At 67.7% G+C, this 57,671-nt stretch carries 52 protein-coding genes and 2 pseudogenes (1 of these 54 running past the window's edge); 20 read left to right on the top strand and 34 right to left on the bottom strand.

The window, feature by feature from the left end:
- The 7 genes and pseudogenes from V6U86_RS14055 to V6U86_RS14025 all read left to right on the top strand — a co-directional run.
- Positions 1–36, top strand: partial view of a pentapeptide repeat-containing protein gene (locus V6U86_RS14055; protein WP_334503008.1) — the end only. Its footprint begins 1,206 nt before the window's first position; the window shows 36 of its 1,242 coding nt (coding positions 1,207–1,242); its start codon lies off the left edge, out of view; the stop codon is at positions 34–36.
- Positions 37–392: 356 nt separating this feature from the next.
- Positions 393–605, top strand: a pseudogene (locus V6U86_RS14050) (ATP-dependent DNA ligase); the annotation flags it as partial.
- A 128-nt stretch (positions 606–733) separates the two neighbouring features.
- On the top strand, positions 734–1,837 hold the full coding sequence (locus V6U86_RS14045; RefSeq protein WP_334503006.1) for a tyrosine-type recombinase/integrase: 1,104 nt from the start codon (positions 734–736) through the stop codon (positions 1,835–1,837).
- Entirely contained in the window at positions 1,834–4,119 is a 2,286-nt protein-coding gene (locus tag V6U86_RS14040) for a tyrosine-type recombinase/integrase (RefSeq protein ID WP_334503004.1), read from the top strand. The genes V6U86_RS14045 and V6U86_RS14040 overlap by 4 nt, the downstream gene beginning before the upstream one ends.
- Positions 4,109–4,573, top strand: coding sequence for a DUF6262 family protein (locus V6U86_RS14035; RefSeq protein ID WP_334503002.1), 465 nt, complete (start codon positions 4,109–4,111; stop codon positions 4,571–4,573). Before V6U86_RS14040 ends, V6U86_RS14035 begins: the two co-directional genes overlap by 11 nt.
- Positions 4,570–5,547 carry a phosphotransferase family protein gene (locus V6U86_RS14030; protein ID WP_334503000.1) on the top strand — a complete coding sequence of 326 codons (978 nt, stop codon included), beginning with the start codon at positions 4,570–4,572 and terminating at the stop codon, positions 5,545–5,547. Before V6U86_RS14035 ends, V6U86_RS14030 begins: the two co-directional genes overlap by 4 nt.
- A 140-nt stretch (positions 5,548–5,687) precedes the next feature.
- Complete coding sequence (locus tag V6U86_RS14025; RefSeq protein ID WP_334502997.1) at positions 5,688–6,509, top strand: ATP-dependent DNA ligase; 822 nt, start codon at positions 5,688–5,690, stop codon at positions 6,507–6,509.
- A gap of 374 nt (positions 6,510–6,883) precedes the next feature.
- Here the strand turns inward: V6U86_RS14025 and V6U86_RS14020 are convergent, their stop codons facing one another.
- From V6U86_RS14020 to V6U86_RS13990, 7 genes are all read right to left on the bottom strand, one after another.
- Positions 6,884–8,500, bottom strand: a complete 1,617-nt coding sequence (locus tag V6U86_RS14020) for an oxidoreductase (protein ID WP_334502994.1) — start codon at positions 8,498–8,500, stop codon at positions 6,884–6,886.
- Positions 8,497–8,988: a hypothetical protein gene (locus V6U86_RS14015; protein ID WP_334502992.1), complete on the bottom strand. Its 492-nt coding sequence runs from the start codon at positions 8,986–8,988 to the stop codon at positions 8,497–8,499. Before V6U86_RS14015 ends, V6U86_RS14020 begins: the two co-directional genes overlap by 4 nt.
- Positions 8,985–10,223 carry a nitric oxide synthase oxygenase gene (locus tag V6U86_RS14010; protein WP_334502990.1) on the bottom strand — a complete coding sequence of 413 codons (1,239 nt, stop codon included), beginning with the start codon at positions 10,221–10,223 and terminating at the stop codon, positions 8,985–8,987. Before V6U86_RS14010 ends, V6U86_RS14015 begins: the two co-directional genes overlap by 4 nt.
- A complete protein-coding gene (locus V6U86_RS14005; protein WP_334502987.1) occupies positions 10,220–11,473 on the bottom strand; it encodes a hypothetical protein in 1,254 nt (417 codons plus the stop codon). Before V6U86_RS14005 ends, V6U86_RS14010 begins: the two co-directional genes overlap by 4 nt.
- Positions 11,470–12,705: an aminotransferase class V-fold PLP-dependent enzyme gene (locus V6U86_RS14000; protein ID WP_334502985.1), complete on the bottom strand. Its 1,236-nt coding sequence runs from the start codon at positions 12,703–12,705 to the stop codon at positions 11,470–11,472. The genes V6U86_RS14005 and V6U86_RS14000 overlap by 4 nt, the downstream gene beginning before the upstream one ends.
- Complete coding sequence (locus tag V6U86_RS13995) at positions 12,636–13,358, bottom strand: tryptophan 2,3-dioxygenase family protein (RefSeq protein WP_334502983.1); 723 nt, start codon at positions 13,356–13,358, stop codon at positions 12,636–12,638. The genes V6U86_RS14000 and V6U86_RS13995 overlap by 70 nt, the downstream gene beginning before the upstream one ends.
- A gap of 81 nt (positions 13,359–13,439) precedes the next feature.
- Entirely contained in the window at positions 13,440–14,015 is a 576-nt protein-coding gene (locus V6U86_RS13990) for a hypothetical protein (RefSeq protein ID WP_334502980.1), read from the bottom strand.
- Positions 14,016–15,511: 1,496 nt separating this feature from the next.
- Between V6U86_RS13990 and V6U86_RS13985 the strand changes: the two genes are divergently transcribed.
- Positions 15,512–15,919, top strand: a complete 408-nt coding sequence (locus V6U86_RS13985) for a hypothetical protein (RefSeq protein WP_334502978.1) — start codon at positions 15,512–15,514, stop codon at positions 15,917–15,919.
- 142 nt (positions 15,920–16,061) lie between these two features.
- Here V6U86_RS13985 and V6U86_RS13980 read toward each other — a convergent pair whose 3' ends face one another.
- The 4 genes from V6U86_RS13980 to V6U86_RS13965 all read right to left on the bottom strand — a co-directional run bounded on the left by V6U86_RS13980 (position 16,062) and on the right by V6U86_RS13965 (position 23,918).
- On the bottom strand, positions 16,062–19,703 hold the full coding sequence (locus tag V6U86_RS13980) for an AAA family ATPase (RefSeq protein ID WP_334502976.1): 3,642 nt from the start codon (positions 19,701–19,703) through the stop codon (positions 16,062–16,064).
- Between the two features lie 1,654 nt (positions 19,704–21,357).
- A complete protein-coding gene (locus V6U86_RS13975) occupies positions 21,358–22,188 on the bottom strand; it encodes an SAM-dependent methyltransferase (RefSeq protein ID WP_334502974.1) in 831 nt (276 codons plus the stop codon).
- Between the two features lie 8 nt (positions 22,189–22,196).
- Positions 22,197–23,426: an MAB_1171c family putative transporter gene (locus tag V6U86_RS13970; RefSeq protein WP_334502972.1), complete on the bottom strand. Its 1,230-nt coding sequence runs from the start codon at positions 23,424–23,426 to the stop codon at positions 22,197–22,199.
- A gap of 12 nt (positions 23,427–23,438) precedes the next feature.
- Positions 23,439–23,918: a hypothetical protein gene (locus V6U86_RS13965; protein WP_203172919.1), complete on the bottom strand. Its 480-nt coding sequence runs from the start codon at positions 23,916–23,918 to the stop codon at positions 23,439–23,441.
- Between the two features lie 327 nt (positions 23,919–24,245).
- Here V6U86_RS13965 and V6U86_RS13960 point away from each other — a divergent pair, with 327 nt between their 5' ends.
- Complete coding sequence (locus tag V6U86_RS13960; protein ID WP_334502965.1) at positions 24,246–24,863, top strand: phosphoesterase PA-phosphatase; 618 nt, start codon at positions 24,246–24,248, stop codon at positions 24,861–24,863.
- 50 nt (positions 24,864–24,913) lie between these two features.
- Here V6U86_RS13960 and V6U86_RS13955 read toward each other — a convergent pair whose 3' ends face one another.
- Entirely contained in the window at positions 24,914–25,378 is a 465-nt protein-coding gene (locus V6U86_RS13955) for a helix-turn-helix domain-containing protein (RefSeq protein ID WP_334503384.1), read from the bottom strand.
- Between the two features lie 579 nt (positions 25,379–25,957).
- Between V6U86_RS13955 and V6U86_RS13950 the strand changes: the two are divergent.
- Positions 25,958–26,806 (top strand): annotated as a pseudogene (locus tag V6U86_RS13950) (DUF6545 domain-containing protein); the annotation flags it as partial.
- A 9-nt stretch (positions 26,807–26,815) separates the two neighbouring features.
- Here V6U86_RS13950 and V6U86_RS13945 read toward each other — a convergent pair.
- The 16 genes from V6U86_RS13945 to V6U86_RS13870 all read right to left on the bottom strand — a co-directional run bounded on the left by V6U86_RS13945 (position 26,816) and on the right by V6U86_RS13870 (position 44,110).
- On the bottom strand, positions 26,816–29,362 hold the full coding sequence (locus V6U86_RS13945; RefSeq protein WP_334502963.1) for an EAL domain-containing protein: 2,547 nt from the start codon (positions 29,360–29,362) through the stop codon (positions 26,816–26,818).
- Positions 29,363–30,017: 655 nt separating this feature from the next.
- Complete coding sequence (locus V6U86_RS13940; protein ID WP_334502962.1) at positions 30,018–30,710, bottom strand: hypothetical protein; 693 nt, start codon at positions 30,708–30,710, stop codon at positions 30,018–30,020.
- Between the two features lie 349 nt (positions 30,711–31,059).
- Positions 31,060–31,317, bottom strand: coding sequence for a hypothetical protein (locus tag V6U86_RS13935; protein WP_334502960.1), 258 nt, complete (start codon positions 31,315–31,317; stop codon positions 31,060–31,062).
- Between the two features lie 113 nt (positions 31,318–31,430).
- A complete protein-coding gene (locus V6U86_RS13930; protein WP_334502958.1) occupies positions 31,431–32,585 on the bottom strand; it encodes a tetratricopeptide repeat protein in 1,155 nt (384 codons plus the stop codon).
- Between the two features lie 47 nt (positions 32,586–32,632).
- A complete protein-coding gene (locus V6U86_RS13925) occupies positions 32,633–33,271 on the bottom strand; it encodes a hypothetical protein (protein WP_334502956.1) in 639 nt (212 codons plus the stop codon).
- A 132-nt stretch (positions 33,272–33,403) separates the two neighbouring features.
- Positions 33,404–34,195, bottom strand: a complete 792-nt coding sequence (locus V6U86_RS13920; protein ID WP_334502954.1) for a methyltransferase domain-containing protein — start codon at positions 34,193–34,195, stop codon at positions 33,404–33,406.
- A gap of 13 nt (positions 34,196–34,208) precedes the next feature.
- Complete coding sequence (locus V6U86_RS13915) at positions 34,209–34,646, bottom strand: hypothetical protein (protein ID WP_334502952.1); 438 nt, start codon at positions 34,644–34,646, stop codon at positions 34,209–34,211.
- Between the two features lie 127 nt (positions 34,647–34,773).
- Entirely contained in the window at positions 34,774–36,285 is a 1,512-nt protein-coding gene (locus tag V6U86_RS13910) for an ATP-binding cassette domain-containing protein (RefSeq protein WP_334502950.1), read from the bottom strand.
- On the bottom strand, positions 36,282–37,295 hold the full coding sequence (locus V6U86_RS13905) for a branched-chain amino acid ABC transporter permease (RefSeq protein WP_334502947.1): 1,014 nt from the start codon (positions 37,293–37,295) through the stop codon (positions 36,282–36,284). Before V6U86_RS13905 ends, V6U86_RS13910 begins: the two co-directional genes overlap by 4 nt.
- The gene (locus tag V6U86_RS13900) at positions 37,292–38,170 is read right to left on the bottom strand and encodes a branched-chain amino acid ABC transporter permease (protein WP_334502945.1); all 879 of its coding nucleotides are present in this window, start codon (positions 38,168–38,170) and stop codon (positions 37,292–37,294) included. Before V6U86_RS13900 ends, V6U86_RS13905 begins: the two co-directional genes overlap by 4 nt.
- A 24-nt stretch (positions 38,171–38,194) precedes the next feature.
- Positions 38,195–39,013, bottom strand: a complete 819-nt coding sequence (locus tag V6U86_RS13895) for a class I SAM-dependent methyltransferase (protein WP_334502943.1) — start codon at positions 39,011–39,013, stop codon at positions 38,195–38,197.
- Positions 39,014–39,031: 18 nt separating this feature from the next.
- A complete protein-coding gene (locus tag V6U86_RS13890) occupies positions 39,032–40,387 on the bottom strand; it encodes an ABC transporter substrate-binding protein (RefSeq protein WP_334502941.1) in 1,356 nt (451 codons plus the stop codon).
- Positions 40,384–40,944, bottom strand: a complete 561-nt coding sequence (locus V6U86_RS13885) for a hypothetical protein (RefSeq protein WP_334502939.1) — start codon at positions 40,942–40,944, stop codon at positions 40,384–40,386. The genes V6U86_RS13890 and V6U86_RS13885 overlap by 4 nt, the downstream gene beginning before the upstream one ends.
- A gap of 24 nt (positions 40,945–40,968) precedes the next feature.
- Complete coding sequence (locus V6U86_RS13880; protein ID WP_279516748.1) at positions 40,969–41,376, bottom strand: roadblock/LC7 domain-containing protein; 408 nt, start codon at positions 41,374–41,376, stop codon at positions 40,969–40,971.
- On the bottom strand, positions 41,373–43,874 hold the full coding sequence (locus tag V6U86_RS13875) for a sensor histidine kinase (RefSeq protein WP_334503382.1): 2,502 nt from the start codon (positions 43,872–43,874) through the stop codon (positions 41,373–41,375). Before V6U86_RS13875 ends, V6U86_RS13880 begins: the two co-directional genes overlap by 4 nt.
- 20 nt (positions 43,875–43,894) lie before the next feature.
- Positions 43,895–44,110, bottom strand: a complete 216-nt coding sequence (locus V6U86_RS13870) for a hypothetical protein (RefSeq protein WP_334502934.1) — start codon at positions 44,108–44,110, stop codon at positions 43,895–43,897.
- Positions 44,111–44,488: 378 nt separating this feature from the next.
- On the opposite strand from V6U86_RS13870, the gene V6U86_RS13865 reads away from it, so the two are divergent.
- Positions 44,489–45,079, top strand: coding sequence for a hypothetical protein (locus V6U86_RS13865; RefSeq protein ID WP_334502932.1), 591 nt, complete (start codon positions 44,489–44,491; stop codon positions 45,077–45,079).
- Here V6U86_RS13865 and V6U86_RS13860 read toward each other — a convergent pair.
- Positions 45,069–45,338, bottom strand: a complete 270-nt coding sequence (locus tag V6U86_RS13860) for a hypothetical protein (protein ID WP_334502930.1) — start codon at positions 45,336–45,338, stop codon at positions 45,069–45,071. The genes V6U86_RS13865 and V6U86_RS13860 overlap by 11 nt on opposite strands.
- A gap of 9 nt (positions 45,339–45,347) precedes the next feature.
- Between V6U86_RS13860 and V6U86_RS13855 the strand changes: the two genes are divergently transcribed.
- From V6U86_RS13855 to V6U86_RS13835, 5 genes are read left to right on the top strand one after another with little or no spacing between them, the layout of a single operon-like run.
- Positions 45,348–46,139: a metal-dependent phosphohydrolase gene (locus V6U86_RS13855; RefSeq protein WP_334502928.1), complete on the top strand. Its 792-nt coding sequence runs from the start codon at positions 45,348–45,350 to the stop codon at positions 46,137–46,139.
- 8 nt (positions 46,140–46,147) lie between these two features.
- Positions 46,148–47,116 (top strand): aminoglycoside phosphotransferase, encoded by a 969-nt coding sequence (locus V6U86_RS13850; protein ID WP_334502926.1) that lies wholly within the window; start codon positions 46,148–46,150, stop codon positions 47,114–47,116.
- Positions 47,113–48,216, top strand: coding sequence for a radical SAM protein (locus tag V6U86_RS13845; protein ID WP_334502924.1), 1,104 nt, complete (start codon positions 47,113–47,115; stop codon positions 48,214–48,216). Before V6U86_RS13850 ends, V6U86_RS13845 begins: the two co-directional genes overlap by 4 nt.
- Entirely contained in the window at positions 48,213–48,812 is a 600-nt protein-coding gene (tmk, locus tag V6U86_RS13840) for a dTMP kinase (protein ID WP_334502921.1), read from the top strand. Before V6U86_RS13845 ends, tmk begins: the two co-directional genes overlap by 4 nt.
- Before the next feature lie 39 nt (positions 48,813–48,851).
- A complete protein-coding gene (locus V6U86_RS13835; RefSeq protein WP_334502918.1) occupies positions 48,852–49,640 on the top strand; it encodes an endonuclease/exonuclease/phosphatase family protein in 789 nt (262 codons plus the stop codon).
- A 175-nt stretch (positions 49,641–49,815) separates the two neighbouring features.
- On the opposite strand, the gene V6U86_RS13830 is transcribed toward V6U86_RS13835, so the two are convergent.
- Positions 49,816–50,403, bottom strand: coding sequence for a class IV adenylate cyclase (locus tag V6U86_RS13830; RefSeq protein WP_334502916.1), 588 nt, complete (start codon positions 50,401–50,403; stop codon positions 49,816–49,818).
- Positions 50,404–50,590: 187 nt separating this feature from the next.
- On the opposite strand from V6U86_RS13830, the gene V6U86_RS13825 reads away from it, so the two are divergent.
- Positions 50,591–51,859, top strand: coding sequence for a helix-turn-helix domain-containing protein (locus V6U86_RS13825; protein WP_334502914.1), 1,269 nt, complete (start codon positions 50,591–50,593; stop codon positions 51,857–51,859).
- Here V6U86_RS13825 and V6U86_RS13820 read toward each other — a convergent pair.
- Both V6U86_RS13820 and V6U86_RS13815 read right to left on the bottom strand, forming a co-directional pair.
- Entirely contained in the window at positions 51,856–52,590 is a 735-nt protein-coding gene (locus V6U86_RS13820) for an HAD family hydrolase (protein ID WP_334502912.1), read from the bottom strand. The genes V6U86_RS13825 and V6U86_RS13820 overlap by 4 nt on opposite strands.
- Before the next feature lie 128 nt (positions 52,591–52,718).
- Complete coding sequence (locus tag V6U86_RS13815) at positions 52,719–52,952, bottom strand: hypothetical protein (RefSeq protein WP_334502909.1); 234 nt, start codon at positions 52,950–52,952, stop codon at positions 52,719–52,721.
- Here V6U86_RS13815 and ligA point away from each other — a divergent pair.
- The 3 genes from ligA to V6U86_RS13800 all read left to right on the top strand — a co-directional run bounded on the left by ligA (position 52,951) and on the right by V6U86_RS13800 (position 57,043).
- Positions 52,951–55,053 (top strand): NAD-dependent DNA ligase LigA, encoded by a 2,103-nt coding sequence (gene ligA / locus V6U86_RS13810; protein WP_334502907.1) that lies wholly within the window; start codon positions 52,951–52,953, stop codon positions 55,051–55,053. The two genes, V6U86_RS13815 and ligA, sit on opposite strands and share 2 nt — an antisense overlap.
- Positions 55,054–55,379: 326 nt before the next feature.
- The gene (locus V6U86_RS13805; protein WP_334502904.1) at positions 55,380–56,333 is read left to right on the top strand and encodes a DUF5954 family protein; all 954 of its coding nucleotides are present in this window, start codon (positions 55,380–55,382) and stop codon (positions 56,331–56,333) included.
- Positions 56,334–56,500: 167 nt separating this feature from the next.
- Entirely contained in the window at positions 56,501–57,043 is a 543-nt protein-coding gene (locus tag V6U86_RS13800; protein WP_334502902.1) for an AAA family ATPase, read from the top strand.
- On the opposite strand, the gene V6U86_RS13795 is transcribed toward V6U86_RS13800, so the two are convergent.
- Both V6U86_RS13795 and V6U86_RS13790 read right to left on the bottom strand, forming a co-directional pair.
- Positions 57,044–57,226 (bottom strand): hypothetical protein, encoded by a 183-nt coding sequence (locus V6U86_RS13795; RefSeq protein WP_334502900.1) that lies wholly within the window; start codon positions 57,224–57,226, stop codon positions 57,044–57,046.
- 47 nt (positions 57,227–57,273) lie between these two features.
- Positions 57,274–57,671 (bottom strand): 2'-5' RNA ligase family protein (locus V6U86_RS13790; RefSeq protein ID WP_334502898.1); only part of this gene is annotated, 398 nt, incomplete at its 5' end.

Below are 57,671 nucleotides of genomic sequence, written 5' to 3'. Positions count from 1 at the left end.
TTACCCAACGGGGTAGCCCGGCCGACACCGTGTTGAGGACATCAGGGCACCCTTCGCAGGTTTGCTCAGTGGCCAATTCCGAGGTTGGGGGGAGTTTGGACTGGCTTCCGAAGCCCACCAGCGTTGGTCCGGCCGCTTCCCGCCGACTCGCAGCCTGCGTCGGCGGAGGCTGCCTCGATGAACGCCGGGCAGCGGGGTAATCAGCACGCAGCAACCATTCCCGATGGCTAATCGGTTTTCAGGACACCGCCCTCATTCCTTGTTGTGGATCTTCCACCCGGCGGGCTGCCGACTCCCCCACGATTAAGTTGGGGGCAGAAAATGAAGCCGGTTCAGAGGCGACCCGGGCGGTGAGTCCGCCCCGGCACCGCGCCAGCGCGGCTTCGGACTCGATGCTGCGCCGGCCGGTCATGCCGATGCTCGCCGCCCCGGTAGACGCGGTGCCCGACGCTCCCGGCCTCATCCACGAACCGAAGTGGGACGGCTGGAGATGTATCGCGTTTCGGGAGTCGAACGGCGTGTACCTGCAGTCGCGGGCTGGCCGAAACCTCACCACCTACTTCCCGGACATCACCCGAGCCGTCCGCACGCTCCAGCCCGGGGTCGTGCTGGACGGTGTTATCTCCAGTCAGAGATCGTCGGACAGTTTGTCCGCGACGGGCCGTCTGAGCTGCTTCATCCTTTGTCGTGGACACCGCAGCCTCGCTGTGTCCACGACGGCAGGAGAAGCTGGGTGCGGGTTCAGCGAGTGGTGTCGCAAGCCGCTTCAGAGCTGTCCTGGACGTTGCTCGGCTCGGACCATCTGCCGGTCCCGCCGGTGGAGTCGTTCCTCTCTCATCTGGCTGACCAGCGCAGGTCACCGAACACGGTCCGCGCGTACGCGTTCGACCTGAAGGACTACTTCACCTACCTGACATCGCGTGGGCTGGACTGGGCCCAGCTGCGTTACGACGAACTGGCCGGGTTCAAGCCGTGGTTGAGATTGCCACCGGCGGCGCGTGCGGGCGAGATCGCCGTGCTGCCATCGGTGCAATCGGCGTGCACCGAGTCGACTATCAACCGCAAGCTGGCCGCGGTCACCAGCTTCTATGAGTTCCACGCCCGGCACGGCGTGACGATGGCCTCGGTCATCCGCGGCGCTGCCCGGCCGGTGGGCACGACTCGCAGTACCTTCCGGCCGTTTCTGACGCATGTGCGGCGGGCTCGGCCGATGCGCAGCGACCTGCGGCTGCGGGAGCCGATGCGAGTACCGCGCGCACTGACCGAGGCAGAGGTTGCATCCTTTATCGGCGGCTGCGCGCATCTGCGTGACCGGGTACTGGTCACGCTGCTGAATGAAGCTGGCTTGCGTATCGGGGAGGCGTTAGGGCTGCGGCATGAGGACATCCGTACTGCCGACGGCGTGGTGGACGTCCGTGCCCGCGACAACGCCAATGGCGCTCGCGCCAAGACTTGGGAGCGGCAGGTCCCGGTCGACTCGGGCTGGTTCCGGCTGCACGCCGAGTACCTGCATCGCGAGTACGGCGACCTGGACAGCGACTACGTCTTCGTCGGGCTGTGGTCGCGGCCGGTCGGCCGGCCGCTGACCTACGGCGCCGTCGCGGACCTGTTCACCCGCCTGTCGCGTGCGACCGGTGTCGTTGCGACTCCTCACACGTTCCGGCATACCTACGCCACTCGGCTGCTGCGCGCCGGCGTGAAGGCAGAGATCGTGCAGAAGCTGCTCGGGCACGCCTCGGTGTCCACCACCATCGACACCTACGCGCATCTGACGATCGAAGACGTGCGCCACGAGTTGCACCGCGCCGGCCTGCTGGGCGAGACGGAGACGCAGTGAACCGACACGATCTGGTCGGTGCGCCGACCGGCGAACCGCTGCCCGAGCGTGTGGCGCGAGCGCGAGTGCTGCTCGAGGAAGCCGTTCCCCCGCAATGGCGCCGGGAGCCGCTGATCTACGTCCGGCCGCAACACATGGAGGCAGTCTGCGCCGTGACCCGCTGCCGGCGGGAGGCCATCGACAACGGCATGTGCAACGGCCACGCCCTGCGCTGGCACAGACTCGGCCGCCCTCAGCTCGACGTCTTCGTCACAACGACCGAATCGGCGTTACGCGACCACCACATCCTTCCCAGCTGCCTCGTGCCAGCCTGCCGGCGCGGCCGCGCTCAGGACGACCTCTGCCCGGTGCACTCACGTCAGTGGAAGGCGGCGAAACGCCCGCCGATCGCCACCTGGGTTACCACCGTGGTCGTTACCGACGGCCCGCAGTCCACCTGCCGGCTGCCGAACTGTGAGCTGGCCGCGGAGGGCGGCTCGCTCTACTGCCGCGTGCATCACCGGCGGTGGCGCGCCCGCGGCGAGCCGACGCACGAGGAGTTCGAGGCAGAGGTGATGAACTACGGCGACCCCTGCTGGGACTTCCGTCGACTGCCCGGCCAGCTGAAACTTGAGCTGCAGTACGCGCTGAAACGCAACCACGAGCTCGGGTTCCCGCCCGGCTCCCACAGCTGCAGCCAGGCCGTGCGGATGCTTGTGCGGCGGGGCGCGACGACCCTGCTCGAACACGACCGCGCCTCCTGGACCGCCATCTTCCGGAGCTACTTGAACGACCCGAACCAGTTCAAGAACGCCGCCGCGTTTCTCAGCTTCGCCGTCGAGCAGCTCACCGACCTCATCGAAGGGTCGGGCTGGGAGCGGGAGTATCCCCGTGACGTCTGGCAGCTGCGCCGTCTCGGCTATATCCCCGCCGCCGCGTCACGGCAACTCAACTTCACCGACATCCAGCAGCGCTGGCTCGTCGACTGCGCGAAGCGGTGGCTGCACTGGCGGCTGACCGTCGAGGAGAAATCGATCAACACTGTGTCGGCCGATCTGCTGGCGCTGCGCCGACTCTCGGCCTTCCTGACCACGACCGGGCAAGCGCGCTACTCGATCCGCCAGCTCACCCGCCCAGCACTGGAGCAGCACATCGCCTGGCTACACCAGCAACCGCAGCTCGGCAGCAGCGCCACCATCCGCGACAGCATCAGCGCCCTGGCGGTCTTCCTCCGGGCGTTGCAGGACCACGAGGACTGGGCGCCCGACCTGCCCCGCAACGCCGTCATCTACGCCTCGGACTACCCGAGAACGATCCCGCTTCGCGCCCGCGGCCTGAACGCCCACATCATGACCCAGGTCCGCGCGCACCTGCCCCGCTGGCCCCAACCCGACGGCCGGTTCCTGACCGAGCTCATGCTGGCCACCGGGCTGCGCGTCGGTGACGCCTGCGCGCTCGGCTACGACCCGATCGTCCGCGACCGCGACGACAACCCCTACCTCCGGTACTGGAACCACAAGATGCGCCGCGAAGCCTACGTCCCCATCAGCGCGGCGACGCTCGACAAGATCCGTGAACAACAGACCAGGGTGCGCGAGCAGTACCCGGCGGAGACTGCGGCATACCTCAGCCAGCCGGCTCCCCGGACCCTGCCCGTTGACGCGTTGCGGCTGGTGCCCGCGAACAAGCTGAACCCCCACGGACTTCTCCCGTTCAAACGAAGCACCTACAACCTGCAGCTGCAGGCATGGGTCGCGAAGTGCGGGATCACCGACGAAGCCGGACGTCCCGCCCACATCACGGCGCACCAGTGGCGGCACACGTTCGCCACCACCCTGGTCAACCGCGGCGTCCGCCTCGAAGTCGTCAAACAACTGCTCGACCACGCCAGCCTCGAGATGGCGTCCCACTACGCCCGACTGCTGGACACCACCATCCGCGCCGAATGGGACGCCGCCCGCGACAACGACGACGACCTGCAGCACCTGCTACCGGCGGACATCGAGTGGGCGAACCGGTCGCGCACCGCACTACCGAACGGGCACTGCGGACTTCCACGTCAACAGACCTGCGACCACTCCAACAAGTGCCTGTCCTGCCCGGTGTTCATCACCACCAGCGAAGACCTGCCCGCGCACGAGGCGCACCGCCACCGCACGCTGACGCTCATCGCCCAACTCGAGGCCCGAGGGCAGACCAAGCTGGCCGATCAGAACCGGCTCGTACTCGAGCAGCTCGACGCGCGCATCGCGCAGATCAAGCAGGCAATCGCTACGGGCGGGGCGCATCGCGATGCCAGCTGAGGCATCAGATCGGCTCATCGTGGCGGCCAGTCGGCGACACGAGCAGACCCTCGCCCGGGCCCGAACGGCACTGCGCCAGTTTGAAGCCACCGGCGAACCCGTCACCTACGCCAAGGTCGCTGCGGCCGCGAAGGTCAGCCGGGCCTGGCTATACAGCCAGGCCGACGTCCGAGCAGCAGTGGAACGGCTACGCGATATCAACAACCGCTCCACTGGCGTCGCCGTCCCAGCACGCCAGCGCACCAGCGAGGCCAGCTTGGTACGACGTCTCGAGGCGGCGCACCGCCGCAACCAAGAACTCACCCGGCAGGTCGCCGAGCTGCGAGAGCAGCTTGCCGCTGTGCATGGCGCGCTGCGAGACACCTCCGGTCAGTCGTCCGCCGCGGTAACTCGATTGCGCGGCGCTGCTTCGCCAGGCAGCATGGCCGGTCGACCCGACGAGAGGCGACCATGACGCGGACGTTCCTGCAGTCGGATGAGTTACACGACTTGGTGGCGGAGCAGTTCGGCTCCAACAGCCGGCTTACTGGGCTGGACCGGCTGACCGGCGGCAGCAAAAAGGGCGTCTACAGGCTTGGCCTCGACGACCAGACAACCGTGATTCTGTATGTGTGGGCAGCGGGCGAGAACTACTGGCCACCGTCACCGACGGTCCCGGACGACCCGTTCACCGACGCGTCGGGCGCGGAACTGTTCGCCGCCAACCACGCGGCACTCGCCGCCGCCGGTGTGCGCATACCGCGTCTGATCATGCTCGACCGCGACGGCCGCTACCTCGACGCCGACATCGCGCTGCTTGAAGACGCCGGCACGCTACGGCTGGAGGCGCTAATGGAACGCGATCCCGCCGCCGCCACCGCGCCGCTATCTACGCTCGGCGACGCCTTGCGCCGCATGCACACCACCTTCAGCCCGCACTATGGCAAGCTCGCGGCCATCACCCGGGGAGAGGCCTCCCAGACTCGACGCACCGAGGACATCATCGCCGACCGGGCGCTCGGCCACCTTGACGTCTCAGCGGCCCGCGACCCCCGGCTGGCGGATGCACATCACCGGATCGCCGCCCATGTGCATCACCTCCACGGCAGGGTGGCGCCACGACAGGCATACGCACTGGTGCACGGTGAGCTCGGACCGGATCACGTACTCGTCACGCCGGCCGGCGAACCAGTCATGATCGACTACGAGGGTTTGGCCTACTTCGACGTCGAATGGGACCACGCCTGGCTGCAGATGCGCTTCGGCGAGGCGTATCCAGCGCTGCATCCGGTCGATCTCGACCCGGACAGGCTGGAGTTCTACCGGTACGCACAGGTGCTGTCGCTGATCGAGGGCCCGCTGCGCATCGCGGACACCGACTTCCCGGATCGACAATGGATGCTCGACCTGGCCGAGTGGAACATCACCAAGGCACTCGCCGCAATCTGATGCCTCCGCGACCTGGACGCAGAACCGGAGGCGGTGACCACGCTGTCCCAACGCGCGTCTGAGAGTCCTTCGCCCATTATGTTCGCCCGATTCTAGACATATCTACGACGCAGCGCCCCAGGTCACGGGCCTGCGGTCGGATGCAGCTGCAGATAAACGGTGAGCTGATCGTGTGGGAGCGCGGTCGGACGAACTTCGCGCTGCTGCAGCGGCGGGTCACCGCCGGCCGCGCACTGCTGCGCCTGGCCCACGACTACCCGGCCCACTACGTGCTGTTCGACCTGCTGGCCGACACCGGAGGCGAGGTGGTCCTGGGCCTGCCGCTGTCGGAACGCCGGGCCCGGTTGGAGCGATTGCTCGTCGACGCGCCAACGCAGCTCACTCTGACCCCGCAGACGACCGACATGCAGCAGGTCTCGGACTGGTTGGTGGACTGGACCGTCGCGGCCGGCATCGAGGGCGTGGTCACCAAGCGGCTGGACTCCAGGTATACGCCGGGCCGGCGCGGCTGGTGGAAGTTTCGAACCAGGCTCGTGACCGAGGCGATCGTCGGCGGGGTGACCGGCAGCATCCGCAACCCTCTCACCGTGCTGCTCGGGCGGTTCGATCGGAGGGGGCGGCTGCGGTACACCGGCCGTACCCACCCGCTGACCGACGCTCAGCAGGAGCAGCTCGGCGCGATGCTGTTTCCGCTGAACCCTCTGCAGCAGCGCACCGCCACCGTGGTGCACCCGTGGCCGGAGCCGCTACCGGCAGCCTGGTCGGGGCAGTTGGAGCGGTCAGAGCCACTGCGATACGTGCAGGTGGAGCCCCTGGTGGTGGCGGAGATCGATGCCGACGTCGCGTTCGAGCACGGGCGGTGGCGGCATCGAGTGCGATATGCGCGGGCCCGGCAGGACGTTTCGGTGTTCGACGTGCCGCTGCTGCTCGGCGAGGAGGGGAGCTACTTCGGGGAGCCGTAGGGGGCGTCAGCAGGGCTTGTCGTTCTCATATGCCCGGCAGCCCGAATAGCGGTGCTTTGGCGAAGGTGGCCGCCCGGAATCCGGCAAGTGAATCGAACAACGCTAGCCACACCGAAGAGGCTTTTCGTCACCCTCGTCACAGCATCTAAAACCGTCCTAGGACAGGAGAGATGGCGTTCAACCTTAATCTTAAGTTAGGCATGTATGCCCTTGACGCCGCAGTTGGTATCGAGCGTCAAGGCATTGCGATCTCGCCCGCTCAGACCAATTCTATGGCCGGAAGTCGATGTGATTGAGCCGCTGACACCACGGGCGGGTCCGCCCCCTCCATTGATCCGGGGAGTGAGCGGACCCAGTCGCGGCAGCCTCCGAAGCTAGCCGTCTAGCAAGAGGGTTGCCGTGATCAGCGACCCGTCTCGCTCAGCGGTTAAATTCATGCCGAGTTTGGCGATGATCTTTAGCATGGGAGTGTTCTCGGTATGAACGTGGAAAACCAGCGTTCTACACCCTACGCTGCGGGCATTTTGGATTAGGCGGCGCAGCAACTCCGCCCCGAGGCCACGTCGCTGCCAGTCGTCGCGGACGAGTAGGGCAACCTCAGCTTCGTCGCCTTCAGTGATCAGGTTCGCCATCGCTACTACTTGCTCTACACCGTTGACGGGCTTGGCCGTAGCTAGCAGGGTTAGCCCTTGGGTAGGTTCTAGCAGGTGGCGGAGCCTCCCGATGGATGGGGAAGCTCCACCTAGGTAGCGCCTCTGTCGGCTGCGGGCCGAACATGCCTGGTGCAGCTGCCCCACTGCGTCCAGGTCTGCTCCACTGGCCGGACGGATCGCGGATATGGTGCTTTCCGGCGATGCCGGGCACTCTTGGGCTGCAATGCGCTGACGGTCGGAGCCGCATGCCGGTGCCGATGTATCAGGCCCGACGACTTGGGCGGCCTGAACCACCGGCACCTCGTTGACGGCGAGGGCGCCGTAGTTGACGCCGGTCAGTTCCGTCGACAGGTCCCACAGCAGCTGCGCCGCCGTGACATCACGGGAGTCGTCGCTGGATCGGTCAAGGCCGGCTGGACCGCGTGTATGCCACATGCGAGTCGGGCCGACATAAGCACCGGAGTGCACGTCGCCGCTCGCGGCGTGCAGGGTTGGGCGTGCCCCGCCTTCCGGTGGCTGCGCCACGATTGCAGCGAGTAGTCGTAGCCACGCGGTCATACCGAGACGATGTCCCGAGAGCCTAGATGCTTTGCGAAGCATTTGTGTTTCCGACCAGCCGGGGTGGCAGGCGATGCTACGCGCAGCAGAACCAGCGTTTGCTAGACGTCGGTGGAGTTCGTACGCATAGATGAGGTTCGCGAGCTTGCTCGCGGCGTAGGCACGGTGCGGCTTGTATTTGGTTGGGTTCGGCCAATCTAGCGGGTCGAGTCGCGCCGCGTGGTGAGCGATGCTGCTGACGCTAACGATCCGCGCTGTTGGTGCGGCGAGTAGTTTGTCCAAGAGCAGTCCAGTGAAGGCGAAGTGGCCCAGGTGGTTGACGCCGAAGTGGGTTTCGAATCCATCCAGAGTTGTCCATTGGGGAACGCCCATCACTGCCGCGTTGTTGACGAGGATGTCTAGTCGTGGGTAGGTGTCGGCGATCTGTCGGGCGGCGCTTCTGACTGATCGTAGGCTTCCGAGGTCTAGTGTGACCTCGCCTATGACAGCTTCCGGTTGTTCGTTACGGATGGCATCTGCGGCGGTGCGCATGCGGCCTGGATGTCGGCAGGCCAGGACTACTGTCGCGCCCATCGCCGTTAGTTGGCGAGCGGTCTGATAGCCCAGTCCGGTGTTCGCCCCGGTCACGACGGCGAACTTTCCTCGAAGGTCTCCCGGTGTTCGTGTTGTCTCGCCGTCTGCCGGGTGGGCAGCCCCGGGCGATGGCCCCGGGACTGCCCGCTCGTCGCCGACCGTCTGGGCTCGTTGCTGCCCGTTCAAGACGGCAGTTCGGTCGATCACCAGTCACCGACCGCCTGTGCGCCGTAGTACGTGCCGAGGTTGACCGAGATCCAGATGTTGAAGCGGGTACCGTCCTTGACGTTGGTTGCCAAGTTCTTCCACTGTCCCGGGCCGACGTAGGTCCAGCCGTTCGCGCACGTTGCCCGGCCTGAGTAGACGACGCATGCGTGGAACGGAGCGCCGTCGGAGCTGCCGTTTCCAGTGTTCTTGACCTGGATGTCGCGGCACTGGGTGGTGGTGCGGTACGTGCCTCCGTACGGGGCCGATGCGACTTCGACGCCGTCGAACGCCATGAAGGGATCGGACAGGCCGAACCTGGCGCTGTACGGCGCGCTGCGGCATCCGCTTGCCGCTTGCGCGGGCGCCGCCGACACCGTGAGCGTGGCTGCCATGGCGATCAGGCCGACTGCTGCGGCAATGCCACGCCGGATCTTGTTGCGTGTGGGCCGGCGGTCGTTGTCGGACCTCGGCTGGATTACTGCTGTCATTGCTCCTCCTGGGCAGTAAGCGGATAGACGACAGCGGCCGTGGAGGGAGCGGCGCGCTGGTTGTCGGGTTCGGCGGCGGTCGCTGTCGAACCCGAGTGGGGGCATAGGGAGCCGGCCGCGGCAGGGAACGCGGATGCGGCGGGATCCGGATAGAGGGCTGGTCGGAGGGTCAAGCTGCTGTAGTAGCGCCCCCAGCTCGGATCCTGTGGGGTCATGGGGTAGCTGTTAAGCCAGGTCCAATCGCCGACGACGACGCGTCCGGCGGCCTCTTCGCGGCGCACGAACCGGGCGAAGTGCTCGCTCTCGCGGTGATGGTCGGTGATGGTGACGGCGGCGCGGTCATAGCTGTAGAGGACCGCTTCCTGGAGCACGAGCAGCGCTTTGTCTTGTCGTAGCCGGTCGTCGTCGGCGAGCTGCAGGCCGTTGACGACGGCGGGGAGCTGGTGGTACCGATCGGCGTCGGCGAGGTTGCGGGCTGCGATCTCCGAGGACATGAAGACGCCGGAGAACGGGGCGGGGTACTGCACGCCGCCGATGGAGAGCAGCATGTGGCTGATGACGGGCACTGCCGGCCATCTCAGCCCGAGTTCACCGATCCATCGGTGCTGCGGGTGGTGGATCGGAACCTCGCGGATCGCGGCCTGGTCGAAGGGCAGCGCGTGCAGCCGGCCGTCGTCGGTTGCGATGATCCAGGGCAGCATGTCGAACGGGCCGCGCTCGGGCGGACCGGCCCAGCCCAGGGTGGTCGCCAGTCGCGTGAGGTTGAGGTTCGCGCGGTCGCCGAGGACCGTTCCACTGTTAGGCCAAGCGGCGTACTGGACGAGCTGCGGGTTGATGATCCGGACCGGCGCGGGGCCTTCTTGCGGTACGGGCGGGAGGACGGTCATGACGGACCGGACACGTCCGCCATTGGTCGCTCGGTGTAAGTGGTTGGTCAACGCTTGACGCACGGCGTTGGCATCGCTGGCGTGGCGGCAGTCGTGAACTTGCAGGCTCTGCCAGCGCAGCCGGCCAATGCAGCGGGCGGAATTGCGCCATGCCACTCGGGCGCCGTAGGTCAGTTCGTCGGTGGTGTGTCGCCAGGTGCCGGTCGCGGTGATCTCGGCGCGGACGTCGCGCCACCGGCGGGTGAGTCCGGGCTGCCCGGTCTCGTGGTGCCGCAGGCGTAGGAATTCGTACGCCTCAGTGAGCACGGCACTCTGCGGTGATGCGACGGGGTTCGTCATGGTGTTCATGTGTCGGCTCCGGCGGAGGTGTCGCCGTCGCGCCGAGGGCAGTGCCTGAACACAGGTTCATGGCGGGTGCCAGCCAGGTAGGAGGTGCCCTGCGTGTAGCCGGTGCCGGCTTGGTCCGGGCCGAGCATCCGGACGGCGAGGCGGTAGTGCGTCTGGCGCCACTGTCGTAGGGCGGCGGCGAAGTTGCGCATGGCGGCAGCCATCACCGGTGACTCCGCCGCATACCCGCCGCTTCTTCTGAGGGCGTCGAGGGCGTCGTCGAGGCTCAGCTGGCCGCCGTCGATTTCGGATCGCACCTCGGGCACCGACAGGTAGGCGGGCGAGTTGAGACGCTCAGGATCGGGAAGGCGGCACAGAGACTCCAGCATCTTGTACGAGCGCGATTGGATGGCGCTCGCGCCTTCGGTGTAGCGCCGGAACCGGTGGAACGCCTCGGGTTGCAGGGTCGCCATCAGCGACCACAGTGGGGCGGTCTCCCGCAGCAGAGCCGCCGCAGCGGAGAGGCGGGGCGCGGCCAGTTGTATACGGCCGTCCTGAACGTTGGCGATGGCGGCCCGCAGGTCCGCCGCGAGGAGTGCGAAGGATGCCTCGAAGGCTTGCAGGACCCGGATGAACATCCACTCGTCATGGATGATCCAGACCGGCAGCATGCTGACTTGTATCGACCACCGTTCGTTGGTGCTGAGGTCCCGGTCGACGGCCACGATCATTTGCCGCGCGATGGTGGTGTGCTCGCCGCTGTCTACCGAGTCGGTCAGTCGCAGCCGCCGCAGGGCGGGCATCGCTGCGCGCAGTGCGTGGCGCAGGCGCTTGGCTACCAGCGGTGCTCCGGGGCGCAGTTGCGGCAGCGGCACCGGGGCGCCGCTGATGGCTTGGAGCTCGAAGGCCATCAGGTCGGTCAGGAGGTGGACGTGCAGCCGATCGCGGCGGGTCAGCAACCGCAGCTCGTCCGCCGGCGGTTCGTCGGCGTCGATGATCGGCAGCAGGTTCAGAGCCAGGTACGTGCGGTAGTCGTATCGGCGGTCGACCTTGTCGAGCGCGGTGTTCAGGAACGCGGATAGTTGCGGGCGGCGCGCGCCGCGGACCTCGGGGAGCCGCTCCCGGGCGGCAGTGAGCAGCCGAGTCCACTCTTCGGGCACGAAGGTTTTGCCGTGGTATTGGTAGGCATTGACCACGGTCGTGAAGGGGAAGCGGGCGGTGGTTGGGCGCCGTTGTTCTAGCCACAGGCGCAGCGGTTCAGGCCGGCTCATCGTGATGCTCCGGTCCGCTGCCGACTGCGGGACCTCGTTCGGTAGGACTCGATTGCGGCGCAGAGCGCATCGATGTCGTCGAGGGTGGTGTAGGCGTGCATAGCCAAGCGGACGACGCCAGCACGGGGTGCGACGGTGATGCCGCGGTGCGCCAACCACGCCGTCATCGCCTCGGCGTGCGGCTCCACGAGGGCCAAGTGAGCGCCCTGCTCATCCGCCGTGCTGGCTAGGCGAACCGTCTCTCCCTGCTCGGCCAGGCGGACAGCAGCAACGGCGATCAGACGTTGGGTGTGCTGGCGGACCGCGACGAGGTCGAGTCGGTTGATCATGCGGAGGCCAGCGACGGCGGCGTAGGTCGCGGCGGCCGAGGGTGTGCCCGTCTCGTAGCGGCGCGCGTGCGGCGGGAAGTCCAACGTCAGGGGATCGAACGCCGCCGGTGCGATTCGACCAAACCTGCCGGTCAATGTTGGCGCAGGTCCCGACGGGTCGCGAACGTACATGAGGGCTAAGCCGGGCAGGCCGAGCAAGTATTTGCCCGTGCCGGCAACGAGGTAGTCGCAGCCCATCTCGCTGACGTCTATCGGTGTGTTGCCGGCGGCCTGGTAGGCGTCGACGAACAGCGCGGCGCCGACGGCGTGCGCCGCCTCGGCGATGCGTTTCACGTCGAGGCGGGTCGCGTCGCGGTAGGTCACGGCGGGCACCGACACCAGCGCCGTTCGGGCCGCGATGGCCGCGAGGTAGTCGCTCGTGGCGGCTTGGCCGGTGGGGCTACCGCACCAGCGGACCTTCGCCCCGCGGGCCTGCTGGGCGAGCCACACGTGCGCGACGCCCGGGTACTCCGCGGTGGTGGTGACCAGTGCGCGGCGCCGGCGCCATCGCACTCCCGCGCTGGCTTGATACGCGGCGATGCTGGCGTTGGGTACGACCGCGACCTGATCGATGTCGGCGCCGATCAATTTGGCGAAGCCCCGCCGGGCCTGCCACAACTGCTCCTCGCATCTGGTCCAGAACCCGGGCCGGCCGAGGTCGTCGAGCATCTGGTGCAGGGATTGATCCATGGCGGTGCTGGGCGGTGCGACGCTGCATGTCGCCAGATGCACGCTGTGCGCTAACGTCGGGAAACGCTGCCGCAACTCGACGAGCGGGTTGGCAGGGAGGGCGATCATTGGCCCACCTGCCTGCTGGCGCGGCCCCGAGGGCTGGCCTCGGTCAAATCCGAACGCGCTTCCCACAACGTGGGGAACCGGCGGTGGGAGATCAGCCGCATCAGGCTGTCGACGGGCGTGTCTCGGGTACCGAGAACGCCGTGACCGATGATCCGCGTGGCGACGCTGTAGTGCTCGGTGCGCCACAGCGCAATCCGCTCGTCCAACTCCACCAGCGCTTCCGCCACCCGGTACAGCGGATCCGACGGCTGACCCTGATACAGGTCGAGCGGCGTGAGCCCCCGGGAGGACAGGACGCGACTAAAGGCGATGTCCAACTCCGTCGTCGCCGACCGGACCAGACGCCATCCGGGTGACTCGAACCCCGAACCAGTGCCCAGGGCGCTCCGGATCACCGCGAAGTGCGCGGGATGAAGGTGCCGCAGCATCTGCAGCTGCTCGGTGATCAGGTGCAAGCCGAGCGCAGCGCGGCGCAGCAGGAGTTCAGCCGCGCTGGGCTGATCCACCGCCAGGTGGTCTAGGGACCGGGCAAGCTGCGACTGCGTGAGCTTGAGCAGCAACTCGCTGCTCTGATGCACGACCTGAAACAGCAGCTCGTCGGGGTGCACCCACTCGCGAGGGCCGCGTTGCAGGGCGAGCAGGTCATCGGTGCGCATGTAGCGGGCGTAGTCGGTCGTCCCGGTACCGGGGAGCACGGCCGGCAAAGGTGTCGTGGCCACAGTCGGTCCTCCGAAACAGTGATCGGGTGAACGGCAACAGGTCGACGAGCAGCGCGCAGAGGCGCTTCGGGCGGCGGGAGCTCAGCCGTGTAGGCCGGACAGGGCGGCACTCGCGACCCGTGTCAGGCGATCCACCAGATCGCCTGGCGTGGCGGCGCCGGAACGCAGCGGGGCAGCGCCGAGGGTCAGGTACAGGTTGTTGTCGTAGACCACGACGTGTGTGCCGGTCAGCTCATCGGTGTAGCTGTAGGCGCCAGCGCCCAGACCAGCGACGTCGCTCATCGCACCGCTGTCCTGTTGGACGCCGCGCAGTCCCTCGTACATGATGTGGCCCGAGGCAGGGCCGCCGACCGTAGCCAGCAGCGTCACCACGGCCCCTCCGGGCGACTTTCCAAGGGCCATTGCGCACGTCATGTTGGCGGTAGTGCCAACCTGCCGTACCTCGTCCTGCTGGTAACCGGGCTCGCCGAAGACTTCCCGCAGCGGCGCAGGGTCCAGCACCTCACAGGCCTTATCGATTCGACGGTAGATCACCCCACCCGCCGCCGAAGAAGCCGACAAGCCAGCACCCGCGGTGGTGGACGGGCTGCCGGGGACGGAGGTCGTTGCCGGCGTCGGCTCGGATTGGGCGCAGGCACCAAGAGCGAGCATCGTCATCGTCGCCAGCCAGATTCCGGCAAGACGGCGGAGTTGGCGTCGTCGAGAGCGACGGCTCGTCGCTTGCGAGAGGGCTAAGTTCCAACGCAGATCCATAATCCAGGGCGCACCTATCCGGGGGGTGCAGGAATAGCCAGTTCGCACAGTTGCGCGAACGGTTGACGATGGCCCCTCCCCCCGTTTCGGGGACCATGCCAAGCACGCCAAATTCAGCACGCGATGGCGGACCGTGTCCACATATGCGGCCACACCTAGCCGATTCTCAACGCAGCCATCAGCTCCGACAACACCGCCTTGTGCAGCGGAAACGGGTCGCAAACGCGATCGGCTACATCAACAGGATCTAGTTCGATCCGCCTCGCTCCGCTAGCGTTCCGAATCGGCTAGAACACAGCCGAACAAACGCGCCCATCTTCCACACGGGCGCCATCAACGGGGGGAGCATTTTGTGAGACACCAACAGGTCCGCGACGTTCAACGCTTCGCTTTCGTCCTGGCCGGACTACTCGCCGGAGGCGTCGCACTGGCTGCGCCTGCCTCGGCGGAGCCCACCCCGGCCAGCACCACCTCCGCAGTGGCCCCAGCCAGGCCGAAGCCGGACCGGTCCAATGCCGATACCGAGCCGCCGGCACCTGACCCCACCGCGAGCCAGGAGCCCAGGCCGACCGAGCCACCGCCTGATCCAGAGCCAACCACTCCCCCGCCCGACCCTGAGCCCACCACACCACCCCCCGGGCCCGAGCCGAGCAAGCCCCCAACGAAGTCGCCGCCGGCACCAAAACCGACCCGTAGCTCTCCTGCGCCATCGACGGGCCCGACCGACGGCGAAGATTCGACGGCGCGGTATGACAAACCGGGGAGAGACACGAACTCCGCTGACGGGCCGTCTGGTCCGTCGCTGCCCGTTACGGGCTCGGCCGTTGCCCCGATCGTCGGAATCGGGGCAACGGCCCTGGTCGCCGGCATCGGTTTGGTCGCAGCCGGTCGTCGCCGACGAACCGACTGACCGCCGGGAACACCGAACTTCCGTATCCGAGCGTCCACGCGATTCAGGAGGGTAACCAGTGACAGAGCAGCGCCCGGACCAGGCGATCTGGCCGACAGCACAGGATGACGTGCCGGCTGACGCGCCTGGCCGGGCGCCAGCCCTGACACCGACATCTCCTCCACCAGGAGCCGATAGCATTGGTGGCGTCGGCGCAGCAAGCGCACGCTCGCACACGTCAGCAAACGCGACACTCGAGTCCGAAACCAGGCGAAGGTTGCGACGGCCGGTACTTGCTGTAGCCGCCGCCCTCGCGGTTCTCGTAGCTGTTTTCATCACTCTGGGTCGCGGGCTATGGACCGGTTCACCGCAGCCACAGACTCCAGCCACAGCTCATCCTGAGCATCCGACAACCCGTGGTGATCTCTTTACTCAGCGCCAAGCCGTCGTGAATAAGGGCCGGTTCCCGTCACCGGTGGTTGCGGAGTTCGCGGCCCCCTGGCTGGGCGACGTGAGCGATTGCATCGCCGACACCAGCACCGGCGGCCCTCAGACCGGCACCGGAGAGCAGAGCCGCACCCGTTGCGCTGCCGGCATCGTCACCACCTACTGGATCTCCTACCGCACGATCGGCGACCGAGACGCCGCGCAGGCGAGATACGCCGCCCAGGCCGCCAACGCCCCACAACTCACTCCCGGGGCCACCCCGCCCACCACACGCAACATCAGGTCGAACGACGCCTACTACATCGAGTACGCATACAAGGTCCCGTCCGGACCCCAGGCCGGACAGACCATCGCCGCAGTCTGGTGGAGCGAGCCCACCAAGCCAATCGCCGGAGTCTTCCTGGCCTACTGGACTAACGGCCTGGGTTCAACATGGGCACCATTGCGCAATCTCTGGAACCGGGCCGTCTGAGCGTCAGGACTGCGCCACGGCTCCGTGCGCAATCGGCTGCCGCCCCGCTGCGACCCGACTTTGGCTCATCTAGTGCGTGGCGCCCGACACACACCTCAAACATCCCACGTAACTTGGCTGCTCGGAGCAGACGTCTGGGAGGTCACTGGAGAAGCTGCTGCTGCCGCGGGGGTTTTTCAATATTCGTCATAAAGACGATCACAGAACGGTCGTCGCCGCCGGAGATGATGCGGTGCTGGCCGTCCGGGTCGGGTAGCACCGCCACTGCCCACACCCGGCGGGTGTGGCCGGTCAACTCAGCCACCTGCGCACCGGTCTCCGGGTCCCAGACCCGCATCGTCGCATCGTCGCCAGCGGAGACGATGCGGTGCCGACCGTCCGGACCTGGCAGCACCGCCGCCGCCCACACCGTGCCGGTGTGGCCGGCCAGCCCAGCCACCTGCGCACCACTCTCGGGGTCCCAGACCCGAACCGTCGCATCGAAGCCGGCGGAGATGATGCGGTGCCGACCGTCCGGGTCGGGTAGCACCGCCAACGCCCACACCTCGCCGGTGTGGCCGGTCAACCCAGCCACCTGCGCACCACTCTCGGGGTCCCAGACCCGAACCGTCGCATCGCCGCCAGCGGAGACGATGCGGTGCCGACCGTCCGGACCTGGCAGCACCGCCAACGCCAACACCCGGCGGGTGTGGCCGGCCAGCCCAGCCACCTGCGCACCACTCTCGGGGTCCCAGACCCGCACCGTTCCATCGTCGCCAGCGGAGACGATCCGGTGCCGACCGTCCGGACCTGGCAGCACCGTCAACGCCCACACCGTGCCGGTGTGGGCGGCCAGCCCAGCCACCTGCGCACTGGTCTCCAGGTCCCAGACCCGAACCGTCGCATCGCCGCCAGCGGAGACGATGCGGTGCCGACCGTCCCGACCCGGTAGCACCGCCACCGCCCACACCTCGCCGGTGTGGCCGGTCAACCCAGCCACCTGCACACCGGTCTCCAGGTCCCAGACCCGCACCGTCGCATCCTCGCCAGCGGAGACGATGCGGTGCCGACCGTCCCGACCCGGCGGCACCGCCACCGCCAACACCTCGCCGGTGTGGCCGGTCAACCCAGCCACCTGCACACCGGTTTCCGGGTCCCAGACCCGAACCGTCGCATCGCCGCCAGCGGAGACGATGCGGTGCCGACCGTCCGGACCTGGCAGCACCGCCAACGCCAACACCCGGCGGGTGTGGCCGGCCAGCTCAGCCACCTGCGCACCGGTCTCCGGGTCCCAGACCCGCACCGTTCCATCGTCGCCACCAGAGACGATGCGGTGCCGACCGTCCGGACCTGGCAGCACCGCCAACGCCCACACCGTGCCGGTGTGGCCGGTCAACTCAGCCACCTGCGCACCACTCTCGGGGTCCCAGACCCGCACCGTCGCATCGCCGCCAGCGGAAACGATCCGGTGCCGACCGTCCCGACCCGGCAGCACCACCACCGCCCACACCCGGCGGGTGTGGCCGGCCAACCCAGCCACCTGCACACCACTCTCCAGGTCCCAGAGCCGCACCGTTCCATCGCCGCCAGCGGAGACGATCCGGTGCCGACCGTCCGGACCCGGCAGCACCGCCAACACCCGGCGGGTGTGGCTGGCCAGCCCAGCCAACTGCTCACCACTCTCGGGGTCCCAGAGCCGAACCGTCGCATCGCCGCCAGCGGAAACGATTTGGTGCCGACCGTCCCGACCCGGTAGCACCGCCACCGCCAACACCTCGCCGGTGTGGCCGGTCAACCCAGCCACCTGCACACCGGTCTCCGGGTCCCAGACCCGCACCGTCGCATCGCCGCCAGCGGAAACGATCCGGTGCCGACCGTCCCGACCCGGCAGCACCGCCAACGCCCACACCCGGCGGGTGTGGCCGGCCAACTCAGCCACCTGCGCACCACTCTCCGGGTCCCAGACCCGCACCGTTCCATCGTCGCCAGCGGAAACGATCCGGTGCCGACCGTCCAGACCCGGCAGCACCATCACCGCCCGCACCCAATCGGTGTGGCCGGTCAGGGTGCGGTGGGTGATTCCCGACCAGATGGCCGTTTGCACGTGCCATGGCCATTCGGGGTGGTCGTCGGTGAGGGCGTCAGCCAGGCGGGTCGATCGGGTCTTACGGGCCCAGACGTGCAGCCACCAGGCCCGTTGCTGGTCAGACCAGCCGGTCCACTCGCTGGTGGCGGCGCTCTCCAGTGCTGCAGCCGCGTTGACGGCTTCTTGAGTGGTGAGGGTGTGCCGGTGGGCCAGAATCTGCCCGGGCGGGCAGGACAGCAGGAACCCCGGATCCGACATCAACTCATCGAGCATCCCGACGACGGCAGCGTGTGCGGGCAGCCGCAGTCGGGTGTAGCCGTCGATCCCGGACCAGGAGCGGCGGTCGGTGTCCGGGCTGATGGGCGGACTCAGCCAGGTCGTGATCGCCCGATGCGCGGCCCGCCAAACCGTATGCAGCTCGTCGGCCAACCCGGCGTCAACGGGTTCCTCACCGCCCCCGGGAGAGGCGGTGGTGAACAGGTCACGCAGGCTCTGATGGCGCACCTGATACTCGCGGTAGCGGCCCGGCCCGCTGGTCACGTCGAGGAACGCCCGAGCAGGCCCATCCAGCCACGCCACCAGGGCGCTGGCGGCGTCCGATCTTTTTACCACCGTAGCGAGGTCGGCGCTACCGACCGGGCGACCGAGAGCGGCGAGCACCGCCAGAGCGGGCAGATGCAGCCGCCGCCAATCGGGATGCGGAGCCCACCGGTGCTGGATCTGCAGCTCGTAGTAGCCGCGCAGCCCGTCCGGCAGACACGCCACATCATCGGGCGGACGCAGGCCAGCGCGGATCTCATCCAGCACGTATCGCAGGTAGATCCACACCCCGCGGCACCGATCCAGCAGCGTCGCGACGAACACCTCCGCGGCGACCCGGTGCTCGGCCAGCGCCCGGGTCAGCGCCCGATCCGGGGTGGGGCCGCTGGTCGCGGCGTGCAGGTAGGCGGCCATGTCGGCCAGGTTGTCCGCACCCTGCACCTCAATCTGCGACCAGCCGACCCGCACCGGATCCCGCAACGCGACCAGCGGCAGCCCGTACCGGCTGGTCGCCACGACGTACGCCCCTACCGGCAACGCGTCCGGAGCCGGCAGGCCAAGCGGGATCCCGGTCCCCATGCCCGGCGGATCCGGGTCGGCCTCATCCAACCCATCCACGACCAGTACCAGCGGCCGACGCTCGGCCGCAGGGAACCGCTCGTCGCGGGCCGCTACCGCCGCCCGGATGACCTTGGCCAGCCAGTCCGGGCGCTGCGCCGCCGCCGGAAACACATCCCCAGGCGTGAACCGCTCCGCCAGATCCCACGCACCGATCAACTGCGCGGCGAGACTCTTACGCGCCTCGACCGGGTTACGGGCCCCACCCTCCAACCGGGTGAAGTGATACGCACACGGACGCGTCCACACCAGATTCGCCGCCAGAGCGCTCTTGCCCACCCCGGCCTCGCCCCGCACCATCACGTACCCACGGCCAGTGGCCGCGATCCGCTCGTCGATCCGGGTAATCAGAGCCTCCCGGCCCTGAAACCGGGCCAGATCCAACTGCTCGTACAACGGCGCCGGATCGAAGATCGCGTCATGGAGCCGATCGAACTGCCCCACCGTGAACTGCACGTACATCGGACCGGCGTGCACCGTGCCGGTAATGTCCCGACCCGCGGCCACCGCGCCCGGAGCCAACTGCCACCTGGGACCGCCAGCTACCGACCCGATCCCCATCGCCAGCCCCTCGTGGTATCGACATCCGCCTTCTCGGTGATGTCCCTACCCGCCACCACCGCGCCCGGGCCGACCCCGCCCTCCGGCACCGACGAACCACCCACATCAGCCGCCGCCGACCCATCCGTGCGGACCCGGCCACCGATGTCCCTACCCGCCACCACCGCACCTCGACTGACCGACCCGTGCGTCCCCGACACGTTCCCCGTCAGCCAGCCCGCCACCAGCGCCCCCACCACCGTTAACACCCCCGCCGCGGCCCACCACTGCCAACCACCCTGCAACCTGTTGATCACCGCGCTATTGGCGGCAGCCACCACCACCCCGACACCTGCGGCCCACGCAACCCGCCGACCAGACACCCACACACCCACACACCCCTTGATCACCAAGAGCACCGGAGCGGAAACAGAGAGTCGAAGCGTAGTCGGTGCTGGCAACCGACACCGGCACACCCGCCCCGGCTCGACAGACAATTGCCGTCAAGCGCTGGGGACCTGCAACCCCCAGCGGGGGGTCCAGTGCGCATTACCCATGCCCCGGACGCCCACCTACAACCCGGGCGCCTACGCCACGACGGGGCGCGTACCCCACGACTGGGACCGTAGAAGCCGGCCGTTTAGTGTTGCGCCCGACGCAGCACCCCAGGTCACATCCCTACAGAGCTCCGGATCAGCGAACCGTGAGCCAAGTCGGTACTACATCGAGTACGCATACAAGGTCCCGTCCGGACCACAGGCCGGACAGACCATCGCCTCAGTCTTGTGGAGCGATGCCAACAAACCAATCGTCGGAGTCTTCCTGGCCTAGTGGACTTAGGGCCTAGGTTCAACATGGGCTCCGCAGCGCGACCTCTGGAGCCGGGCCATCTGAGTGTCAGGACGGTGCCGCGGTCCGATTCGCAAGCGGCCACCGCCCAGACGCGATCTCCGCCAGCGCTCGATGCAACCCACCGATCGGCACAACCGCCTCCGTTGCCGCACCCGGCACAGGCAGTAGCACCTGAAGGCAGCTTTGGCAGAGAGATCCTTCACCCCAGACCGCAGACACCCGGCGACTGTAAGGCCCCCGGGAACGCTCTAGCCGGCCCCGAACGACAGCAAGCACCGTCGCAGGTACCCCCACCATCGCAAGCAAGCTCATAACAAAGCCGGCTGCCGCCCTCTCGTCCGCAGAGCCCGCTGTGGCGCCGAAGGCGAGGAAGAACAGCAGGACCGCACACACCGCGGACACCGCCCACGGCAGCCGAGACGACCTCGGCTGCGCAGGCGGTCGAACCTGATGCGACAACGTGCTCGCCGACACCGTGACGCTGCGCCCAACCGCCACGAAGCCGCGGGCACCATACGTGGTGCGGGTCCGCGCCACTCGTATCCCAGCCGCATAGATGGCAGGTAACGGTCGCCGGCTGTTGAGCTGCCCGCAGTTGGGGCATCCCGAACCATGACTCATGAAGGCGATTATGACCGAAGCCACCGACACCTGGCCTAGCTCATTGCGTTGACGAGGGACGGGAGAGCGCCAGGCCTCAAATCCCCGCTGGTCGCGGCTCCCTCGTCACTACGTCATCGCCGGACGGCTTCGGTCCGACGGAGGCATCTCGACCAGTACCGGTACCTGGCTGGTCAGCGCCGGCGCTTCCGGCGGTCAGACGTCAGCGCGTAGCGACGGCTCCGTGCATCGGCGACCGAGTCGGTGCGGTGGCGTAGGGGTCAGGCCCACTCAACTCTGGACGCCAATCGCTGAGTGGCACCAGTCCGGGGGCCATGATGGTGAAGTCACCAAACAGAGCGCCGAGCTGCGCGTCCGTTCGGAGTGTAATTTCGGTGGCCGCCTGCGCTCTGAACACACTCTTTGCCGTGGAGACGGTTGTCTCGTCATAGGCGTCGGTTACGTCTGTGGCGCTCAGGTGCGAAATGACCATCGCGCTTCCGGGAGCAAGCCGGTCTCGGATGGGTGCGATAACGGCATCTATCCGATTGTCGGGCACTTGCTGGAGCACCGCGCAGTAGAGCACTGCGACTGGCCTGTTCAGGTCAATCACCGTTGCAAGGTCACTGTCGGTAATGGTGTCCAGTAGAGGCTCAGGCTGGGTGAAGTCGCCTTCCAGCGCACGGTGCGGGCCGCCCATCAGGATTTCGTTGGATGCGACGACCGCGACGGGGTCGATGTCGACGTAGAGCACCCGGCTGTCTGGAGCGATTGCTTGCGCGACCTCGTGAACGTTACCTTGAGTAGGAATGCCCGAGCCTAGGTCGAGGAATTGACGGATGCCGGTCTCGGCGAGCACATGGACGGCCCGGCGCAGGAACAGGCGATTCGACCAGGCAATATCCCGAGCCTCTGGGACGGCCTGCAGGAGCTGATGCGCGGCCGCCCGATCAGCGGGAAAGTTCCTCTCACCACCGAGAAGGTAGTCGTAGATACGGGCGACGGTGGCCCGACCGAAGTCGACGCTGCCGGCAGCTGTCCGCTGGTCAGTCAAGATTTCTCCTACTTTCGATTCGCGGGCACTGCCGCCGCGCTATTGGAATCCCTTGCCAGCAGCTCGTCGAGCGCGTCGGACACTAAGGCCAGCCGCTGCGCATCGGCCTCAACATCCGGATGTAAAACAAGCGATTCCTGCGGCTCCAGACCGGGCTCATCCTGCAGTTCCGGTCTGGCTTTTGCCGGTGAATTGAGCCTCCGCATGGCGGCTAGAATTGCCGCCGCCTCGCCAGCCGCAGCAGCCCGGTCGAAGCTGTAGCCGGCGCCTGCCGCACTTCGCTTCGCCTCAGCAATGACTCCCGCGTCCAGCGGGCCGAGCGCTTGTAGGCCGTCGGCAATCTCTACGCATCGCCGATATAAGTGCTGCCCGGCGCTCAGCAGCACACCTCTGGCCCGCTCGGGTCTACGAGGAGGGTCAAGCGCGATAGTAGGCGTTGCCTGGAAAAGGACGTACCACAGTGGATGTAGTCGCCGATACAGGCGACGTCGTCGGGGCAGCGCTCGCACCGCATCAGCGAATTTCCATGCGGATGAAAATACGAGACTGATGCACACTAGCGGCAACGCTAACGTGATTAGTGCCTGCGACACGATCGGTTCAGACCACGGGGGATCGATGCCTCGTAGCTTCAAGGCAATGAAGAGACCTTTGTGCACTACGTATCCGGCACCGAAAGTGGCGCCAATCGCGAGCAGCCTCATACTCACACGCAGCCGTCGCTCGGCGAACTTCGCGTAGCGGATCGACATTCGCAAGATGTCGCCAATTGCCACAGCTAGGCAAATCAGATAGCCCAGCATATAAACGCCGATTTCCGGCAGTTCCGCATACCTCTCCGCGAAATGCAGAGGTTCGGATACAGGGACGTCGGCCGCCGCAAACATGGCTACCATCAGACAAAGTACGGCGGTAAGCAGCACCAACCGAACCCGGAGCCGGCGCGGGGCCTTCTCCGGGTCACCGAGGTATAGAAACAAGATCTGCACCGCAGCAGCCACTACCAGAACGGAGCCGTTCTCCAGGATCTTCGTGACGTTCGGTATACCGGTGGCTTGATCGACTGCGGCATACACCGGCGCCCAGCCCACGATCACGGCCACTGCGCAGCCAAGGCAGATTGCCACGCTCGCCTGAATTTTGGGATCATCAGGGTCTCGCCTCAGCGCTCCGAGCTTGATCAGAAACGCCGCCATAGCGAGCACCGCTGTGACTATATGACCGATCGCCACCAGCATGTTGGGCCCCGTTTAGTCCGTCAATGCCGCAGCGATGCGGTACACCACTGCGGCGGCGTCTTCGTGAAGGCCAGCGACGTTGACAACATCCCCTAGGCCATCTAACCGAGCCCCGAGGTATGTCGCGACCACCTCAGCGTCTCGCTCCTGCTGCTGGTCATAGGTCCTTGGCGATCGAGCCATGACAGAGTCGACGCCCTCGACGCTGAACACTTCAGCCATGACCTCGCCGGCCCCGTCTATTACAGGACTGCCTATGTGATCCAGTGCCATATGCATGAGCTCGTGCAGGAGGGTCTGCACCTCCAAGACCATCGACGTCGCTCTGCTGTAGAGGACGTAGTCCGTTTCGGGCGTCGCCACCCACAGGCCGCACGGCAGGGTCGAGGTCTGAGATGTCATCGCGACCAGCTGGATCGGTCGGTCTCGTGCAGCCTCCAGTGCCGCGATCAAGGACTGGACCGTCAACGGCACGGGCAGCTCAACCGCCACCCGACGGAGCAACCACTCAGCCCGGCGCTCTTGCCGCCGCCACATACCTTCACCTCCTGAGGCGGGCGCGCCGAGGCACACCGCGCGCCGAGCAGCGCCCCGGACCCACTAAGTGGCCGCTCAGTGACTACGCTCAAGAGCCGACCACAATAGTGGCGAGACGCTAAGGGGGCAGCATAGCCACCAACACGCTCCGGAGGCACCCCCTCTACCGCTTGCAGCCATGGAACTTCCATAAACGAGTGTCCTGAAGCATCGCCAAACGGGGCGAATCGCAGCTCGCCCGCCCCGCTGAGATGAGGGCGCGTCCACGGAGAGGCCTACTCCTTGAACGTAACGATCGACCTGCCCCAGCGCCCCAACCTCACCGACAGAGTGGCGCGCGTAGCGACAGAGGTGTTCGCTCCGACCGTTCTCACGGGTGCTATGCCGATCGTCATCGGGATCCAAAGTGCAGGCACCGCTCGCCTCGGACTCGCCTGGGGCCTGATGGCTGCGCTGTTCTGCTCGGTTTTTCCGAGGGGCGTCGTCTGGCTCGGTGTCCGTCGGGGTCAGCTCACCGACCGGCACGTCGGGCTCAGAGAGCAGCGCCGAGCACCAATGGTGTGGGGTTTGTTGTCGGTCCTGGGCGGACTTGCGGTATTGATTGGCTTCGGCGCGCCCCGTCCGTTGACGGCCTTGGTCGTCGCGACGTTCGCCATCGGACTGACCTTGACCGCGGTCAACCTTGTCTGGAAGATCAGCGTGCACGCAGCAGTCGCCGCTGGTTCGGCCGCCGTGCTGGTAAGCGTGTTTGGTCCACCGCTGCTGCTTCTCGCTGTCCCGGTTGTTGCCCTTATCGGCTGGTCCCGCATCCGGCTGCGCGACCACACGCCTGCTCAGGTGTTGGCTGGCACCGGCGCGGGCCTGGTCATCTCGATGCCGATATTCCTTGTGCTGGCTTGACCGACGGCGTGTCCACGCCCACCAGGAGCTTTGCCGTTCGTTCAGGCGTGTCAGGCCGATCCGGGTCGACCGCCGCGACGCGGCGGGGGGTTCCGCCGTTGCTCCAAAGCGGCAACCTGCTCAACAATCGCCCGCAAGGTAGCCCTTGGCATGCCGGGGGGTAGGTTTCGCGCCAGGACTGTGATCTGAGCGAGGTCAGGGTCCGCCTCGGGAGCCGAAGCATGGTCCGCAGGCTCGGCCGAGTCGAAGAAGTAACTCGGACTAACACCCCAAAAGTCAGCCAGACGCTGGATGTTCTTCATGGTGGGGTTGTCCCGCTCGCCGCTCAAAAGATAGTTCAAATAGGACACCGACAGACCCGTGGCGGCGGAGACCTCCTCGGGCGTGAACTTCTTCTCCGTGTCCTTCTTCAGGCGTTCGTCGAACAGAGCTTGGAGTCGACCCGCGAACGTGGAGCCTCCAGAGCCTGGCCCAGCCGAAGGGTGCGACCCTGGCCCACCCCCAGCGTCCGTCATGGTCACTCCCCAACTCCTCGACGCGCCACTATCGTGGGCAAAGTGAATTTTCGACCACAACAGTTGCGGAGCCGTGCCGCCCGGTGCGAAGCTTGCTCGGGCACGGCCACTGCTGTGGCAGTGACACGGTATCGGACAACCATAGTGTTGCAACAGGTGTCCGTTGTTTCGACACCTGGCGGAACCGGCGATGCCGGATCGGAGACGGGCAGCGCATCTAGAAGCGGGATCGGGGGGATGCGCGATGCGCGCCGGAGAGCCTGCGCCAGGCAGAAATCCGCGGGGCACATGCCTCCGCGGGTGCCGTCACGCGGCACCCCTGCGTCGAAGCGAGCTGGCGTCAGTGGCCTCGGAGCAGCAGACTTCGGGGCCACTGCCGATCCTGGCCGGCACTCGTGGCAGCGACTTGCAACGGCACCGCACGTGGCACAGCGGGAGCGGCGCTCCTTCCCAGTACGTTGTCCCCGCAGACAGTCGCGCTCAGCGGCTTCATCTGAGCATTGGACGACCGTCTTCACATCGCCGGCGACCGTCGCTGGGGCTCTGGTCACATACTGACTGTAATGCCAGGAGGCCCACATGATTTGGGCACGCGGCCGCATCGCACGGCGCCTGCGGGATGCCGGGCTGCCGCCTCCGCCCGCTCCATACACCGTCGATGCCTGGTGCGAGGCTATCGCCCACGGCCGTGGCCGCCCGATCCACCTTCGCGGCGAACGCCTCGGTATGGACCTCCCCTCTGCGTTTCTCATCAAGCTCGAGCACGCAGACGTCATCATTGTTGACTCGGCCCTACCGATGCTGCCTCGGACGCAAGGCATCCTGCACGAGCTGGCTCACCTTGTCCTCAGCCACAGTGGCGACGCCCTGCATGCCGAGGTCGACGCAGCCGTTGAGGCTGAAGCGGAGCTGGCAGCGGACCTGCTCTTCCAGCGGCTGTCCACGGCTGCGACGGTCGCGAGCCGGGCAATGACCTCCGGCACCGCCAACTCGATCCGTAGCCAGCGGCTGTGGTGGCCTACGAGTTGGTGGACCGATCGTCGAACCGACTGGCAGGTCAACCAGCTGTGGATGACCCTACGAGCGGGCATGCCCGAGGCCGCGATCATCACCACCACTACTACTGAACAGGTCCCGGTAGAAATTGGCGGCAGCCGCCAGCGATACCGGCGGGTCGTTGAGGTGCACGAGGCATTGCGGTTGCTGCGTCCGTGGTACTCGCGGCAGGTACACGACAGCGCGAGCCAGCGTGCCCAGCGCTATCAATTAGATGCCACCAGTACGGCTGCGGTGGTTGAGGCGGCTCAGGTGGCGGTGGCGCTACGGCGCCATCAAACAGAGTCGCCCTCGGACGATGTTCCACCGTTACCTCAGCGACGGCTTGCCGCATACGACATTCGTGCGGAGGCCCGCCGCCTGGCGCTGGTGGGTCTTGCGCTACATGACTCCCCCCTCGTCGCTGCGGAACTCGCTCGCTGGAGCCCGGTGGCCTACGGCTCGCGGCCCGAGGAACCTGGGTCCACGGCCTTCGATAGTTTCCCGATCGCCCCGCTGAACAGGGCTGTGAATCGAAACGGCTGGGCCGGCGCGGCGTAGACGGAGCGGCAGGACCTGCGCTCCAGCGGCGTCCAAAGCTGACGGCTGCCAGCGTGTGGCGTGATCCCTGATCTGGGACGGGAACATTTCGCCGCCGAAATGCGGGCCGCTTCCGAGGGCGCAACCGAGAGCCGCTAGTTCGCGTCGCTCGTCGTCGCTGGCGATGCCTGGTGCGATGACTGCTAGGTCGAGATCGATCGCTAGGTCAACGGCCGCGCGGATTACCGACCGCGCGGGGCGCCAACCGGCGTCCAGCGCGTAGGCCGGGTGCACTCGCAGAAAGTGCCACGGTGCCGCGTTCAGCGACTCAATGCTCCGTGTGCTACTGCCGTAGTCCTCTAACAGCAGCCGGACACCCAAATGACGGAGTTGCTCCGAGGCGTCGCCGGGAGGTAGATCCGCTGGCTGGCCTAGTGCGAGCACGAGCGAGGAGCCTGCAAGGCTGCCTTGCAGCGCCTCTCGCAACCCATCGACGAACCGGGGTGTCACGGCGCGGGCGGGGATCGGCACGACCAGCGCAGCGTCCGGGAGGGCGTTCCGCCACGTCGCGGCGGCGGCTATCGATCGGGTCAGCACGGTTCTCGCGAGACCCTCCAACGCGTCTTGGTCGTTAAGGAGTTGGTACGCGTACCCGTCGGCGGCGAGCACGTCGTAGCGCGAGTACAGCCAACGGGGCACGGATTGAACCATCGTGATGCTGCCGCGGGCGAGATCAACGATAGGTTCGAAGGAGATCGACATGCGCGCGTCTTCGAGCTCTCGTCCGAGCGGAACGCTCTGAATCGGGCCAGCCTGATACGTGACCAAACGGTCTTGGCCTTGCCGGATGGCCCACCACATCACCCGCTCCGCCGAGTCGAGTAGAGCGGCGGCTTCGTCGGGGGCGCCTGAGGTCATGCCTGCGCTCACCCGGACCGTTAGCAGCGAGCCTTCGATGTGGATAGGTCGGCGCAGGGTTGCCACGGCGTAGCACGCCCGCTGGTAGGCGCTCATCTCTGTCGTAGCCCACATCACGAGTGCGAACTCCGCGTCGCCAACCCGGGCGACCTCCGCAGCGTCTCTCGATGTGCGACTAAGCCGTGTCGCCAGCTCGTTCAGCAGGACGAGAGCCTTATCGCGACCAACCGCGTCAGCCAGGAACTCGTAGTTCTCTAGCCGGATTGCAACCACGTGACAGGTGTCCGAAGACTTCTCAGCAACCCGGGTGAGCAGCGTCGCCCGGTTCGGCATGCCGGTGTCGCGGTCATGATGCGCCTCGTGCCTCATCAAGGCGTAGGCATGCGCGATGTCCAGGCTCGTCGACAGCGTCGCCGAAAACGCCCGCAGGGTCGAGCGCTCGCGAGCGGACAACCTGTCGCGAGGACCCCGAAGGTACAGTCTCAACGTGCCTTGCAGCCCAGTCGTCTTGGCACCAATCTCGTGCGCGATCGGCAGCGGCGCGCCAGCGGCGTACACAGGGACTTCTTCCGCCGGACCGTCGAACACCACCGCCGCGTCGCGATCGACACGCACCAACCGGCCGCCGCACGCAATCTCGATGTCCGCAGCCTGAGCACCGAAGAGCTTCACCGCTCCGGCAGCCGCGGTCCGGATCACGACATCGATGTCCCGGCTGGCCAAGGCATCGCTCAGCACAGCGAGGTGCTCCCACGCGCGCCGTTCCTCACGGATCCGAAGGCGATGTGTCAGCACCAAGTGCAGGACTAACATCGCGGCAGGCAGAGCTATCAATGCCCGCATATCAAGGCCGGCGAGAACCGAAACCAAGCCTGCCGTGCCGACTTCAGCCAAGCCCACGATCAGTCGTGTGCGCCACATGTAGCGCAGAACCGTCAGGACGGGACGTCCAGTAGCTAGCGTCGCTGCGGCCGTCGTGACTATTTCCTGAAGAGCTAGCACCGCGATCCCTGCGACAAGGAATCCGAGTACGTAGAGTTGCCACCGGGATGTTGCCAGCCCCGAGTCCTCAAATCCCGGACGTATACCGAAGGCGTGCATAGTTACGGCGGCCAGCGCGGCGGCCACGACATCCATGCTGACGTTGTGGATAGCCTTATGCACACCAGCGGAACGGGGGTATCGCGTGATGATTCGGGCCACGCTAACGCCGACAGCGGCGCAGATGATTACCCACGGCACAGGCAAGACTGATGCGCACAACAGCGTCGCCGTCGGCGTCAGCGTAATCCGAAAAGGTATACGGGGCGGCACAGGCGCCGACAAGATGGCACCGACCGCCATCACGGCCGTGCACATTATTGGGTACACCAAGTAATACGGTGCAGGTTGACGCAGGTTTACCGTCGCCCACAGAACGCTTGAGAGCGCCGCCGCAAAGACTGTGATCGTCAGCAGTACCAGCGCAGGCCCGCGTCGTCGGGATGACATCAATCATTCCCCCGTATTCGTCAACCCCAGCCCTCCCTGCAACAGATCGTCCACATTAACAGGTGATGCCAACCTTAGTCCCACTCAACGCCCTTGCGCATCACTGAACCCCCTCTCCCATCTCTCTGACGGTTGGAACATATGACCGCGTGTAGACCATTATCAACTGCAAAGAGTCGTTTTCGTCACTTACCGCGCACTGGGACGCACCGACGTAACGAAAAGGCAATCGCCTGCGCACTTGGGGCGACCATTGGTGGCTTAGTGTGACCTCGCAGCCACATGAGGTGCGCCATGGCTCTTGACGCCCACAGCCTGGTCACTCGACGCAACGGACAGATGACTATGGGCATGGGCGCGCGATCCACCAACTGACAACGCCCGCCCTGGCGGGGCAGCCGAGTTGGTCGTCATTCACGTGCTCGTCGACTCCCTGGCCCAGGAGTTAAGCCGCCGCCTCTCCGCGCCCGCACTGGTGGCGCTATCGTCCTGATATCGACTATTTAGGACGGCCCACAGTGCGGTAGTTGTGGACCGGCAGACCCGAGGAGCCGTTGTTGCGCGGCGGCTTGCAGGACGAGCGCGGGTGGGGGATCTGTCCCCGCCGGTCTTGCGTTGTCGATTCATGCCTGCCCGACCCGACGAACCGCTTAGGTCAGGGTCGTGAGGACGGTGTGCTCGTGTCGGTGGCGGCGCGGCCGCGATCGAGGATCAGCACAAGGGAGAAGAGGCCCGCCCGAGCGCCGGTCACCTGTTCGTGGGCAGAGAGGACCTCCCCGGTGCCAGGGTTGAGGATGAGCTGCGTTGTGGAGCCGTCGACAGTCACGCTGAAGCCAAGGCCGGCCCGTCCAGCCAGGTCTGTCTGCTCGCCGCCGAAGGAGATGTTCGGCACGCCGGCCAGGACGCGCAGCATCTCCGCGCGCTGCTCCTGACTGAGATATTGGCTAGTGGCAAGGCCGATGACGCCGTGGACGAGCATGCGGGGGTAGGCAGGCTCGTTAGCGAGCGCGCGTGGCGCTAGGGAGCCGGCGAGCGTGGCGGCATCGGCGGGCAGCGGTTCCGCCAGATACGGCTGCAGTTCGCCCGCCAGGTATCGCGTGGTCTTTTCTGAGGCTGGCGGGAAAGTGCTCCGCTCAGCCGGTGTCGGGCGGTGGGTGAGGCCAGGAACATCGGGAAGCCGGCGTGTCAACTCCCGGCCGGAGCTGTCGGAGTCGCGGCGCCAGCGACGCACATCAGAGCGTGTAATCACGTTGGTAGCGCGGGTCCACGACTGAGTGTGCAGGTAGGTGTACGGCAGGTTGGTGGAGGCATCGGCGGGGGTGCTGGCGACGCTCGCGGCGAGGGTCATCAGGCGTTGGTGCGGGGTGAGGCCGGGATCGGTGGCGGCCGTTGGAGGCATCGTGGTGCTCTGCTGCCGGGGTGATGCGGATGCAGGTTGCGAGCCGGTTTGGCCGGTGGGGGCGCTTGTTTGGCAGGCAGTGAGCAGGGCGCCGAGAGCGCTCGCAGTCACCAGGTGGGCGAGAGCAGTCCGTCGGGGCATGGGCATCGTGGTGATGATTCCTCGCTGGATAGGTAAGCGGTCAGATGGCTGCGCTGGCGCGCTTCGGCGTTGAGGCGGCCCAGCGTCGCTGTGGTCGGCTAGCAGCCGGGAGGCCTGGCACGGACGTCGATAGGTCTGCTTGGTTGGCTTGTCGGCGCTAATTGGCCCTGAGCAGGTTGGTCAGTGCCTGTCGGCCGCGGTCGGTGAGCATGGCCGTCAGGGATCGCCGGTGTGGCACCTGTCGCAGGTGTCCGTCGGCGAGCAGCACGTTGAAGGTGTCGCGGACGGTGCCCTCTGAGGGCCGGTTGGGGCCCTCAGCAGGGGTGTTGACCGTGGCGGCAAGCTCACGCACCGTCCATGTCCGGGTGGGATCCGCGAGCAGCGTCGTGTAGATGCGGCGCCGCTTGCCCGCCATCGACCCACCGTCCGAGCGCAAGTCCTCACCGCCGGGTCAGATCGGCCTGCCCCGCTGTGCGCAACTGCTGTCCGCCGGTCGGCCCGCCGGTGTTGTTGTTTCGGTCAGCATGGCTAGGGCTGTGAATCATGGCGTTGAGCTCCCATCGGTGATGCCGCTGCCAAGTCGTGTGGCGGGTCGTCGATTCCGGCCGGGTGGCCGTGGCGTTGGTCGGCGCAGGTGGTACGCATGCGGGTTAGTTCGTGGCGCAGGCGCGGGCCGTCGCGGTGACCTGGATGCGCGGCGCGGTGCTCGGCGGCGGCCCGGGCGAGGAGTTGACGCGCGGGTGCGCAGTGCCCGTCTTGATAGAGGACGAGGGCGAGGGTCGCTTGGGCGGCGAGGGTGGGCAGTGCCCGGGGGCCGTCGGCGGAGGTGTGGTGGCGGATGAGATCGCGGTAGCAGTCGGCCGCTTCGGGGAGTTTGCCGGTGCGGCGGTACGTGTTGGCCAGGATCTTGAGGGCGGCACGTGCCTCCGGTGATGTGGCGCCGCGCAGGCGGCGTAGGGAGCGGCACGCCCAGCGGGCCCAGGGCAGTGCGGCGCTGGGGTCGTCGTTCGTGAGGGTGAGTTCTGCGAGCAGGGCGGCGGCGTTTGCGGTGGCGACGTCCAGGGCGGGCAGGTCGTCGGTGGGATCGGTGTGCAGCAGGCCGGTCTGCAGAGCTTCGATCGCGCGTGCATGGTCGCCGTGATCGGCCCGGGCTCGGGCGTAGGTGAGGCGTTGTGCCATGGACATCCGAGGTCCGACGAGCTGTCGGGGCTCGGATCGCCATGTGAGGTGCAGGTCGCTGGGCCCGGCACCGACCGCGACGCGGTGGATGCCACCGGGGGCGTATGCGGCAGCGCAATGGATTTTGCCGGGAGGTACGAGGTGCGGGGCGCGGTGCAGCACGGCTTGGGCGACCGCGTCGCGCAGCGCTTGCGCTGGCACGGGTGCGCGCCCGCAGGCGGGCATGCACAGGTAGACCGGCGGGCACCCGGGAAGCTGCACCAGGATCATCGGGTGGCCGCAGTTGTGGCAGGTCACCAGTCCTGGCGGGACGGGGGCGGCTGGCACCGCGCGGGCTCGCGCTACCCATTCGTCGATCGTGGCCTGTGACAGGCCGCGCTCGCGGGCCACCGCGCTGATCGCCTGGTGTAGGTCGTGCTCGACCGCCCGCTTGAACGCCGCGGCGACCGCGTCAACAACGAACGCAGGCGTCCATGGGGTAACCGGCGTGCTCCGCGACGGCATAGCGTGTCCCTTTCCTGATCAGGTGGTTCTCGCGGTTGGCAAGCCAGTCAGTGCCATGAGGGGGCTGCCTGGGTGCAGACGGCGCGGTGGTTTTCACTGGCGGGCGTCGCAGCGATGTCCGTGATGCGGGCGCGATGTGGATCGCCTCGGGGCAGGTAGCGGGCGGCGATGGTCGTGGCGACGGTGAGGCAGCGATGGGCGACGTCGCGCAATCCGCAGTCGCGGTAGAGGCACGCGAGTTGTGTGAGCGTTTTTAGGCTGACCGGGGCTTCGGGTCCGCGCCGGTGGGTGGCAGTGGTGTAGACGTCTGCGAGGTCTCGGATTGCCTTCTCACAGCGGCCGACGCGGTGGTGTGCCTCGGCCATGCCGGCGCGGGCGTACAGGGTCCGCTCGTGGCTGTGGCCGAGTTCGGCGGTGGCGAGGTCGACCAGGTCGCGGTAGGTGGTGACGGCCTGGTCGGCGTGTCCGGTCAGCGCGGCCAGGGGTGCCAGCATCGCCGCCGCGTCGAGGCGCTCCGCGGAGTGATTAGTGCGGTGGGCGAGCGTGTGGGCGTAAACCGCCCACTGGTAGGCGTCATGGAGATCACCCAGGGTCCGCCGTGCGGCGGCGTGGTCGATTGCCCTCCGAGCGGGCATCTGGTGGAGCCCTCGCGCCGGTTGCGGTGCCCGGGGCATCGTGAGGTGCATGGTTGTTCCCTTGCGTTCGTCGGAGGGCTGGCGGGGACTGTGCGGCTAGGCGCGAGTCGCCGGTCAGGTGCTGCTCACGTCGGTGGGCGTAAAGTGGCAGCCAGCCGATGGGTTCCGTCCTGGCCCGGCGCGCTAGTGGGCGGGGCTTTGGGCAATGGTCGAGGTGAACTGATAGGAGCGCAGCACCACCATCGGATCGGCCATCAGCTCGGCGAAGCGGTCCAGGTCCTCTTCCGTCGCGCCGTCGACTAGCAGCTGGTCGGTCAGTTGGTGAACGTTGTCGGCGTAGAGCTGGCAGCCGGGGCCGCCGCCGGTCCAGGTACGGGCGGTGGTGCGGGCGTGCACGTGGTTCATCCCGGCGTGCAGCAGCAGAGAGGCTGCCCTGTCGCCCCAGTGCAGGTCGACGCCCTGGCTGGCGAGGACGTCGAGAACGCGGCGCACCACGTTGGCGAGTAGTTCCGCGTCTTCGGGCGAGGGAGCGCGGTGCACCCACATCTGGGCGTAAACGATGTCGCCGAGGACCAGCCATCCGCCCGGCTTCAGTAGGGAGATCATCTCGTCGAGTAAGTCGGTTCGGTTGGCAAGCGGCGCCAGCGCGCAGCGCGCATTGATCAGGTCGAACGGCGCGGCTTCGGCGGGTAGTTGCAACCCGTGGCGCAGGTCGCGTTCGTAGACGTGGACGATCGCGGTGGGGTCGAGCAGTTTCGCATCTTCGTCTAGGGCGACGACGCGACCCGACGATCCGACCAGGCCGGCGAGGTAACGCGTGAGCGAACCAGCTCCAGCGCCGACATCGAGAGCTCGCTGCCCGCTTCGGACTCCGATACGCGCGAATTCCCGTGTCGTGATCGGGTCGAACACCTTCGTGAGGTCTAGGGGCGGCATGCTGCTGCTTATCTGGTGGCGCTGGTGGGTGGACGTCATGGTTCCTCCTGGTTCAACCCTGGTTCGCGAGAACGCTGGTGCCGCTGTGGGCCCAGCGCAGCTCGACGGACTCGGGGCTATGGACGAGGGCCAGCTCGACAAGCCGGATCAGGTGTTGGCGTAGGTCGGCACGGGTGGACTCCTGCCATCGCTGGTAGGTAATGAGTGGCCGGGTGGCCGCGGTGCGTCGGTCGTAGGCGGCGGCGAAGCCGACAACGAGCGCTTCCAGGTGCGCCGCGTCGTACAGGACTGCGGGGCAGAAGCAGACATAGAACCTGCGACGCGGGGCAGCGGCGTAGGGCTGGAGGTACTGCTCGCAGGTGGTGCAGCGGGCCAGGTCGGTGAGCAGCCAGAGGCTGGTGTCGTCGTCATTCACGATGTCACCGCCCTTGCCTGCTTGAAGGTGGGTGGGGTGGTCGGCGGCGCCGTTCGGGTCGGCGACGCCAACCACCCATTGCCGCCCGCGATGGATGCTCGGAGGGCGGCCCCGCGCCTGGTGGGACCTGACCCGCCAGGTGCAGGGGTGCAAGCGAGGCGCGGAGGTCGCCTCGCTGGGCTGTGAAGGGAGATGCTGGTGGTCATCGTGGGGATCCCGTAGGTACGGCAAGCACGTCGTGCAGGCGGGCGGGATCGGCGCGCAGGTCTGCTGCGGGGGCGTTCAGGGCGATGGTGCCCCTGTCGAGGACGGCGACGTCGTGCGCGATGTCGAGGGCGAGGGCGAGGTTCTGCTCGGCGAGTAGGACAGCGCTGCCGGTCTCGGCAAGGCCGGTGATGATCGCGGCGAGCTGGCCGACGATGGCGGGGGCGAGTCCTTCGGAGGGTTCGTCGAGTAGCAGCACCTTCGGCGCGGCGAGCAGGGCGCGGGCCAGGGCGAGCATTTGCTGTTCGCCGCCGGAGAGTTGGTGGGGCCGGTGGTGACGGCGTTCGCCCAGCGCGGGGAACAGGTCGAGGATCTGCCGTGCGGTGATGGTGCGGGGGCGGCCGGGGTGCGGTCGGGGTAGCGCGAGGTGCTCGGCGACGGTGAGGCCGGCGAACAGGCGGCGTCCTTGCGGGACGAGGCCGATGCCGGCGCGGCAGCGGCGGCGGGCAGAAAGGCCTGTCACCAGTCGGTTGTTGAGGAGGATTTCAGTACCCGACAGCGCGGGGTGTAGGCCAGCGATGGTGTTGATCAGAGTGGTTTTGCCGGCCCCGTTGCGGCCGACCACGGCGCTCACCTTCCCGGCTCGCACATTGAGCGTGACGCCGGTGAGCAGAGGTGCGCCGTGGTGCCCGGCTCGCAGGTTGCGCACCCGCAGGATGGGCGGCGCAGCTGCGGGCGGGTCGGTGGTGGCCTTCGGCGCTGTGGGCACGTGGTTGGTGGGGTCCGTCTCGGCGAGGTACACGCGGCGCACGTCCGGGTGGGTGCGCACGTCGCTGGGGGTGCCGGTGGTGAGGTGTTGGCCGTGGTGCAGGACGGTGACGGTGTCGGCGACCGCGGTGACGAAGTCGAGGTTGTGGTCGACCAGCAGCACGGCGATGTCGGTGGGCAGTGCGCGGATCAGCTCGGCGAGGCGGGTGACCTCGGTGGTGGCGAGGCCGGCGGAGGGTTCGTCGAGCAGGAGCAGTCGGGGTTGGGCGGCGAGGGCGACGGCGACTTCGAGGCGGCGTTGGTCGCCGTAGGAGAGTTGGCTGGTGGGCCACTGGGCGTGCTCGGCCAGGCCGACCCGGGCCAGGGCGTGCAGGGCCGCCGCTGACGTGCGAGGCCGCAGGCGCAGCGCGGCCAGGTGCTGCCCGGGCACGGCGAGTAGCACGTTCTGGACGACCGTCAGCGGGCGGGCGAGAGCGGGATGCTGCCAGGTGCGGGCGATTCCGGCGCGGGCGCGGCGGTGCGCCGGCCAGCGGTGGATGTCGTGTCCGGCGTAGTGGATGCGCCCCGACGTCGGGCGCAGGGTGCCGGCGATCAGGTGTAGCAGGGTGCTCTTGCCGGCGCCGTTGGGTCCGATGAGCGCGTGCCGTGCCCCCGGGTGCAGGTCGAGACTGACCTCGTCGACGGCTCGGCGGGCGCCGTAGGCGCGGCTGACGGTGTCCAGTCGCAGCAGCGGTGCGCTCATGTCCGCTCCCGATCGCGTCGGCTGACGAGCCCGGCCAGCCGGTGCCGGGGTAGGTAGGCCAGGGCGAGGAAACTCAGGCCGAGCAGGGTGCTGCCGTGGCCGCTGAGCAGACCGCCGGCCCAGTCCCGGGCGGCCACGAGGAGGATCGCGGAGGCGCAGGCGCCGATCATGCTGCCGGACCCGATCAGCGCGGCGGCGAGGGCGAGGGCGGAGATGCCCATGGCGGCGTCGGCGGGCGAGACGTAGCGGGTCACCGCGACGAGCAGCGCCCCGGCCGCGCCAGCGATGGCACCGGCGAGGGTATAGGCGGCGAGAAGGAGCCGGCTGGTGTGGTGGCCGGTGGCTTGTACACGGGGCTCGTGGGCGGCGATGCCGCGCAGGAGCAGGGCGAAGCGCGTGCGGGTGAGGACGATGACCGCGGCGCCGATGATCAGGGTGCACGCGAGGACGTACAGGTACACCCAGCCCGGCCGGACCATCGGGGGCAGGCCGGGTAGCGCGACCACCGGCGCGGTGTGGGTGCCTTCGCTGCCGCCCGGCGCCCACTGCCCGGCGGCGGCGTGCACGAGTTCACCGATACCGAACGTGACCATCAGGAAGGTGGTGGCCCGGACCCGTACCGCGAGCAGGCCGGTCACGGCCGCGACGACAGCCCCGGCGGCGGTCGCCGCCAGCAACTGGACCGGGCCGAGGTTGGTCAGCGTAGCGAGGGTGGCGGCGGTGTACGCGCCGACGAGCAGGTACGCGGCCTGCCCCAGCGGTGGTTGCCCGGCCAGCCCGACCAGCAGCTGCGCGCTCATCGCGAGCACGGCCATGACCAGAGCGGTGGCGGCGAGCGAGACGACGTACGCGTTGACCATCCACGGCAGCGCCACTGCCGCCACGACGACGATGCCCGAGGCGACGGGTACGAGGCGGGCCACCCGGCTGACAGATCGGTGTTGGGTCGTGGCGGTGTCGGGTGCGGGTGCGGGTGCGGGTGCGGGTGCGGGTGTGAGGATGGTGGTCACGCGGGCCGTCCCGCAAGCGCAGGGCGGTGCCGAACGGAAAGCGCGACCAGCATCGCCGCGGCAAGGACAAACGCGGCAGCGCCGGGAACGAGAGCGACACCGAGCGTGAGAACTTGGCCGACGCCGAGGGCGGCGAGCAGAGCGCCGCGGATGCTGCCGAGGCCGCCGACGACGCAGACGATCAGCGAGTAGACCAGGATCGTGGTGTCCACGCCGGGGGCCGGGCCGATGACCGGGGCGCCGAGCACGCCGGCGGTGACCGCGAGGACTCCCCCACCGACCAGCACGGCGGCCCGGGTCCTGCGGGTGCATAGCCCGGTGGCGGCGGCCATGCCGGGGTCGGCGACCACGGCCCGCACCATCGCTCCGGTGCGGGAGCGCTCGACCAGCCAGATCAGCAGCACGATGATCAGGGCGGCGACCGCGATGAACCCCAGTCGGTAGACCGGGTACTGGTAGCCGCCGAGGCTGACCGACCCGGCGAGCGCGCGGGGTGGGTCGACTGAGCGCGGTTCGGCGCCGAACACGGTGCTGAACCCGTCGGCGGCGATGTACGCCAGCCCGAGGGTGGCAAGCACCTGGTCCAGCGGCCGATCCGTGAGGGGTCGCACAGCGGCGGCGAGGCCCGCTCCCCCGAGCGCGCCGATCAGGACCGCCGCGGCGAGGGCCAGGCCGAGTCCGGCCCAGCCGCCGTCGGCGAGGTGCCAGGCGATGTAGGCGCCAGCGAGGTAGAGGGTGCCGTGGGCCATGCTGAACACCCCGGCGACGCCGAAGATCAGCGTGAGTCCGGCGGCGATGACGAACAGCAGCAGTCCGTACGCGACCCCGTCCAGCGCGGTGATCGTGTAGGGGTTGACGAGCCCGCTCAGGCCCACGGCACTCCTCCTTCCGAACTCAGGTCAGGCGGACGCGAGGCGCCGGCCGATGGTGGTGTGCATCAGGTAGCCCGACAGCATCAGCTGCGGGTCCATCAACACCTGCCGCAGCTCGGCCAGGTCGTCGCGACTCATGCCGCCGGCGACCAGCTCGGCCTCGCGCTGGATCGAGTTGGAGTGGTGCAGCTGGCAGATGCCGGTGCCGCCGCGCCACGAGCGGGACTCGATGCGGCTGTCGACGTCGACCAGGCCGAGGCGCAGCATCACCTCGGGTGCCCGCTGCGCCCAGCCCATGTCCGCCCCGCGAGACTCGCCGTAGGCGAGCAACAGGTCTTGGAACCGCTCGATCAGCTCGGTGGCCCGTGGGCTGGGGCTGCGGCGGATCATGTCGCGCCAGGTGCAGTCCCAGTCCGCCACCACCATCGCCCCGCCCGGGGCGAGAGCGCGTATCAGGTCGGCGAGGACCTGCTCCCGCTCGGGCAGGTGCATCAGCACCAGGCGGGCGACGATGGCCTGCTGCGACCCCGCGGGCAGTTCCATCTCGCGGATGTCGCCGGCCCGGACGGTGACATTGGGCCCCTCGGGGATGTAGCGGGGGTCGAGGTCCACGGCGGTGACGTGCCCATCGGGGGCGACCTGGTCGGCCAGCCAGGTAGTCAGCGTGCCCGCGCCGGCGCCGATGTCCGTGACGTTCCAGCCCGGTCCGACCCCCAGCTCGAACAGGGTCCGGCGGGTGCCGGGGTCGAGGATCTCAGCGAGGTGACGCAGCTGGTTGGCGGCCTCGTTGGTGGCGTTGTCGAACATGTACCCGGCCTGCTGCTCGCCGGTCGCGGTCGTGGTCATGGGTTTGTCCCTTCCGATTCAGGAGCCGAGGGTGGTGAGCGTCTGCACGGTGCGGTTGACCCACACCTGTCCGTCCTGGGCTACCTCCCGCAGGTAGTACGCCTGCACCGGGGTGTGGTTGATCGGCCCGAACTGCCAGGCGCCCCGAGGTGAATCGATCGAGCCCACCCGGGGCAGCGCGGCGGTGAGCGTTTGCGAGGTCAGCCCGGTTGCCGGCACACTTGCGGCGGCCGGCGACGCGGCCGGGCTGCTGACCGCTGGGCTGCTACTCGGCGCAGGGCTGCCGGAGGCCTGTGCAGTGCCGGTGGCGGTGGGTGTAGTCGCGGTGGCATCGGGCTGGGCCAGCGCTTCCGAGATGGCCCTGTCCAGCACGAGCGCCGCGTCCCACGCGCAGACGTGGTAGACGTTCGGCAGCTTCCCGTCGTTACCTGCGGTGAACCGGCTTACGAAGTCTCTGTTGGCCGCGTTGTCCAGCGTCGGCGAGTAGTTAAGCGTGGTGTAGATGCCTTTGGCCTGCTCCTTCAACGCGGCCAGTGGCGCGCCTTCGGTCAGGAAGCCTGAGGCGTACAGCGGCGTGGTGATGCCGTACTGGCGGTACTGCTTGACGAACTCGATCGCGGACGCGCCGGCGTAGAAGGTGTAGACGGCCGCCGGCTTGGCCTCTTTGATCTTCGTCAGGTACGGGGAGAACTCGGTCGTCGGCGCCGGTACCCACGGCGTCCACGTCGGCTCCCCGCCCGGGTTCGCCAGTTGCCCGCCAGCCTTGCGGAAGGCGGTGACGAAACCACCGATCTGATCACGGCCGCCGATGTAGTCCGGGCCGATCACCCAGACCCGGCCATTGCCGACGGTCGTGCGCAGGTAGCCGGCGATCGACGCGCCGGTCTCCTGACTCAGCCACGACGTCGACCACAGGTAGGTGGGATTGTCGACCGTTGAGGGCCGCCCACCCATACCGATCAGCGGCACCTTGGACTCGATCAGCAGCGGGTACAAGGTCTGCACCGTGTCGGCGGTACCCCCGCCAACGAGAGCGAGGACCTTGTCCTGCTCGATGAGCTTGCGCGCCGACGCGAGGGCGGTGGCCTTGCCGTCGCCCTCGTCGGCCTCAATCACCTTCACGGGTCGACCGCCGAGCTTGCCGCCCAGCTTGTCCAAGGCCAGCCGCCACCCCGCGGCCTGGTCATCACCGATCGACTTGTAGTTGCCGGTTTTTGGCACGATCAAGCCGATGCGGATCTCGTTGGCGGTGGTATCCGAGTCGCTGAGGCTCGACCCGGCGCAGCCGGCGACAGCGACCAGGGCGGTGGCAGCGATGGAGGCGATCGCCGTTCGCCAGCGATGGTGCCGGCGGCCGGTTGGTTGATGAGTCACGAGAGTCGACGTCCTTCCGTTCTGAGGGGATGGTGCGAGGGCCGTACGTGGTGCTGGGGTGGTACGACGGGGCTGGCCAGGCGGTGCAGGATGGCCAGGACGGAGGCGGGTTCCGTGGCGTCGCAGGTCAGGACCGGCACCTGCGCGCTCACCCGTAAGGCATCGCGAATCTCGTGGCGGTTGCGGGGACCGCCGAGCGCCCGGTTGATCGCGACCAGGTACGGCATGTCACGGGCGTCGAGGTAGTCCATCGCCGGATACGACACCGGCAGTCGGGTGGTGTCGACCAGCACGACTGCGCTGGTGGCGCCGAGAGCGACGTGGTCCCACATCCACCACCAGCGCCGCAGCTCCGGCGTCACGTGCAGGACGACGGTGACGCCGGTGGACAGGGTTGCGTAACCGACCTCTCCGACCACGCCCGACTGGCCGGGCAGCGTCGCGCCCCCACGCTGAGCGGCCCGCAGGAAGCAGGACTTCCCCACACCCGCGCCGCCGGTCACCAGCACCTTGACCGTCGAGGCCGCACGCCCCATCACGCCCGAGTTCGCGCTCATGCTCATCGCCGCCCACACGCCGGCTCAGCCGGCCGTTCGCGGCCCTGGCCTGACCGCGTCGCCGATGCGCGCCGCCATGGTCGCCAGCTCGTAGGCGACCTGCGACGGGTCGCAGTCGTTGCGGGCCAACGCCGCTAAAGACGACCCGTCGGGCACCTGCTGCACGACGAGGATCCCGTCGCGCATCATCAGCATCTGGAAGTGCACACCGCCGGTCTGCAGCAGGTCGGTGGCTCCGCGCGCCAGACTGACCAGCCCGGACACGATCGCCGCGAGCTGATCGCCGCGGTCGGTGTCCAGACCGTCGGTGCTGGCCAGCAGCAGACCGTCGCCGGAAACCGCAACGACGTGCGCCACTGCGGGGATCTGGCTGGCCAGGTTGTTCAGAACAGTCGCCAGCTGCGAATTGCGGGCGGTAGTGGCGAGGCTCATCTGCGTTCTCCTGTCGGGAGGGGAGGGGTGGACGGCACGGCTCGCAGGCCGCGCATCGTGCCGGCGACCTGCGCCCGAATCGCCGCCGGGTCGATTTGTACGTAGGGCTCCGATGGGGTCCGCTGTGCCGGCAGGCCACCTGGGACGACGTGTGCCTGGGGGCGACGTCGAGGCAGACCGGAGGTGGTGCGTCCATCGGTTGCTGGTTCGGCGGCGGACGCCGCCGCCTGCCAGCCCGCGTCGGCGTCGGTGCTGAAACCACGCTCGTCGCTGCGAGACGGCCACAACCACGGCGATTGAGCCGCCATCGCCTGAAACATCGGCGGATCCGGCGGTAGCGGCGCGCCCACCGGCAACGACACCGGGCCCCGCTGGCGAGGCACAGGCGGCAATTCCATCGTCATGTCCGCGCTCGGTGGTGCCGTTGGCGCCGGCACTACCGGGATCTGTTGGGTCTGACCAGTCCACCCAGTCCCCGCCCACGGAGTCGCCCCGGCCGGATGAGGTGCAGGCTCGGGAGCCGGCCGCGTGGGGCGTTGGATCTGGCTCGGCACGACGATCTCCCGCACGTGCACCCGCGTGACGTACTCAGCTGGCACTAGGACCTCGGCGGTCACGCCGGTCGGCTGGCTAGCGCCCAGCCGTACTCGCACCCCGAATTCCGCCGCTAGGCGGGATGTCACGACCAGTCCCATTTGGTCGGTGACCGCAACCTCGATCTCCGGGCTCGCCAGCAGAGCGTTAGCGCGGTCGAACTGCTCCGGGATCATCCCGAGGCCGGAATCGACGACAAGGATCTGCACGTCATGCCCGGACCACCCCGCCACCACGCGCACCTGGTCTGCGGAGAACCGGGTGGCGTTGTCCAGCAGCTCCGCGAGGATCGACTTGACCGCGTAGACGGCGCGGGCGTCGATCTCGACCTCGACCAACTGCCCCGTGGTGATTCGGGCGAATCCTTCGATCTCGGACAAGGCCGCGTTGACCAGGTCGGCAAGCACCACCGGACTTGGCTGTGATTGGGCCGGGCCGCCCCCGGCGACGATCAAGAGATTCGACCCGTAGCGGCGCAGCTGGGTGGCCTGCTGGTCCGCCGCGAACACCATCTCCAGCCGGTCGGGGTTCGCCTCGTCGCGCTCAAGACGATCAATGCTGGCCAGTAGTTGGTCAGTCAGGGTCTGCACGCGTCGACCAACCGAAGTGATCATGGCGCTGACCAGGGCGCGTCCCCGTGCCTGCCCCACCGCCGCGTCCACCGCCGCGACCAGCACCAGGTTGAACGCGCCCGCGAGCTGGCCGACCTCGTCGCGGCCAACTACCGGCACCGCCACGCCTCCGGCGCCCTCGGCCAGCCGTGCCGCCGCCGCCGGATCCGATGTCGCCCGCAGCCGCGCTACCAAGGCAGGCAGTTCCACGTCCGCGACCCGGCGTGCACCCTGCTCCAGGGACGACAGCTGCGCGACCAGCGACCGGGCCACACGCACCGCCGTCACCGCGGCGACCAGCAGCATCAGCAACAAGATCGCGGCTTGCACCGCCGCCGCGCGGACCTGGGCCAACCACAGTTCATCAGCAGCAGCCGCGATGTCAGCGTTGACCGTTGCCTGCACCTGGGCCAACAGGTCTGCTCGACTGGTCATCACCCGACTCCATTGCTCGGCGCCGCCCGGCAGCCGCACCGGCTCGTACACGCCGGTGCCAGAGACCAGGCCGTCGAGGCGCACCGCGGCGAGGACGTCCCTGCCGGTCAACGTCCGCCCTAACCGCGCCCTCCACGACGGGCGCGCCAAGGCGTCAAACTCGCGCAGCGCCTCATCCTGGCCGGACCGGGCGGCCACAATCTCCGCGTGCAGCGCCGGGGTCAACCGGCGCGCCGCCACCGCCTGCAACACCGCCACCTGTTGCTGACCCACCGCCTCGCGGGCCCGCGACACCGTCGCCGACGCCCGCATCTCATCCGCCAACTCCGGTTCCACACCGCTCTGCGCCACCGTCAACAGCAGATCCCCGAGATCGGCGATGACGATCCGATAGCCGAACGCCACGGCGGACAGCGCCACCGGGCCATCCCCGCGCACCCGCTGCCGCTGCGCCTGCACATCCGCCAACCCCGCATCAGCACGGGCCAGGACAGCGCGCACACCCCCGGGCGGGTCTTCGAGGTCTCCACGCAGCACCCGGAACCCGGAGATCGCCTCGTCGGCGCGCTGCACGGCCCGCTCGAAATCCGCAGGCTTCACCTTCGACCCTGGTAGCAGCAGACCCACGGCGGCAATCCGCTCCGCCTGCAGGCGCTGCGTCACCTCGGTCGCCGACGCACCCACAGCGAACAAATCCCCGGCACCCTTGGCGGCCCTGGCCTCCCCCACGGAGGACCACAATCCGAAACCCGCCGACACCATCGCGACCAGCACCGTCGGCAGCACGATCAGCGCGGCCTTCCACCGCACCGATATATCCGCCAACCGGCGGCCCACTCTTATCCGCGAGACCCGCATCGCACCGCCACTGGCCGTGCTCACACCGCCGCCCAGTTGTCCGTAGATGCGGTACCGCTGCCACGCCCGCTCCACGCCGCGTCACGCGGCCAGCGCCGGCCGGTCGCCGACAGAGTCGCCGTAGCAAGCGCCTGCTCGTTGACGGGCCTGCCGGCGGAGAGTTGCCGGCCGGTCGATACCAGTAGCTGCGGCGCGATGGCCAGATGCGCCACCAGCGGCGTGATCAGCAGAGGCATGAACCTCCTGGCAACAGGCACGGCGAACCTTCCCTCGGTGAGTTGGCATCGCTGGCTGGTGACTACAGCGCAGCAGCGGCGTTGACGCCGACATAGAGCGACCTAAGACGAGATCGATCAATGTCGGCCAGCCCTGCCAAGCGGTTTTGACAATCCGCCGACATTCCCGGCATCAGCAACATCCGTTGAAGATGAATGTCAGTGGATTGTCGGAATTGGACGACATCCCTTATCGACACCACCGATGACGCCTTTTGATGTTTGGGTCACCGCCCGCGTCGACGTCGCTGGCGATGAGGGGCCGCAGCCGCGATGCGGCGTGACGGTCTGCCGTGTCCACGACCCCTTGGGAGGGCATGCACCATGACCATTTCATCCATGCCAGAGGTCGGAGAGGTTGGCCGTCGGGCCGCCGAGATCCTCGACAAGATGCAGGCGCACCCGGCCTACGGCCGTCTGCAGAGCTCGTCGATGAAGTACTCCACCTGCTGGGCCACATTCACCGGCTACCCGGCAATCAGCCGATGGTCGCTGCAGCGCGATGCCGCTCCGTTGCTGGACGAAGCGCTGCGCGTGCTGGCGCTCAAAGCTGCCGTGTTCGATCTTTCCGGCGGCGACGAGCGCGCCGCTGAACTGCTGGTGCCGGCGCCGGTGGACGAGATGATCCACGCCGTGCTGGCCCAGTTCACGCTGATGACGCGCCTGCAGCGGGACTTGGGCGTCACCTTCCCCCTTGCCACCGAGTTGGAGGAGTTCACCTACGCCCGCGGCGGCATCACGGACGCCTACTACGCCGCCGCCGGGTGGGGAGAGCAGCCACTGCGGTACTGGCTGGACTCGGCCGAGGTGAATCGGCGTCTCGGCCTGCTCAACGAGCGCTACCAGGCCGCTGGTCTCGGCCGGGATGGACGCAGCCACGACTTCGACTTCGAACGGAACGAGCCGCTCGCCGCCGGGGTCAGCGGTTAGCCAGCTCCACCGACAGCACCCGCCGCAGGGCCGCAACCGTCTTCTTCGCTCCGAACTGTTCGGCGGCGATCCGCTCGGCGCGGGCAACAGCGGCGAAGATCCCGTCGGCGGGTGCCTGCCGCAAGACGGCTACGAGCCAACCTTCCAGATCGACCAGGTCGGCGGGCAACTCCAGCGCCGCCGCCGTCGGCGCCGGTCGGGGCGCCTGATCGGGGACCAGCTCCCCCTGCGCGGCGTACCGGCCGGCGGGAAGGCCCACCCGGAACGGATGAACGCAAACGGCGACACCGTCCGCGGTTGCCCGCCATCCCAGGTCAGGTCGGTACGCGAATTCGGGTCCTGGCCGGTCGATCACATCGAACTGGCCCGGCCCGAGCTGCTGAGCCGGACACACCACGCAGGTCTGTTCACACCACTGCGGAAAGGGCCCCGACATGCCGCCGATCGTACGGCAATCAGGAGGTACCAGGGTATGACGGTCTTATCGCCTCCCCGCCCCGCCGACATCGAGCGCGCCCTGCGCGACGCTCGGACCTGGTGCGCGGGGCACACCATCGACAACCGGCCAGCCCTGGTCCACGCGCTGCGCGTCGCAGTGACCATCGGGCAACACGTCCCCGCCCCAGCACAGGACGTCATCATCGCCGCGCTCCTGCACGACGCACCGGACCTCGCCCCGGCAGAGCCGGACATCTACCAGACCCTCACCGCCAACTACGGAACCGAGGTTGCCCGGATCATCGCCGCGCTTCAGGCCGAGCACCACGCCCTTGATGAACCTGACCCGCCCATCCGCGTAGATGACCAACCGGTACTAGTTGCCTCGACCGCCGACAAGATCGTCGCGCTGACTTCGCTGCTGCGCCGGGCCCACAGCACGGGCAACGCACAGGACTTTTTTGACCGACGCCCGGTGCTGTGCGGGCTACTGCCGCATTTTCGGGCGTTCCAACGCGCCGCACATCCTCGGCTGCCCGCCAGCATGTCGGCGCATCTCGACGCCGCCCTCACGCCGCTCGAGCCGGCCACCGCTCGTGCGCAGGGTGCGGGTGCACGGTGAACCGCGCCATGCTCGACGAGCAGGTCGGCACGCGACTACGAGGCGACCTGCTTGCCGCATCACGACGGGTACCGACGCGGCGACACATCATCCAGACATGGGAGCTGTCCTCCGTCGAGCGCTGGTTCTACCCCGACGGCAGCAGCCTGATCTGCAAGATCGCCACCGCACCGTTCACCGGCGAGGCGACCGTCCTTCGCGCGCTCAACAACCAGCAAGCCCCAGTCCCGCTGCTGAACGGCTACACGATGCGCCCCGACGGGGTGGGCATGCTGATGGAGGACCTGGGCGAGGCAAGTCGGACCGCGACGCTCGCCGAGGCTGCCGCAACGGCCCGATGGGTTCACGCCACTGCGGGCATTCCCAACCTCCCGACCTTCGACGAAGCGGGCCTGGCGCGGCTACCAGAGCAAGGACTCGACGCGTTGGACGAGCTGCGTCGGCAAGGGCGCTTCACCCGCGACGCGGAAGGGATCGAAGCGGTGCTGCAGCGAGTCGCTGCCACCGCACGACGCAGAGCCGACGGTGCCGAGCGACCACCGTTCGGGTTGTGCCACGGCGAATTCCACCGCACGTCACTGCACGTCAGCCGCGTCGGCTGCCGGGTCGTCGACTGGGCCAAGGCATTCACCGGACCTGGCCTGTTCGACCTGGCCACTTGGTTCGGCACCCGCACATCCACCGAACCCCGACTCCTCACCAAGCTCATCCACGCCTACGTCGCCGCAGGTGGCCACCCCGACGCCGAAGCCGACCGGGGCGGGCTTCCGGCTGCCCGATGGGCGCTGGGCTGGCACCGGGTGTGGGCGGCCTGGTGGCTGCTCACGACCGCCGCCGCTGGCCACCACCCAGCTTCCGCCGATCGGCGCCATATCGAAATCGTCCTCCGGCAACTCCAGGGCGCAGTGGACCTGCTTGGAGCACCGCTGCCCACTAGCGCCGGCCGACCATCACTTACTACAGGAAGATCCTCGTGAAGCGCCTCGTCGTCGACACCCACGCCTCGTCCTGCTACTTCCGCACCTCCGTCGGAGGCCACGGGCGCAAGGCCCTGGTGCAGATCACCGAACGGTGCAACCTGCACTGCGCCCACTGCTTCGTCTCGTCGACCGCCGCCGGGTCGGACCTGTCCCGACTCGATTTCATTACCCGGGTGCTGCCGCGGCTGCTCGACGCCCGGGTCGAACGCCTCACGCTCACCGGGGGCGAGCCCTTCGTGCATCCCGACCTGATCGCCATGTGCCAGGCCGTCGCCGACCGAGACTTACCGCTGGGAATCTGCACCAACGCGACGCGGACCCGCGACGCTGACATCGACGCCCTGGCCGCCCTCGGCAACGTCCACATCAACGTGTCCTTCGACGGATTCCGTCCCGACAGCCACGGCAAGTTCCGCGGTGACCGGTCGTCGTTTGACACCACCGTCGCGACCACCCGCAAGTTCGCCGACGCCGGGTTACTCAAGGGCCTTCTGTCCACACCCAACGCGCTGACCACCCCGCAGGAGTTCGCCGACCTGTGCGCGTTCGCCGTCGACGTCGGCGCCGAATACGTGCTGATGAACCCGCTATCGTCCTTCGGCCGAGGAGTGAAGAGCCGCAGCAAGCTCGCCGCGACCACGACTGCCATGGACGCGATCCGGGCGGTGACCGACCGTTTCGCTGACCAGCTCGATCTCGTCCGCATCCGCTTCCCCAACGACAACCTGCCGCTGGGTGGCTGCGACGCCGGCAAGCTGATCTACGTCTTCGTCGACGGCCAGGTCGCCGTCTGCCCTTACCTGGTCTTCGCCGCCCGCACGCCCGCCTCAGCGCACCGCGACACCGAGTTCCTGACGGGCAACATCCTCGACGCAGAGGCCGCCCCCAGCCTCGACGCCTACGACTTCCACACCCGCTACCAGCTCGGCGCCAACCCGACCTGCGGCTCCTGCCATGTCGCCGGGCAGTGCGGCAAGGGCTGCCCGGCTGCGGTCGTCGCCGCAGGTGGCCGCATCGGCGACGTCGACAGCGACCAGTGCCCCATCACCACACCCAACGGCCGTCGCTTGCTGCCGCTGTCCCCGTCGAAGGGGTGAGCACTCTGTTCATCGCCGTCGAAGGGCCGAACGGAGTCGGCAAAACCACGATCGCCCGCCTTCTAGCCGACCGTCTCGCCGAACTCGGATCGGCCGGGGTCCACCTGACCGGCGAGCCCACCCGCACACCCTTGGGCCAACTCCTGCGCCGGCAGGAATCCTTCCTACACGGCAAGGCCCTGGCCCTCGCCCTGGCCGCCGACCGGGCCGCGCACATCGAAACGGAGATCATCCCCCGGCTCGACGACGGACTCCACGTCGTGACCGACCGGTACGTCGCCTCCTCGCTGGTGCTGCAACGCATCGACGGCCTCGACCTCGGTGAAATCTGGTCCTACAACCGCTATGTCCTGCCCGCTACCGTCATCTACCTCGAAGACCACCCAGAGGTCATCCGCACCCGACTGGCAGCCCGACCGCAGCTGACCAGGCTGGAGCTGGCCGGCTCACCCGAGAAGGAACTCATCCTCTACCGCGACGCCGCGGCTCACCTGCGCCGGCAGCAGTGGCGTCAACACGTCGTGGTCTGTCACGGCCTCACCCCCGAGCAGGTGGTGGACACTATCCTCGGCCTGCTACCCGCCGACGGCCCCTGACCAGCGAGGCTCACCGTGCTGTCCATCCTGACGATCAACGTGCAGGCCGCCGCGCTCGCCCGGGCGCAGAACCTTCTGACCTGGCTACTGCAGCGCGACGACCACGTGATCATCCTGACCGAAACCAGCAACGGACCCGGCACCCGTCACCTGCTCAGCGGCCTGCGCGCAGCCGGATTGTTCATCACTCACCAGCCCTCAGCGGACGGAGACCGCGGCTGTGCCATCGCCAGCCGTATCCCCACCCGCCCAGCCCCACACCTCACTGCGGGTATCAGCCTGCCTGGCCGGGCCCCCGCCCTCACCCTCGACACCGACCCTGCCGTGACGATCCTCGGCCTTTACGTCCCCTCCAGCGACCGGGCGCCGGCGAAGCTCGCCAAGAAGCGGACCTTCCTCACCACCGTCACCGTCACCCTGGGCCGACTACCCACCACCGACCGCGCACACCTGGTGGTCGGCGGGGACTACAACGTCATCAGCCGCGACCACCAGCCCCGCTATCCCGCCTTCCGACCCTTCGAGTACGACTTTCTCGACGCCCTCACCGCACTCGGGCTCACCGACGTCCACCGGACTCTGTACCCCGAGGTGCAGGCACACAGCTGGATCGGCCGAGCCGGCAAGGGTTACCGCTTCGACTATCTCCACGCCGGCGCTGGTTTATTGCCCCATCTGGCAACCGCCGCCTACCTGAACCAACCTCGCCTTGATGGCCTCACCGACCACTGGGCGCATAGCGCCGGCATCGACATACGGCGTACCGGCGGGCGCGGCGCCGGTACTGCCAACACCGAAGCTTCCTTAACGTCCCGTACGCCTTCCTGAACGAGCGGCAGAATAGGCGCGTGATCCTCTGAACGATCGCCACGGCGGCCGGGCGTCCGTCAAACCGACCGCTACGACGTGCCACTCCTGCAGTTCAGTTGAAGACAGCTGAGCACGGCGGCCGAGGTTCACAGTCTGGACAGCCGGGGCGCCAACACCCGCGGACCCGACCACCTCAGATCGGTGCCGACGTCCTAACAGCCACGCTCGTCAAATTCCAGATCAATGTGTCGTAGGTGTCCACGACCCGCAGCATCGGCACACCGAGCGAGCGAATCATCGCGTCGAGTCCGTGCTGCACCTGTTCACCCGAGTGTTGGGAGCTGACCACCCGCTCCACCTCGACGAACGCGCCGAGCCCGTCGACGACGTCCACGCAGACTGTCGCGCCGTCCCAATCGCCAGTCCGGCGCTGCTTGACGATCCGCACTGTTGGCACCCAACCCATCGTGACGAGAGCAGCGTGCATCGCGTCGCGGTCGAAAATCACGCACTCGTGCTCTAGACACGCCATCTCGTTGTCGATCGGCTTCTTCACGGTGAACAGATGGCGACCCTCCTGGGTGCGCAGACGCGCGAACGGCACACCGACCTTCGACATTCCGTACGACCAGCCGGCTGGTGCGTACGCCTGGTCATCCTGCACCGACGGCTCCGTCAACACCACCTGCCGCCGGGCGAGCGCCGCCATCAACTCTCTCGGGTCGTCAACGCGGTACTTGGCTTCAACCTCATGATCATTGTTGGCTGATTCGTGGGTCACGAGCAGGAAGCCTACGAAAGTCGCAGATCACGCGACCTCAGAGGACCGCGAGGGCGATGTCGGAACTTTGTTGGAAGAATGTTGGAGAAGCCGCTGAGTAGCCGACACGTCACCGACCTGGACTACAGTGCCCCCACGCCACCGTGTCTCGCCTCGCGCGAGCGTCCGTACTCATCGGGAGCTGCTGATGTCGAGCGTGCCGCCACAAGACGTGGCCAAAGCATGGGTCGCCCTTGGTCAGATGCTGGCCCGCAGCCGTAAAGCCGTTGGTTACACACAAGAAACGTATGCGGCTCGGGTGAGCTATGGGCGGAGCACGATCGCGAACGTGGAGACCGGCCGGCAGCGCGTGGGGCGCGACTTCTGGACCCGAAGCGACGAACTGTTGGGGACCGGCGGAAGACTGTCCCAGGAATACGATCGCATCCGGCTCGCCAGCACCCGGTACATGCCCAGCGGCATGGCTGCCAATCAGGCATCTCAGGTCGCTGCCGAGCCGTCGTCCTTCACCGCTGGGGAGACGCTTGCTCGCCCGTCCGGAACCGACTACCTGATGGGCGAGTGGAACAGCTTTTCCACGCTCACCAGCATGCTGGCCCAGCAGCGCCAGGCCGTGTCACCCGACGCGTTACTTGGCCTGATCGAGGCACACCGTGATTGCCTGTCGGCGCTGTACCGCAAAGCAGGCCGTGCGCCCGTCCGGGCTGATATCGGAGCGATGCTCGCCGAAGCTTCGATCGTCGCCAGCCGGTTGTGGAGCGCACAGGGCAACCGTGCCCTCGCGCTCGCTCACTGTGCCTACGCTCGCCAACTCGGTGACAGGCTCGGCAACCGCAGGATCAGCGCGACTGCACGCATCTTCGAGAGCAACCTCCACTCGGAAGCCGCCACCCTGATCGGAGCAGACGGCGACACCATGATCGGCCTGCGGCTACTCAATGAGGCCGCCCAAGCGTCCGACGATCTCAGTCCCGCCGCACGAGCTCGAGTGGCCGCCGAGCAGGCCCAAGCCTTCGCCGCCCTGCGCCTTCCACGCGAGGCCACGGCGGCCCTTAAGCGGGCAGAAGAAGCGGTCAACGACTTGTCACCCGTTGACTGTGTCGGCCTCTACAGCGACTGGAGCAGCGCTCGCCTCCACGTCTATGCGGGCACATGCCATCTTCTTCTCGGCCAGCCCCACCAGGCTGTGACCGTGCTTGAAAATGCAGCACAGATGCTGGAGCACGATCATGCCAACGTCAACGTCGCCTTGGCAGCAGCCGTGGACCTCGCCAGCGCCTACGCCGAGGCCGGCGAACTTGAACAATCCTGCACCCTGCTTAGCAACACCTACGACCAACTGAAAGCAGGTGGAAATCATCGTGGCATCGCTCGAGCTCAACGAGCCCGACAGCGGTTGGCCCGATGGCGCGACGAGCCGGTTGTCCTCGAACTCGATGAGCAGATGGCCGCCTAACGAGCAGCCGGCGACCCGCCCGCACTCAACAGCGAACTGACGGCGGCCACCACTGCCGTCGGGTCGAGACTGTCAAGTATCAGGTCAGGTTCGTAGGACACCAGCTCTCGACGCCCAATCCGGTGAGCGACGACAGCGACACGAAAGCCGGCGTGACGCGCGCAAGCGATATCGTTGGGCGCATCCCCGAGGACGATCACTCGATCGGGATCAAGCGGCTCACCGTAGACCGCGGAGTAGCGCTGAGCCACGACTGCCGGAAGCTGAAAGCGATCTCGCGCGTCCGACCCGAACCCGCCGATGCGAAGATCAAGAAACTCATCCAAGCCCGCCACGTTCAGCTTCACGGCGGCGGCCGAACGCAGATTGCCGGTCAGCACGGTCTGGATGAAGCCACCATCGTGCAACTCCGCGATGCTCGCCGCGGCGCCTGGATACGGCGGCTGAACCTCAGCCAACTCCTGCCGACCTTCTTGCATCACCGCGGCAATGGCCTGACGGAAGGCGGGTATGCCCGCCTCTGCAGCTGACGGGTCCACGCCCGAAGCGATCGCCGTGTCGACGGCGATCGACTCGTCTGTATACCCATGTACCTTGTTGTCCGGGAAGACAACCTCGGACTGCGCGATGCCGTACGCACGAGCAATCGCGCGCGTCAGCCAGCGCAAGTCCGCGGGGATGAGCGTCCCGTCAACGTCCCAGATGACCAAGCCGGCGCTGCTGTGGTTCATGTAAGCATCGTGGCACCCTCGCCACGCCCACCGACAGTAGGCCCGCCTTGGTTTGCGGCCGGCCGACCAACCCGGGGCCTCCTGGGACTACCTCATAAGGGGTGGCGGGTCGGCGGTGTAGTAGGCGATCAGCTAGGGGTGCTGCGGGACCAGGCCCATACGTCGGGCTGTTGGGCGGCGACGGCCATGTCGAACGCCGCGCAGACGTACGCCCGCGCGATGCGGAGGGCCCGTAGGGCCAGGTGGAGGGCGGCCCTGCCATGTGTGCGGCGGACCAGCAGGCAGAACGACGCGACATCCGGGATGAGTCCCACCAGCTCTACCTCCAGGCTGTCAGGGGCAGTCAGCAGAATGGACAGCATGACCACACCTTCCGCAGTGGCGACCGCTGTCGACCTCACTGACGACGCCGCCTACCTTGAAGCCGTCGCGCAGGCGCGGAAGGCCGCCGATGCCTACTACGGCTCCGGCGAATCAGACTTGGACGACGAGACCTACGATCGGCTGCTGCGCGGTATCACCGCGTGGGAGGACGCGCACCCCGAGCAGGTCGCGGTCGACTCCCCCTCACAGCAGGTCGCGGCAGGCGTGACAACTGGCGACGTCGCGCACCCCGTGCCGATGCTCAGCCTGGGCAACGTCTTCTCCGACGAGGAACTGACGGCCTGGGCCGCGTCGCTGGAGCGGCGGCTGGGTGGAGCCACAGTGGCAGGCTGGGCGGTGGAACCCAAGCTCGACGGTGTGGCCTTGGCAGCCCGCTACCGGGAGGGCCGGCTGGCTCAACTCGTCACCCGCGGCGACGGGACGACCGGGGAGGACGTGTCCCACGCGATCGGGGACATCATCGGCCTGCCCATGACCCTGACCGAACCGGTCACGATCGAAGTGCGGGGCGAAGTCCTCATGACCGAGGACCAGTTCGCCGCTGCGAACGAGCTGCGGATCACGCACGGCGCCACGGCCTTCGCCAACCGCCGCAACGCCTCCTCGGGCTCACTGCGCGCCAAGGACCGTGCCTACCGAATCGGGCAGACCTTCCTGGCCTACGCCGCATTAACCCACCCCGAGCACACCGACGATCCCGGCCTCGCCGCGCTCACCCACACCCAGCTCATCGCCCGCCTCGCCGATCTCGGGCTGGGGACGATGACCGCCACCCCGCTCGCCACCCGCACCTATGCGACCCTCGACCAGGTGGTGAACCGGGTGCACGAGATCGGCGCCCTGCGCGCAGGACTCGACATCGAACTCGACGGTGCCGTGATCAAGGCCGACAGCACTGCCGACCAGATCCGGGCCGGGATGGGCTCTCGCACCCCGCACTGGGCCACCGCCTTCAAGTTCCCGGCCGCCCAGAAGATCACCGTGCTGCGCGCCGTGCAGTGGAGCGTGGGCCGCACCGGTGTGATCGCCCCACGGGCCGTCCTCGACCCCGTGGACGTCGCCGGCACCACCATCACCTACGCCACGCTGCACAACCCGGCCGACATCACCCGCCGTGGCCTGATGCTCGGAGACCACGTCATCGTCTACCGAGCCGGCGAAGTCATCCCCCGCGTTGAAGGCGCGGTCGCCGGCCTCCGCACCGGCACCGAGCAGCCCATCGACTTCCCCGAACTCTGCCCGCGCTGCGGCTCCGGCATCGACCGCAGCCAGGAGCGCTGGCGCTGCGCGCGGGGACGCTCCTGTGGCCAGAAAGAGGCGATCCGGTACGCCGTGGCCCGCGACGCGCTCGACATCGACGGCCTCGGCGAGAAAATCATCGTGCAACTCGTCGACAAGGGGCTGATCGAGGACTTCGCCGACCTGTTCACCCTCACCCGCGATCAGCTACTCACCCTGGACCGCATGGGGGCCAAGAGCGCCGACAACCTCCTGGCCGCGATCGAGACGGCCAAGACCAAGCCACTCAATCGCGTCTTCTGCGCCCTCGGCGTCCTCGGTACCGGCCGTTCCATGTCGCTGCGCATCGCCGCGCACTTCGGGTCCATGCAAGCCATCCGAGACGCCGACGCCGTCGCTTTGGAGCAGGTCAACGGCATCGGCAACGAGAAGGCCCCCGTGATCGTCGAAGAACTGGCTGACCTGGCCCCCGTCATCGACAAGCTCGTCGCCGCAGGCGTGAATATGAACCAACCGGGCTTCGTTTTTTCTACTCCCACAGATGCTGAAGGCGAGGCCGAGACGTCCGCCCAGGAGGCGAAGAGCGAGCTGCCCATGGCGGGGCTGACCGTGGTGGTAACCGGTGCGATGACCGGCCCTCTCTCGGACCTATCCCGAACCGAGATGACCGAACTGATCGCCAAAGCAGGGGGACGCGCATCCTCAAGCGTCTCTGCCCGCACCCACCTCGTCGTCGCCGGGGAGAAGGCCGGCAGCAAGCTCGACAAGGCCGGGGCACTGGGCATCGAAACCATCACACCCGAGGAACTCGCCCAGCGCCTCGCTGGACACCTAAGGTGAATAGGGGTAGATGAGGAGGCCCACGTCGACCGGCGACGTTGTTGCGACTCTGGTTCGCAAGGCAGCTCATGCCTCGATGGTGGATTCCGTTGTTCCGATCGTCTTCGCTGACCTGGTCGCCGGCTAGGCCCTGATCCGCGCTGGCGGCCGACGCAAACGGCCAGTTCGTCGGGGAGACGGATGTCGTAACGACTGTGGCAGACAGGCGAGGCCGTCGGATTCAGGTCAGCCGCCGGGCGCTCCTGCAGGGCGACGGTGCACGACGCCACCTCGGTAAAGGCGCGCCCTCGTGACACAGGCCATCGAGCCGTCGCACAATCCGTGGCATGAGTGCCGACGAAGCGCAGCCGCCGGTCATCCTGCGGGTGCAGCAACCCGCCGACCCAGTCGGCGCGGTCACCGAGGAGGACGCGGCACGGCGAACGGTGACCTACCCGAAGATCCGCATCGGTGCCCCACTGTTCGGCCACGCGGTGCACATAGATCGCGGACGGTGGCAGGTGTACGCCGTCATGTCGGATACGCCGCAGGCCGCGCGGGACGAGCTTGCGCACCACCTCATGGAGCAGCTCGACGAGACCACTGACCCCCCGCTGGCTGTGGAGTTGACCACCGCGCTCGGCGTCCTGGACCGGGAGAAGGCGAACGAGGTGGTGATCAACGGTCGCGTGCACCGCATCGTTCGGGTGGACACGTTCGTGCGGTTCGGCCCGGACGGGCCCGAACCGCCCCGACCCACCGACCGCGACCCCCGCGACGCCGAGGACCACGACAGCTTCCTCGCCCCCGAGATCGTCATCGACCCAGACGGGGCGACCGGCCTGAGTGAAGCAATGCTGCGGGCAGAGCTGACGACCGCGCACTACCCCCGCTCCCAGGTGCCCGCCAACGTATACGCCGACAGCGTCGCCGCCGTCGCCTCCCACCCAGTCGGGGTCATCCTGCCGACCCGCTACGCCGCAGCCGAATCCGTCGGCGGGTCGTGGCGGCCCTACAGTCGCGCGGTGGCCACACCGCAGCTGGCCCGCGACGAGATCGCCTTCGGCCTGCGCCACATCGAACCGCGCATGCTGAGGCTGACCGACGACCAGGCAGCCGCCTACCAACAAACCGCCGACACCCTCGATACCAACCCCGTCGACGACGTCACCGCGCTCGGGCGCCACTTCCGGGTCACCCGCATCGAGACCCTGCTGCGCATGGGCGCCACCGGCCCGGAAATGCCCCGACCATCGGACCCCGATCCAGACCAGCCACCGGGCGCGGGCCGCCAGCGCTAAGACGAGCAACGGCATCACCATCGGGCTGGACAACCACCAACCGGCCACCACCGTCCTAGCCAAGGCTGCCCAAGCGCTTCACGGAGACTGTTCGGCGAACGCCGGGCAGCGGGGTGATCCTCACCGGGTTCTTGAGTCGTACACCATCGGCGCGTGAGGAGCGGTACATGAAGTTAATCTGGATCAACGGTGCGTTCGGCGCGGGGAAGACCACCCTGTCGGAGATGTTGACTGCGGAGGATCCTCGGCTGTTGATGTTCGATGCGGAGTTGCCAGGGTTCATGCTCCGCGAGATAGTTCCGCTGCCCGCGAGCGGCGATTTCCAGGATCTACGAGTGTGGCGTCGTAGCGTGGCGGATACGGCGATAGCACTACTGGAGGAGTACGGACGCACGCTCGTGGTACCGATGACCGTGGTGGTGCCGTCGTATCTTGAGGAAATTTTCGGTCTGTTGCGTGCCCACAGCGTGGGCGTCGACCATTTCTTCATCGACGTGCCCTTCCGCGTCCTTCAGGCTCGAATTGAGGCGCAGTCGATCTGGCCGGATGACCCGGCTCGTGATGCGCAGGTGCGTACGTGGCGGCTGGAGCAGGTGGACCGCTGCGTTGCCGCTGTCGGTTTGTTGCCGGTTGACACGGTGGTGCTAGATGGTGAGCTGCCGGTAGCGGAGTTGGCGTCGCAGGTGTTGGCGCGGTCGGCTCAGTCGTGATCAGACGTGCGGCCCAGAGCCCACGGTCGCTTGGACTGCGGCATTGTTGGCCGCCAACGAGGCAGCGGGATTGCCACAGTCGTGGTACTCGCCGGTGATGTGGTGGATCAGTACGTCGTTGTCGCGGGCGAAGGCGATCGCGATGTCGGTGGCCTGGTACTCACCGTTCGGCGCCGGAGCCATGGCCTCGCCAGCCAGTCGTAGGCTCGTTGAAGTGAATGGTCAGTGGGTCACAAGCCAAGGGGCGCGGTCGCCACCGTTGTCCACTCGTAACTGCGATGCTCTCGGCGCAGCGCGATCAGCGTTGCTTGCCGGATGGTCACCCAGGCTGGTGGCTGGTGGCGGATGGCGTTGAGGCGGTCGCGGATTGGTGCGGTAGGCGCTTGCGAGCCGCTGTAGGCGATCGTCACGTGTGGCCGGAATCCTTCTGAGGCCTCCGGCACGGTCTTCCATACCGCGTTGATGGCATCGCGGATGGTGGCTCGGAGTTGTTCGACGCGATCCCAGGGACGGACGAGCAAGCCGATTCCTTCGGCGTCGGGGTCGACCGGGCCAAGTGACAGCTCTAAGGGACGTCTCGTAACTGGGTGAAGGCGTTGCCCGGCCTCAGGCCGGTGGTCAGCCGGCG

The organism is Micromonospora sp. CPCC 205558, assembly GCF_036902955.1.
Classification (GTDB): Bacteria; Actinomycetota; Actinomycetes; order Mycobacteriales; family Micromonosporaceae; genus Micromonospora.
The sequence above is the reverse complement of the archived record's forward strand: the minus strand, read 5'-3'. Positions and strand labels throughout refer to the sequence as shown.

What these genes read in the sequence shown, in the direction of transcription:
- V6U86_RS14035 (WP_334503002.1), top strand. Translation starts at nt 4,109, where the DNA reads ATGCCAGCTGAGGCATCAGATCGGCTCATCGTGGCGGCCAGTCGGCGA.
- V6U86_RS14030 (WP_334503000.1), top strand. Translation starts at nt 4,570, where the DNA reads ATGACGCGGACGTTCCTGCAGTCGGATGAGTTACACGACTTGGTGGCG.
- V6U86_RS14025 (WP_334502997.1), top strand. Translation starts at nt 5,688, where the DNA reads ATGCAGCTGCAGATAAACGGTGAGCTGATCGTGTGGGAGCGCGGTCGG.
- V6U86_RS14015 (WP_334502992.1), bottom strand. Translation starts at nt 8,988, where the DNA reads ATGACAGCAGTAATCCAGCCGAGGTCCGACAACGACCGCCGGCCCACA.
- V6U86_RS14010 (WP_334502990.1), bottom strand. Translation starts at nt 10,223, where the DNA reads ATGAACACCATGACGAACCCCGTCGCATCACCGCAGAGTGCCGTGCTC.
- V6U86_RS14005 (WP_334502987.1), bottom strand. Translation starts at nt 11,473, where the DNA reads ATGAGCCGGCCTGAACCGCTGCGCCTGTGGCTAGAACAACGGCGCCCA.
- V6U86_RS13990 (WP_334502980.1), bottom strand. Translation starts at nt 14,015, where the DNA reads ATGACGATGCTCGCTCTTGGTGCCTGCGCCCAATCCGAGCCGACGCCG.
- V6U86_RS13980 (WP_334502976.1), bottom strand. Translation starts at nt 19,703, where the DNA reads ATGGGGATCGGGTCGGTAGCTGGCGGTCCCAGGTGGCAGTTGGCTCCG.
- V6U86_RS13970 (WP_334502972.1), bottom strand. Translation starts at nt 23,426, where the DNA reads ATGCTGGTGGCGATCGGTCATATAGTCACAGCGGTGCTCGCTATGGCG.
- V6U86_RS13955 (WP_334503384.1), bottom strand. Translation starts at nt 25,378, where the DNA reads ATGACGGACGCTGGGGGTGGGCCAGGGTCGCACCCTTCGGCTGGGCCA.
- V6U86_RS13945 (WP_334502963.1), bottom strand. Translation starts at nt 29,362, where the DNA reads ATGTCATCCCGACGACGCGGGCCTGCGCTGGTACTGCTGACGATCACA.
- V6U86_RS13940 (WP_334502962.1), bottom strand. Translation starts at nt 30,710, where the DNA reads ATGACCCTCGCCGCGAGCGTCGCCAGCACCCCCGCCGATGCCTCCACC.
- V6U86_RS13935 (WP_334502960.1), bottom strand. Translation starts at nt 31,317, where the DNA reads ATGGCGGGCAAGCGGCGCCGCATCTACACGACGCTGCTCGCGGATCCC.
- V6U86_RS13930 (WP_334502958.1), bottom strand. Translation starts at nt 32,585, where the DNA reads ATGCCGTCGCGGAGCACGCCGGTTACCCCATGGACGCCTGCGTTCGTT.
- V6U86_RS13925 (WP_334502956.1), bottom strand. Translation starts at nt 33,271, where the DNA reads ATGCACCTCACGATGCCCCGGGCACCGCAACCGGCGCGAGGGCTCCAC.
- V6U86_RS13920 (WP_334502954.1), bottom strand. Translation starts at nt 34,195, where the DNA reads ATGACGTCCACCCACCAGCGCCACCAGATAAGCAGCAGCATGCCGCCC.
- V6U86_RS13910 (WP_334502950.1), bottom strand. Translation starts at nt 36,285, where the DNA reads ATGAGCGCACCGCTGCTGCGACTGGACACCGTCAGCCGCGCCTACGGC.
- V6U86_RS13895 (WP_334502943.1), bottom strand. Translation starts at nt 39,013, where the DNA reads ATGACCACGACCGCGACCGGCGAGCAGCAGGCCGGGTACATGTTCGAC.
- V6U86_RS13885 (WP_334502939.1), bottom strand. Translation starts at nt 40,944, where the DNA reads ATGAGCGCGAACTCGGGCGTGATGGGGCGTGCGGCCTCGACGGTCAAG.
- V6U86_RS13880 (WP_279516748.1), bottom strand. Translation starts at nt 41,376, where the DNA reads ATGAGCCTCGCCACTACCGCCCGCAATTCGCAGCTGGCGACTGTTCTG.
- V6U86_RS13875 (WP_334503382.1), bottom strand. Translation starts at nt 43,874, where the DNA reads ATGCGGGTCTCGCGGATAAGAGTGGGCCGCCGGTTGGCGGATATATCG.
- V6U86_RS13870 (WP_334502934.1), bottom strand. Translation starts at nt 44,110, where the DNA reads ATGCCTCTGCTGATCACGCCGCTGGTGGCGCATCTGGCCATCGCGCCG.
- V6U86_RS13865 (WP_334502932.1), top strand. Translation starts at nt 44,489, where the DNA reads ATGCCAGAGGTCGGAGAGGTTGGCCGTCGGGCCGCCGAGATCCTCGAC.
- V6U86_RS13855 (WP_334502928.1), top strand. Translation starts at nt 45,348, where the DNA reads ATGAACGCAAACGGCGACACCGTCCGCGGTTGCCCGCCATCCCAGGTC.
- V6U86_RS13850 (WP_334502926.1), top strand. Translation starts at nt 46,148, where the DNA reads ATGCTCGACGAGCAGGTCGGCACGCGACTACGAGGCGACCTGCTTGCC.
- V6U86_RS13825 (WP_334502914.1), top strand. Translation starts at nt 50,591, where the DNA reads ATGTCGAGCGTGCCGCCACAAGACGTGGCCAAAGCATGGGTCGCCCTT.
- V6U86_RS13820 (WP_334502912.1), bottom strand. Translation starts at nt 52,590, where the DNA reads ATGAACCACAGCAGCGCCGGCTTGGTCATCTGGGACGTTGACGGGACG.
- ligA (WP_334502907.1), top strand. Translation starts at nt 52,951, where the DNA reads ATGACCACACCTTCCGCAGTGGCGACCGCTGTCGACCTCACTGACGAC.
- V6U86_RS13815 (WP_334502909.1), bottom strand. Translation starts at nt 52,952, where the DNA reads ATGCTGTCCATTCTGCTGACTGCCCCTGACAGCCTGGAGGTAGAGCTG.
- V6U86_RS13805 (WP_334502904.1), top strand. Translation starts at nt 55,380, where the DNA reads ATGAGTGCCGACGAAGCGCAGCCGCCGGTCATCCTGCGGGTGCAGCAA.
- V6U86_RS13800 (WP_334502902.1), top strand. Translation starts at nt 56,501, where the DNA reads ATGAAGTTAATCTGGATCAACGGTGCGTTCGGCGCGGGGAAGACCACC.
- V6U86_RS13795 (WP_334502900.1), bottom strand. Translation starts at nt 57,226, where the DNA reads ATGGCTCCGGCGCCGAACGGTGAGTACCAGGCCACCGACATCGCGATC.